The sequence below is a fragment of the Pseudothermotoga elfii DSM 9442 = NBRC 107921 genome (assembly GCF_000504085.1).
Lineage (GTDB): Bacteria > Thermotogota > Thermotogae > Thermotogales > DSM-5069 > Pseudothermotoga_B > Pseudothermotoga_B elfii.
Genome location: NC_022792.1, coordinates 346,030 through 403,700, shown reverse-complemented (window position 1 = coordinate 403,700; position 57,671 = coordinate 346,030). Strand labels below are relative to the sequence as shown.

50 protein-coding genes and 1 tRNA gene (2 of these 51 only partly in view) are annotated in these 57,671 nt (G+C 39.7%); 14 read left to right on the top strand and 37 right to left on the bottom strand.

Annotation, left to right across the window (positions count from 1 at the left end; genetic code table 11):
• The 4 genes in view from TEL01S_RS01870 to prfA are tightly spaced (at most 13 nt apart) and all read left to right on the top strand, a layout consistent with a single transcriptional unit that may run on beyond the window.
• On the top strand, positions 1-77 hold the 3' portion of the coding sequence (locus TEL01S_RS01870) for a response regulator (RefSeq protein ID WP_012002431.1). The gene continues 286 nt to the left of window position 1, outside the view; 77 of the gene's 363 nt are visible here — the last part of the coding sequence; the start codon falls outside the window, past its left edge; it ends in the stop codon at positions 75-77.
• A gap of 13 nt (positions 78-90) precedes the next feature.
• Entirely contained in the window at positions 91-2,826 is a 2,736-nt protein-coding gene (ileS, locus tag TEL01S_RS01865; protein ID WP_028843440.1) for an isoleucine--tRNA ligase, read from the top strand.
• A 4-nt stretch (positions 2,827-2,830) separates the two neighbouring features.
• Complete coding sequence (locus TEL01S_RS01860; protein WP_012002429.1) at positions 2,831-3,889, top strand: type IV pilus twitching motility protein PilT; 1,059 nt, start codon at positions 2,831-2,833, stop codon at positions 3,887-3,889.
• Positions 3,886-4,929, top strand: coding sequence for a peptide chain release factor 1 (prfA, locus tag TEL01S_RS01855; protein WP_028843441.1), 1,044 nt, complete (start codon positions 3,886-3,888; stop codon positions 4,927-4,929). The genes TEL01S_RS01860 and prfA overlap by 4 nt, the downstream gene beginning before the upstream one ends.
• Position 4,930: 1 nt before the next feature.
• Here prfA and TEL01S_RS01850 read toward each other — a convergent pair whose 3' ends face one another.
• From TEL01S_RS01850 to TEL01S_RS01710, 30 genes are all read right to left on the bottom strand, one after another.
• A complete protein-coding gene (locus TEL01S_RS01850) occupies positions 4,931-5,191 on the bottom strand; it encodes a rod-binding protein (protein ID WP_028843442.1) in 261 nt (86 codons plus the stop codon).
• Positions 5,191-6,186, bottom strand: a complete 996-nt coding sequence (locus TEL01S_RS01845) for a flagellar basal body P-ring protein FlgI (protein ID WP_012002426.1) — start codon at positions 6,184-6,186, stop codon at positions 5,191-5,193. The genes TEL01S_RS01850 and TEL01S_RS01845 overlap by 1 nt, the downstream gene beginning before the upstream one ends.
• A 9-nt stretch (positions 6,187-6,195) precedes the next feature.
• Positions 6,196-6,795, bottom strand: a complete 600-nt coding sequence (locus tag TEL01S_RS01840) for a flagellar basal body L-ring protein FlgH (protein WP_012002425.1) — start codon at positions 6,793-6,795, stop codon at positions 6,196-6,198.
• Positions 6,796-6,799: 4 nt separating this feature from the next.
• Positions 6,800-7,459 carry a flagellar basal body P-ring formation chaperone FlgA gene (gene flgA, locus TEL01S_RS01835; protein ID WP_012002424.1) on the bottom strand — a complete coding sequence of 220 codons (660 nt, stop codon included), beginning with the start codon at positions 7,457-7,459 and terminating at the stop codon, positions 6,800-6,802.
• A gap of 37 nt (positions 7,460-7,496) precedes the next feature.
• Positions 7,497-8,282 (bottom strand): flagellar basal-body rod protein FlgG, encoded by a 786-nt coding sequence (gene flgG, locus TEL01S_RS01830; protein ID WP_012002423.1) that lies wholly within the window; start codon positions 8,280-8,282, stop codon positions 7,497-7,499.
• Between the two features lie 18 nt (positions 8,283-8,300).
• The gene (flgF, locus tag TEL01S_RS01825) at positions 8,301-9,050 is read right to left on the bottom strand and encodes a flagellar basal-body rod protein FlgF (protein WP_012002422.1); all 750 of its coding nucleotides are present in this window, start codon (positions 9,048-9,050) and stop codon (positions 8,301-8,303) included.
• Positions 9,051-9,054: 4 nt separating this feature from the next.
• Positions 9,055-10,065, bottom strand: coding sequence for a rod shape-determining protein (gene mreB / locus TEL01S_RS01820; protein ID WP_012002421.1), 1,011 nt, complete (start codon positions 10,063-10,065; stop codon positions 9,055-9,057).
• Between the two features lie 26 nt (positions 10,066-10,091).
• Positions 10,092-10,168, bottom strand: a tRNA-Arg gene (locus TEL01S_RS01815).
• Positions 10,159-10,803 carry a RuvX/YqgF family protein gene (locus TEL01S_RS10820; RefSeq protein ID WP_012002420.1) on the bottom strand — a complete coding sequence of 215 codons (645 nt, stop codon included), beginning with the start codon at positions 10,801-10,803 and terminating at the stop codon, positions 10,159-10,161. Before TEL01S_RS10820 ends, TEL01S_RS01815 begins: the two co-directional genes overlap by 10 nt.
• Entirely contained in the window at positions 10,803-13,742 is a 2,940-nt protein-coding gene (gene recJ, locus TEL01S_RS01810) for a single-stranded-DNA-specific exonuclease RecJ (protein ID WP_028843443.1), read from the bottom strand. The genes TEL01S_RS10820 and recJ overlap by 1 nt, the downstream gene beginning before the upstream one ends.
• Positions 13,743-13,791: 49 nt before the next feature.
• Positions 13,792-17,109, bottom strand: coding sequence for a carbamoyl-phosphate synthase large subunit (gene carB, locus TEL01S_RS01805; RefSeq protein ID WP_012002418.1), 3,318 nt, complete (start codon positions 17,107-17,109; stop codon positions 13,792-13,794).
• Positions 17,110-17,113: 4 nt separating this feature from the next.
• A complete protein-coding gene (gene carA, locus TEL01S_RS01800) occupies positions 17,114-18,238 on the bottom strand; it encodes a glutamine-hydrolyzing carbamoyl-phosphate synthase small subunit (RefSeq protein WP_012002417.1) in 1,125 nt (374 codons plus the stop codon).
• Complete coding sequence (locus tag TEL01S_RS01795) at positions 18,235-19,425, bottom strand: acetylornithine transaminase (RefSeq protein ID WP_012002416.1); 1,191 nt, start codon at positions 19,423-19,425, stop codon at positions 18,235-18,237. Before TEL01S_RS01795 ends, carA begins: the two co-directional genes overlap by 4 nt.
• Before the next feature lie 14 nt (positions 19,426-19,439).
• Positions 19,440-20,279: an acetylglutamate kinase gene (gene argB / locus TEL01S_RS01790; protein WP_012002415.1), complete on the bottom strand. Its 840-nt coding sequence runs from the start codon at positions 20,277-20,279 to the stop codon at positions 19,440-19,442.
• On the bottom strand, positions 20,276-21,463 hold the full coding sequence (gene argJ / locus TEL01S_RS01785; RefSeq protein ID WP_012002414.1) for a bifunctional glutamate N-acetyltransferase/amino-acid acetyltransferase ArgJ: 1,188 nt from the start codon (positions 21,461-21,463) through the stop codon (positions 20,276-20,278). Before argJ ends, argB begins: the two co-directional genes overlap by 4 nt.
• 17 nt (positions 21,464-21,480) lie before the next feature.
• The gene (argC, locus tag TEL01S_RS01780; RefSeq protein WP_012002413.1) at positions 21,481-22,506 is read right to left on the bottom strand and encodes an N-acetyl-gamma-glutamyl-phosphate reductase; all 1,026 of its coding nucleotides are present in this window, start codon (positions 22,504-22,506) and stop codon (positions 21,481-21,483) included.
• Entirely contained in the window at positions 22,503-23,699 is a 1,197-nt protein-coding gene (argH, locus tag TEL01S_RS01775; protein ID WP_012002412.1) for an argininosuccinate lyase, read from the bottom strand. The genes argC and argH overlap by 4 nt, the downstream gene beginning before the upstream one ends.
• Complete coding sequence (locus TEL01S_RS01770) at positions 23,671-24,948, bottom strand: argininosuccinate synthase (RefSeq protein WP_012002411.1); 1,278 nt, start codon at positions 24,946-24,948, stop codon at positions 23,671-23,673. Before TEL01S_RS01770 ends, argH begins: the two co-directional genes overlap by 29 nt.
• 265 nt (positions 24,949-25,213) lie before the next feature.
• Complete coding sequence (gene xylB, locus TEL01S_RS01765; protein ID WP_028843444.1) at positions 25,214-26,704, bottom strand: xylulokinase; 1,491 nt, start codon at positions 26,702-26,704, stop codon at positions 25,214-25,216.
• An 8-nt stretch (positions 26,705-26,712) separates the two neighbouring features.
• Entirely contained in the window at positions 26,713-28,236 is a 1,524-nt protein-coding gene (locus TEL01S_RS01760) for a sugar ABC transporter ATP-binding protein (protein ID WP_028843445.1), read from the bottom strand.
• A gap of 53 nt (positions 28,237-28,289) precedes the next feature.
• Complete coding sequence (locus TEL01S_RS01755) at positions 28,290-29,261, bottom strand: sugar-binding protein (protein WP_028843446.1); 972 nt, start codon at positions 29,259-29,261, stop codon at positions 28,290-28,292.
• Between the two features lie 24 nt (positions 29,262-29,285).
• Positions 29,286-30,266: an ABC transporter permease gene (locus TEL01S_RS01750; protein ID WP_232504368.1), complete on the bottom strand. Its 981-nt coding sequence runs from the start codon at positions 30,264-30,266 to the stop codon at positions 29,286-29,288.
• Between the two features lie 344 nt (positions 30,267-30,610).
• Positions 30,611-31,747, bottom strand: a complete 1,137-nt coding sequence (locus TEL01S_RS01745) for an ROK family transcriptional regulator (protein ID WP_012002406.1) — start codon at positions 31,745-31,747, stop codon at positions 30,611-30,613.
• A 24-nt stretch (positions 31,748-31,771) separates the two neighbouring features.
• A complete protein-coding gene (locus TEL01S_RS01740; protein ID WP_269764066.1) occupies positions 31,772-32,755 on the bottom strand; it encodes an acetylxylan esterase in 984 nt (327 codons plus the stop codon).
• Complete coding sequence (locus TEL01S_RS01735) at positions 32,752-35,091, bottom strand: glycoside hydrolase family 3 N-terminal domain-containing protein (protein WP_012002404.1); 2,340 nt, start codon at positions 35,089-35,091, stop codon at positions 32,752-32,754. The genes TEL01S_RS01740 and TEL01S_RS01735 overlap by 4 nt, the downstream gene beginning before the upstream one ends.
• Positions 35,092-35,103: 12 nt before the next feature.
• The gene (locus TEL01S_RS01730; RefSeq protein WP_028843448.1) at positions 35,104-36,063 is read right to left on the bottom strand and encodes an ABC transporter ATP-binding protein; all 960 of its coding nucleotides are present in this window, start codon (positions 36,061-36,063) and stop codon (positions 35,104-35,106) included.
• The gene (locus TEL01S_RS01725; RefSeq protein WP_028843449.1) at positions 36,047-37,048 is read right to left on the bottom strand and encodes an ABC transporter ATP-binding protein; all 1,002 of its coding nucleotides are present in this window, start codon (positions 37,046-37,048) and stop codon (positions 36,047-36,049) included. Before TEL01S_RS01725 ends, TEL01S_RS01730 begins: the two co-directional genes overlap by 17 nt.
• A 9-nt stretch (positions 37,049-37,057) precedes the next feature.
• Positions 37,058-37,912 (bottom strand): ABC transporter permease, encoded by an 855-nt coding sequence (locus TEL01S_RS01720; RefSeq protein WP_028843450.1) that lies wholly within the window; start codon positions 37,910-37,912, stop codon positions 37,058-37,060.
• A gap of 12 nt (positions 37,913-37,924) precedes the next feature.
• On the bottom strand, positions 37,925-38,932 hold the full coding sequence (locus TEL01S_RS01715) for an ABC transporter permease (RefSeq protein WP_028843451.1): 1,008 nt from the start codon (positions 38,930-38,932) through the stop codon (positions 37,925-37,927).
• 66 nt (positions 38,933-38,998) lie between these two features.
• Entirely contained in the window at positions 38,999-40,873 is a 1,875-nt protein-coding gene (locus TEL01S_RS01710; RefSeq protein ID WP_028843452.1) for an ABC transporter substrate-binding protein, read from the bottom strand.
• Between the two features lie 241 nt (positions 40,874-41,114).
• Here TEL01S_RS01710 and TEL01S_RS01705 point away from each other — a divergent pair, with 241 nt between their 5' ends.
• The 8 genes from TEL01S_RS01705 (at position 41,115) to TEL01S_RS01670 (ending at position 49,786) form a co-directional block, all read left to right on the top strand.
• Positions 41,115-42,683, top strand: coding sequence for an MBL fold metallo-hydrolase (locus TEL01S_RS01705; protein WP_028843453.1), 1,569 nt, complete (start codon positions 41,115-41,117; stop codon positions 42,681-42,683).
• Positions 42,684-42,760: 77 nt separating this feature from the next.
• Positions 42,761-44,635 (top strand): methionine--tRNA ligase, encoded by a 1,875-nt coding sequence (metG, locus tag TEL01S_RS01700; protein WP_028843454.1) that lies wholly within the window; start codon positions 42,761-42,763, stop codon positions 44,633-44,635.
• 12 nt (positions 44,636-44,647) lie between these two features.
• A complete protein-coding gene (gene gyrA, locus TEL01S_RS01695) occupies positions 44,648-47,074 on the top strand; it encodes a DNA gyrase subunit A (protein ID WP_028843455.1) in 2,427 nt (808 codons plus the stop codon).
• The gene (locus TEL01S_RS01690; protein WP_028843456.1) at positions 47,059-47,433 is read left to right on the top strand and encodes an archease; all 375 of its coding nucleotides are present in this window, start codon (positions 47,059-47,061) and stop codon (positions 47,431-47,433) included. Before gyrA ends, TEL01S_RS01690 begins: the two co-directional genes overlap by 16 nt.
• Complete coding sequence (gene lexA / locus TEL01S_RS01685) at positions 47,430-48,032, top strand: transcriptional repressor LexA (RefSeq protein ID WP_012002394.1); 603 nt, start codon at positions 47,430-47,432, stop codon at positions 48,030-48,032. The genes TEL01S_RS01690 and lexA overlap by 4 nt, the downstream gene beginning before the upstream one ends.
• Positions 48,025-48,390 (top strand): STAS domain-containing protein, encoded by a 366-nt coding sequence (locus TEL01S_RS01680; protein ID WP_012002393.1) that lies wholly within the window; start codon positions 48,025-48,027, stop codon positions 48,388-48,390. Before lexA ends, TEL01S_RS01680 begins: the two co-directional genes overlap by 8 nt.
• The gene (gene rpiB / locus TEL01S_RS01675; RefSeq protein WP_012002392.1) at positions 48,387-48,824 is read left to right on the top strand and encodes a ribose 5-phosphate isomerase B; all 438 of its coding nucleotides are present in this window, start codon (positions 48,387-48,389) and stop codon (positions 48,822-48,824) included. The genes TEL01S_RS01680 and rpiB overlap by 4 nt, the downstream gene beginning before the upstream one ends.
• Positions 48,821-49,786 carry a histone deacetylase family protein gene (locus tag TEL01S_RS01670; protein ID WP_028843458.1) on the top strand — a complete coding sequence of 322 codons (966 nt, stop codon included), beginning with the start codon at positions 48,821-48,823 and terminating at the stop codon, positions 49,784-49,786. Before rpiB ends, TEL01S_RS01670 begins: the two co-directional genes overlap by 4 nt.
• Here the strand turns inward: TEL01S_RS01670 and TEL01S_RS01665 are convergent.
• From TEL01S_RS01665 to TEL01S_RS01640, 6 genes are read right to left on the bottom strand one after another with little or no spacing between them, the layout of a single operon-like run.
• Complete coding sequence (locus TEL01S_RS01665) at positions 49,778-51,190, bottom strand: xylulokinase (RefSeq protein WP_028843459.1); 1,413 nt, start codon at positions 51,188-51,190, stop codon at positions 49,778-49,780. The two genes, TEL01S_RS01670 and TEL01S_RS01665, sit on opposite strands and share 9 nt — an antisense overlap.
• A complete protein-coding gene (locus TEL01S_RS01660) occupies positions 51,180-52,028 on the bottom strand; it encodes a MurR/RpiR family transcriptional regulator (RefSeq protein WP_028843460.1) in 849 nt (282 codons plus the stop codon). Before TEL01S_RS01660 ends, TEL01S_RS01665 begins: the two co-directional genes overlap by 11 nt.
• The gene (locus tag TEL01S_RS01655; RefSeq protein ID WP_012002388.1) at positions 52,025-52,915 is read right to left on the bottom strand and encodes an ABC transporter permease; all 891 of its coding nucleotides are present in this window, start codon (positions 52,913-52,915) and stop codon (positions 52,025-52,027) included. The genes TEL01S_RS01660 and TEL01S_RS01655 overlap by 4 nt, the downstream gene beginning before the upstream one ends.
• Positions 52,909-53,937, bottom strand: coding sequence for an ABC transporter permease (locus tag TEL01S_RS01650; RefSeq protein ID WP_051366142.1), 1,029 nt, complete (start codon positions 53,935-53,937; stop codon positions 52,909-52,911). The genes TEL01S_RS01655 and TEL01S_RS01650 overlap by 7 nt, the downstream gene beginning before the upstream one ends.
• 1 nt (position 53,938) lies before the next feature.
• Positions 53,939-55,444 (bottom strand): ABC transporter ATP-binding protein, encoded by a 1,506-nt coding sequence (locus tag TEL01S_RS01645; RefSeq protein ID WP_012002386.1) that lies wholly within the window; start codon positions 55,442-55,444, stop codon positions 53,939-53,941.
• Positions 55,434-56,417, bottom strand: coding sequence for a BMP family ABC transporter substrate-binding protein (locus TEL01S_RS01640; protein ID WP_012002385.1), 984 nt, complete (start codon positions 56,415-56,417; stop codon positions 55,434-55,436). Before TEL01S_RS01640 ends, TEL01S_RS01645 begins: the two co-directional genes overlap by 11 nt.
• 211 nt (positions 56,418-56,628) lie before the next feature.
• Here TEL01S_RS01640 and TEL01S_RS01635 point away from each other — a divergent pair, with 211 nt between their 5' ends.
• Both TEL01S_RS01635 and TEL01S_RS01630 read left to right on the top strand, forming a co-directional pair.
• Complete coding sequence (locus TEL01S_RS01635) at positions 56,629-56,961, top strand: DUF1292 domain-containing protein (protein WP_012002384.1); 333 nt, start codon at positions 56,629-56,631, stop codon at positions 56,959-56,961.
• Between the two features lie 10 nt (positions 56,962-56,971).
• On the top strand, positions 56,972-57,634 hold the full coding sequence (locus TEL01S_RS01630; protein WP_012002383.1) for a GntR family transcriptional regulator: 663 nt from the start codon (positions 56,972-56,974) through the stop codon (positions 57,632-57,634).
• 20 nt (positions 57,635-57,654) lie between these two features.
• Here the strand turns inward: TEL01S_RS01630 and TEL01S_RS01625 are convergent, their stop codons facing one another.
• Positions 57,655-57,671, bottom strand: the end of a protein-coding gene (locus TEL01S_RS01625) for an adenosylcobalamin-dependent ribonucleoside-diphosphate reductase (protein ID WP_012002382.1). The gene runs 2,503 nt beyond the window's last position; only the last 17 of its 2,520 coding nucleotides appear in the window; its start codon lies beyond the right edge, outside the window — the gene reads right to left on this strand; the stop codon is at positions 57,655-57,657.

The following is a 57,671-nucleotide window of genomic DNA, read 5'->3' as shown; positions in this document are numbered from 1 at the left end:
CTGCGGATGCATACGTGGTCAAATCAACTGATCTGACTGAATTGAAAGAAACAGTCAAGAAACTTCTGCAAATGTGAGGAGGTGCTTGTTTTGGATTACAGATCCACTCTCAATCTTCCCGGTACTGAGTTCTCAATGCGCGCTAATTTGGTGGAAAAAGAACCGCGTATACTTGAAAAATGGCAAAAAATGAATATTTATGATTATCTGCTAAAACACAGAGAGAATAACCCAACCTTCGTCCTTCACGATGGTCCACCTTATGCAAATGGCGATATTCACATAGGCACTGCTATGAACAAGATACTGAAAGATATAGTTGTGAGATACAAAACACTTCGCGGATTTAAATCGCCTTATGTACCCGGATGGGATACGCACGGTTTACCAATAGAGCACAAAGTTACGACAATGCTTGGAGAAAAGGCGAGATCTATGTCTCAAACAGAATTGAGAAAAGCTTGTGAAGAATTTGCAAAACAACAGATAGAAATGCAAAAGAAACAGTTTCAAAGACTTGGCGTTATAGGTGACTGGGAAAATTATTATGCGACTTTGAACCCTGAATATGAGTATAAAATCTATGAAATTTTTGCAAAGCTGGTGGAGGATGGCTATGTTTACAGAGCGCTTAAACCGGTTCTCTGGTGTAATAATTGCGGTACAGCCCTTGCACAGGCGGAAATAGAATATCACGACCACGATTCACCATCTATTTATGTCAAATTTAAAATGGAGAACTCAGAAAATGAATACATAATCATCTGGACAACTACCCCATGGACCCTGCCGGGAAATACCGGAATAGCCGTCCATCCAGATCAACAATATGTGAAAATAGAAGTAGGAAGCGAAATCTGGATCCTTGCTGAGAAATTATTGAAAATGGCCATGCAGGAAATTGGTATAGATGAGTACAGGATTCTTGAAAAATTCAAAGGGCATTTCCTTGAAGGAAAACAGGCTGTTCATCCAATATTTGATAGAAAATCTCGCATAATCACAGCCGATTTCGTAGACATGGAAACAGGCACTGGTTGCGTGCACATTGCACCGGGACATGGTGAGGAAGATTACGAATTCGGCCATCTCGTGAATGGTTTAGCCGTTATTTCCCCAGTTGATGAAAAAGGCTATTTCACAGAGGAAGCCGGAAAATATTCTGGCATGCATATTGAAAAAGCAAACAAACAGATAATAGAAGATTTAAAAAACAATGGCTCTCTTCTTAAGGAATCAACCATCAAGCATTCTTACCCGCACTGCTGGAGATGCAAGAAACCTGTTATATTCAGGGCAACAGAGCAATGGTTTATATCTGTTGAAAAAAACAACCTGAGGCAAAGGGTCCTTGAAAATATACAGAATGTGGCATGGATACCAGCCTGGGGAAAAAATAGAATAAGTGCTATGGTGGAAGAAAGACCAGATTGGTGCATTTCGAGGCAACGCGCCTGGGGGACACCTATTCCGGCTTTCAGGTGCAGCAAGTGTAGCGAGGTTGTTCTTGATGCAAGATTGATCAGGCATTTTGCCGAAATAGTTAAAAAAATGGGAACAAATGCCTGGTTTGAACTCAGTGAAAAACAACTCCTGCCCGATGGATATGTGTGCCCACATTGCGGTTCGGAGGATCTTGTTAAAATGAACGATACTCTTGACGTATGGATTGATTCCGGTTCTTCTTTCGAGGCAGTTTTAACCACAAGACCGGAATTAACATTTCCCGCAGACATGTATCTTGAGGGAAGCGACCAGCACAGAGGCTGGTTTAATTCGTCACTGGTCCTTTCTGTCATAACACACGATAAACCTCCGTATAAAACTGTTCTAACGCATGGATTCATAAAAGATGCAGAAGGAAAGAAGATGAGTAAATCTCTCGGAAATGTTGTCGATCCTCTTGAAGTATGTTCTAAATACGGTGCAGATGTACTCAGATTGTGGCTTGCAAGCAGTGACTATTTCAACGATATCAGAATATCCAAAAATATAATTTCCCAGCAAGTCGAGGTTTATAAAAAAATAAGAAACACTATAAGATACCTTCTGGGAAACCTTCAGGATTTTTCAGTAACAGATTCTATCGGATTCCAAAAGATGCTTCCGGTAGATAGATGGGCGCTTGGAAGACTTCAGCAAATAATAAAATCTGTAACAGAGGCATACGAAAGTTATGAGTTTTCCAAAGCATATAACATACTGGTAAAGTATTGCTCTGTAGAACTAAGCGCTATCTATCTGGATATCGTGAAAGATAGACTATATGTCGAAGGAAAGCACTCTTTAAAAAGAAGATCGGCTCAAACAGTTTTATATAATATTCTAAAATCCCTGCTTGTCATGTTCTCGCCAATTCTTGCCTTCACGTGCGAAGAGGCTTACGAGTTTCTAAACTTTGGTGAGAAAAAATATCAAACTGTAATGGCTGAAAGTTGGCCTGAATATAAAGAGGAATACATAGACACCAATCTGATGAATGATTTTGAAGAACTTCTCCAATTGAGGGATCTCGTTTTGAAAGCACTTGAAGAATCCAGGCAGAATGGTTTGATAGGTCATTCACTTGATGCAAAGGTTGCTATCAAAACCGGCTCTAAGAAAACCCTTGAGTTACTCAAAAAATATTCGGCATACCTGGAAGAATTCTTCATAGTCTCCAAAGTAGAAATTTGCAACTCTGACGAAAATCTACACATTGAAGTTGAACATGCCGAAGGTGAGAAATGTGAGCGTTGCTGGAAATATGATCCGCTGACCAATTCAGATTCGGAGTTTCCCAATATCTGCCCAAGATGCATGGCTGTTCTTAAAGAAAAAAGGTGATTGTATGATAGAGATATCGGCTCTCGTGGCAGATGCATTCAGCAAAAAGGCGTCGGATATCCACCTTTCGGTGGATATGCCGCCTATTTATAGAATAAACGGTCTTCTTGTTGAGCAAAAAAATTTTGGCATCATGGGTGAAAGTGATCTGGTTATGTCGCTTAAAAAATTGTTCGACCAGATAGGAATGACGAACAATCTGGAGAAAAAAGAAATAGATTTTGCGTTCAGTGTTGGTGAACAAGTAAGGGTGAGAGGAAATCTGTATTACGAACGCAGAAAACCTGCTCTGGCTTTAAGACTGATTACCAGAAAAATAAGAACTTTCGATGAACTCGGTTTGCCAGATATATTGAAAGAATTTACCGAACGAGATTCAGGTTTGATCCTGGTAGCCGGTCCAACAGGCAGTGGGAAATCTACCACTCTTGCTGCAATGATAGATTATATAAACGAAAATCACCCTTACCATATAATAACTATCGAAGACCCTATAGAGTACATTTTCACAAACAAAAAGTCCGTCATTCATCAAAGAGAACTCGGTCAGGACACAAACAGCTTTTACGATGGGTTGAAATATGCTCTCAGACAAGATCCAGATGTCATACTTGTTGGTGAAATGAGAGACCTTGAAACAATGTCTCTTGCACTCACGGCAGCAGAAACAGGCCATTTAGTATTCAGTACTATCCACACAAACAGCGCAGCAAGTGCACCGGAAAGAGTTATAGATGTTTTTCCAGCCCATCAGCAAAAACAAATAGCCCTACAACTTGCCAATACACTTATTGCGATAATTTATCAAAGATTGCTACCAAGAATTGATGGAAAAGGTATGGTGCCTGTGCTTGAGATACTGGTTGGTACACCTGCTGTTAAAAACTTGATACGCGAAAATAAATTACACCAGATAGAATCAATTATGCAGACAAGTTCCAGGCAGGGTATGGTGCTCTTTGATGATGCTCTGTTTAGAGCTTATATGAGCGGATTAATCGATAAAAAACAGGTTTATGAGTATGCCCGGAACCAGCAGGAAATGGGGAAGAAATTAGGATGAAAGACATAATTGAATCAATAATCAAAGATGTTAATAAGAAAACCATCGAGCTTGAACAAAAATTATCCAGCTCCAATCTGGATATCGAGCAGTTGCGGGAATTTTCTGTTGAATATTCAAGGTTGAAAGAGGCCCTCGAAATATACCAGCAACTCAAACAAATGGAAGAAGAGATGAATTTCTGGCAAGAAGCAATGAAAGAAGATCCCTCGCTTGAGGAAGATTTTCTGAAAGCCAGAAAGCAATACGAAGATATAATTTCTCAACTAATTTCTCACCTTCTACCTTTTGAAGAACATAACAATGTCATATTTGAGATCAGAGCCGGCACAGGAGGAGAAGAAGCTGCCCTTTTTGCTGCTGACCTTTATCGAATGTATATTCGTTACGCAGAGCGGAAAGGCTGGCAGGTAGAACTGTCAGATTTTCACGATACAGGGCTTGGCGGTTTCAAAGAAATCGTTTTCTTTGTTAAAGGAAAATCTGCTTACAAATATTTGAAATATGAAAGTGGTGTTCACAGAGTCCAGAGGGTGCCTGTTACCGAATCTTCAGGCAGAATACATACATCAACAGCCACTGTTGCTGTGTTACCAGAGGTGTCAGATGTTGAAATTCATATTGACCCGAAAGACTTAAAAATAGATACTTTCAAGGCTTCAGGACATGGCGGACAGTATGTCAACAAAACAGAATCGGCTGTGAGGATAACACATCTCCCAACAGGCATAATTGTCTCCTGCCAAAGTGAAAGATCACAGCATCAGAACCGTGAGCGTGCACTTGTCATTTTGCGAGCAAAACTTTATGAAATCGAGCAAGAAAAGATCAACTCACAACTCTCTAATCAGAGAAAAAACCAGATCGGCTCAGCAGAGAGAAGCGAGAAAATCAGAACATACAATTTTCCTCAAAACAGAGTAACAGACCATAGAATAAACTACACAACATACAGATTGCAGGAAATACTTGATGGGGATCTTGATGAACTAATAATGAAACTTTTTGAAAGTGAATTAATAAAGCTGACCAGGAACTGATTTACTGATAAGCGTTCTGAGCAAGCTGCTCATAAATTGTTCTGACAAGTGACTTCAGATTATCTTTTGCCACCTGCTTTGAATATTCGTAAAAAAGCATATTTGTGAACCATTCCTGTGCAGGGGTTCTTGGTATAAGATCGGATTTTGGGATAGAATCGTACATTTTTTTGAATATTTCGTAAAAAAGGCTACCAGCGAATTCTGAACAGGCATTGTAGAGTTTGTCCGTTCTGACACTATCAACGCTTTGAACAAGCATCACATCACCACCAGGTCTGCGAGTAATACGCCTGCACTGTGCATTGTTTGAAGTATAGCTATTATGTCTTGCGGGGTTGCTCCAAGATTTTTCAAAGCTGAGACAAGTGATGAAACAGTTGCGTCAACTTCCTCGGAGGATTCCACTTTGCCGTTTTTCACTGTAATATTAAAAACACCATAAGATAGAGTAAAGTCAAGAATTTTAACATTTCCACCGAAAACAACTGTGCCCGTTTTTTCATTCACCACCACTCTTGCTGGTTGATCAACAGAAACTTCTACTTCTTCCACAAGAGATAAAAAGGTAACTATATCATCTTCAAAAGCAGAAGGAACTTCTATTTTTATAGAAGAGGCATCCACGGCTTTCGCAATTTTTCTTTCGAAAGTTGTATTGATAGCCTGGGCAACGCGGGCCGACGTTGTGAAATCCGGCTTTTTCAAAAGTATTGTTACACTGTTCGACTGAACAAATTCAAATGGGATTTCTTTTTCCACAATGGCACCGTTGGGTATATACCCAACTATTCTGTATTTGTTCTGCAGATTAGCCGACACTTTAACATCAAAGCCCCCTACACTTACATTTCCCTGCGCCACGGCGTATACATTTCCATCTGCACCATAAAGCGGTGTCTGAACCAGAAAACCTCCTTCAAGAGACTTGGCATCACCTATAGAGGCAACAGACACATCAAGTCTCATTCCTTCTTTGTAAAACGGTGGAATATCTGCGAAAACCATAACAAGAGCGCTATTTTTCGTTTTCAAGCTGTCCGAATCTATGCTGACATTAAAGGCTTTTGCCATATTGGCGAGCAGTGTAGAGTTTACCTGACCAGAATCACCTGTTCCATTTAAGCCAACAACTACTCCTATTCCAAAAAGCTGATTGTCGCGGGCTCCTCTGAAATCAGCAATATCTTTTATTCTTACAGAGCCAAAGCCAGTTAGAGCCACAATAATGATTATAAATATGGTGACCTTTCGCACTGTCTCACCTCACAAAAACCATTTTGCAATTGCTGATAACAAATAATCAAGCCACGATTGCTGATCCGGGTTCTGCCGAAAAACCAGTTCTCCATTAACCCATATTTGACAGTTTGCAATATTTGAAGAATCAACTGTATTGTTGTGTGAAATATCATCAGGTCTAACAGTGCCCCGTATGATTATCTCGCTCAGCTGTTCACCCACTTTCAATTTTTTGTTCCCCTCAACAACCAGATTACCATTTTGGATATCTACCACCACTGCCGATATAGTTAAAACAACTGTTGAGCTCAGTTGAGCGGATCTCTGCTGCTGAGAGTTGTTGTTTATAGGTATGAACTGAGAGAGATCAAATTGCGTGATGTTTTTTACAGCACCTGTAAACAGATTCACAAGAGCATTTTCAAAAGCGTCATTTGAGCTGGAAGAATTTATTTGAGGTGTTTCTTTGACCACGATTGTTACTATGTCACCAACTTTGCTCGCTTTTCTATCAGCTATTATGTTTTTAAACTGCGCGGATGAAGAGTTGTTCCACAACGACGTAGGAAAAACAAAAGTTGTATATAAAGCGAAGACAATCACAATTATTAAGGATTTTTTCACACTCTCAGCCTCCAGAAATGAGAATTGTATAATCTGATCTCAAAATTCCTTGAATCAGAAATCCAGTATCAACATTTCTCGCTTTAACGATCTCTCCAAAATTTCCATCATGCAAAACTCTCACAAGTGCTGTAGCCAGAACCGAACCTGTTTCGAAAACTGCTAAGAGAACCTGCCCGGCCCTCACATCTGGCGCCTTGACAAGGTAGAATAGGTCTATTGGCTCTCCTTCACGGAACATTTTCCTGCTCACTTTTCCCGCGACAACCTCAAGATTGTTCGTAAAATTTCCCTTCTTTCCAAATACATCAAACTCGACCAGCTCCACATCTTCTCTTTTAATAATCTCTCCACTTTTAATAGTTCTGCGTGCAATTAAAATCTTCCTTGGCTGTGAAATAAGTGCCGACGCCTGAACATAACCGGCAAAAGATCGATTATTGTAGAACTTGATCAGAATATTTGTTTTATTGCCATTGAAGTTGCACGAAAGAATCTCGAATCTGTCAGCTGAGGGAATCGATTGTTTGAATTGAAGGTCTGTTACGGTTGCAGTTTCGCTGATCTGAGAAAGTACAAAATCAATTATGGCACTTTGCACATCTGTTTCAAAAACGGCAAAAGCGCTTACGGAAATCAGGCAAAAAGCAAAAATTCTCCACATTTTTCCATCCTCACTCAAAATTCAAAGAAAGGATGGATCATCGTTTCAACGTGGATACCGTTTGCAGCATATTGTCAGCTGTTTGAATTGCCCGGGCATTAAGTTCATAAGCTCTCTGGGCAGTTATCATATCCACCATTTCCTTCACAACATCAACGTTAGCTTTTTCAAGATATCCTTGCTGCAACGCGCCAAAACCATCTTGATTTGGTGTCCCTTCGATGGGTTCGCCCGACGCCGTGGTCTCCAGGTATAAGTTATCTCCCACTGCTTTCAAGCCAGATGGGTTTACAAACCTGACAAGCGTGATGGTTCCAAGATTCTGAACTGTACCATCTTGCATTTCTGCCGAAAAAATACCATCTGGAGATATGTTAATGGCAACGGCATCAGCCGGTACAACAATATTCGGTATCAGAGCCAGACCGTTCGATGTAACTACTCTTCCTTCGCTGTCGACTTTGAATGTACCATCCCTTGTATAAGCAGTTCTACCATCCTGCAACTGCACTTGAAAAAAACCATCTCCAGTAATCGCCACATCCAGTGCGTTACCTGTATATTCCATATTGCCAAGTGAAAATATCTTGGTGGTGGCACTGAGTCTTGTGCCATGCCCAAAATATATTCCTGTTGGTATAGTAGAATTCACCGCGGTGGGAGTACCTGCGTTTTTGTAATACTGGTAGACGAGGTCTTGAAATTCAGCTCTAACTTTTTTGTAACCAGTCGTATCAACATTGGCAAGGTTATTTGAAATTGTGTCAAGTTTGTACTGTTGTGCCCACATTCCTGTTGCTGCAGAATAAAGTGAAACCATCATTTTCAATAGCACCTCCCATTATTTGAGAGAACCAACCTGAGATATTAGTTTTGCCAGAGTTTCATCTGATACTGTGAGAGCTTTTTGAGAAATTTCAAAATGCCTCTGTGCCTCGATTAGGTTTACCATTTCATCTATTGCATTGACATTTGATAATTCAACGTATCCAGATAAAATCCTAAATTCATCTGCAACAACAGGCTGGCCACTTTCTTCCGTTGGTTGAAATAACGTATAACCAATCTTTCTCAATTCGCCCGGATCATCGAAATTGTAGATACCCAACCTGGTTATCACGTTACCCACAGGGTCTCTGATATATCCATCGGCATCAACAACATAACTGGATTCAAATCTTATCGGCTGATTGTTCTCATCAAGCACCATAAGCCCATCAGTATTTACCAGATACCCTTCCTCATTTAATTTGAAATTGCCAGCACGGCTGTAATATACCCCATCTTCTCCGAGTAAACTGAAAAATCCTTCTCCATCAATGGCAAAGTCCATTGGATTATCAGTTTTCATGAAAGTTCCCATAGATGAATCTAAGAACACGTCGTCCAGGACCGCACTGTATGTCAAATTTCCAATTGGCTGCCTTCGATCTGGTAGGGCATATATTGCCCTGTCCTGGTATGCTCTAAAGGCAAGTTTATCCCTTTTATACGCAACCGTCTCGACGTTCGCAAGGTTATTTGCAGTTACATCGAGTTTACTCATATCCAGAAGCATACCCATTGCAGCAGTATAAATACCCCTTAACACGCTATCACCTCGAGTATGAAGTAGCAACAACCTTGAGCAAATCTGGATTCTCTAACAGAATACCTGTACCTCTCGCTACAGAAGTTATGGGATCTTCAGCTATTATCGTCTTCACTCCAAGCTCTTCAGATATGAGCAAATCAAGGCCTCTTAACAAAGCTCCACCACCCGTAAGCACAATACCTTGGTTTATTATATCCGCCGCCAGTTCTGGCGGAGTCTTTTCGAGAACCATCTTGATCCTGCTTACTATTGTTTCAACTAAAGGACGCAACGTCTCCATAACATCATCAGAGTTTATCTGATCTGTTCTTGGCAGTCCAGTAACAGCGTCTCTGCCTTTAATCTCTATTTCATATGATTCCATGGAAGAGTGGATTTTTCCTATCCTTATTTTTACCTGTTCTGCGGTAGGCTCTCCTATGACCAGCCCGTACTTCCTTCTTGCAAATCTGACAATAGCCTCATCCATTGCATCTCCTGCAATTTTGATAGAGTCTCCAACCACAACCCCTCCAAGACTTATCACGGCTATGTCGGTTGTACCTCCGCCTATATCTACGACCATACTCCCTTCAGATTTTGTCACATCTATACCTGAACCTATTGCCGCTGCGAGGGGTTCAGAAATCACATGAACCTGACGTGCTCCTGCGTTAAGCGCTGCTTCAAAAACTGCTCTTTTTTCAACACTCGTGGCTTTCGTTGGAATGCCTATAACAAGATCCGGTTTGAAAAAGAAAGATCTTCTCACGGTGCGGTTTATGAATTCTTTGATTACCGCCTCAATAGTTTTGTAGTCTGCTATCACACCATCTTTCATTGGCTTAATGGCTTTGAAATACTCTGGAGTTTTGCCAAGCATTTTCTTGGCCTCTTCGCCTATTGCCACTATCTCCCCTGTTTTTTCAGAAATCGCAACGACAGATGGTTCAAAAATGACAATACCTTTTCCTCTCTGATAAACTATAAAGCTTGCTGTACCAAGGTCTATTCCAAGATCACCTTTCGGCATTTTTAATACCTCCCCGATTATCACATTGGCGTGCCTGGCGGGAGTCGAACCCGCAACCTCTGGATCCGGAGTCCAGCGCTCTATCCGTTTGAGCTACAGGCACAGTAATTTCCCTTCTGGTTTTAGGTAAGCCTTCAATTTGTCGCACATCTTTCCTGCAACGATAATATCAAAAGGTGCAAAGTTTTCCAACTGGTCTGCGTACCTCTCAACATGACAACCAAGCTTGTAGAAAAGATATGCATAATATGGCTCTTCCTGGAGCACTATGCACCGTCTCTTGCAGACAAGTCTTGTATCGGACAGCCCTACAATCAAAATGTTACCTGCCATGTTATTTAATTCATTAACCAGATTATCGCTGACCTTGATCGGTGGAATTATCTCATGAAACTTCATTTTTGAGAACACAAACTTTTCGAATATTTCCGCTGCGCATAATCCATCAATGTTTTCACGATTTTTGAAAATGCTGCTTGTCAGTCTTTCATCGATAAGATAAACCCGTTTTTTAAACCTTCTGTTCAATTTCTCGGCAAATTCGATTGCTTTAAATGTCTGCTGGGAATACCTTCCACTCATAGACAAGGGTAACCCCACTACGAAACAATTAATAAAGGGGATTCTGGAAATCTCAGAAATTACTTTCTTTTTTTCAACGGTCATAATTTTTCTGGCTAATTTCTCGCCTATCGCGAGACCACATCTTGCATCTCCATAATCAACGGCAACAATCATTAAATCACCACATGGACATTTGCCAGAGCTCTGTATATCCCTTTGACTTTTTGTGTCAGCAGTGGTCTGGTAATCTTCGCAAAATACTCTATTTCCAATTCTCTTTCCATCTCTCGTAAAGATTTTTTCGAAAAGTCAATTTTTGTGAGATCTATCATTCCATCCGATATGGCAGCCCCAAGATCATCAAAGATATTTTTAATGATCCTGGCATACGAGAAACTCCCAAAATATCCCTGCCGAACAACATATTCCATAAGCTCGTCCTGACTAACTTTTCGCTCACCTATTTGCAGAATAATTTCCCTCAGAACGCTTCTGGAGGGAAATAGCTCGTTCAATTCATTTTCTCTTTCAACTACATTTTCTTCTGTAAAACACAAATCAAGTAACTGGTCATTGCAATTGTAGGAGATGGCATCCAGAATTTCAAAAAGTGTCAAAGGAGCGTCAAGAATAGCTATTTCTGTTTCCTGGCCAAGTAGCGTGGGTAAACCATCAGTATTTGTGGAGCTGACAAGTTTAACAGGTTTTTTTCTCTTTATATAATTCACGACACCAGCACGATAAGAAGGTTTGAGTGAATGGGAATACATCAATATCTCTTTATTTTTTATGGTCGTCTTAAGTTTTTTATAAAATGACGAGAGTTTTCTCTGGTCTGAGAATAGAAAACAGGATGCATCATTTATTATCAAATCAATTTCATTTGAAGCATCAGTCAAACCGTAACTTGGTTTCAATGACCTCTCATAGGTTACTTCAAAACCAAGTTCATTTGCAAAACTAAGCAATTTTTCCGGATTTTTAACAGTCACAGCGACAAATTTATCACAATTTGATGAAACAAAATCCAAAAATTCTGCTACCTGGCTGTTATTTTGAAACAGAGTAAAAACAGACAGTTCATTTATGAAAAACAGGTCAAATCGTTTCATAACCTCTTCTTTTTCAGCCATAAAATACGACATAGTCATGAACGCGAAATCTTCTGAACCACTTTTGCATAGAGAGTTCAGGTATTCTATTGGCTTTTGAATATGTCTCAAAAGACTCTGGTGAACCTGGGAAGAGATTATATTATTCAGTGAAATCACCGCACATCTGATTTTACTCTTTTCTTTCAACCAGTAATAAAGAGCATTTCTTGTCCTTAAATCAAGAATGAACAGTTTTCCACCTTTAAGTTGTTCAAGTATATGGTTAAGATGTAAGTTTTTTTGAAGTATTTCGATATTTTCAGTTGCCTGGTGTGTATCCTGGTAATCTTTTATTATGGAAAAATCAATAATATTTATGCTGAAAGGATGACGATGATTCCTGATACTGAAAACAATGTCTACTTTGTTGCATTCATAAATTGACTTGTCGAAGGCATGACCTAAACCAAAGCCTATTGCCTCAATTTTAGCACCGTTAACTGTGAAATTCATCTTAACATTTGCGTGATTTTGACCAAAAAATTTGATGGACTCAGCTATCACGTTTCTTGCAACAAAAATCGGCTCATTGTTACCATGGCCAAAGGGCTCCAGTTTTCCTATATCTTTCAATGTTTCTTCATTAATTTGCTCAAGCTGGAGATCCTCATCGATTTCTAACACGTCAGGTACATCTTCAATTGGTATTTCAAAATTTCTTAAAAGTTCAGCGAAATCATCAACGTTGTTTGAATCCAGGCTGAAACCAACAGCGAGGGGATGCCCTCCAAATTCATAAAAATAACTCGATAGTGGCTGAAGCAATTCAATGAGGTTTAGATTCGGTATGCTTCTTGCCGACCCTCTTGCTATACCGTCAGAATTCGATATCACCATAACTGGCTTTCCATACCTGTGAACCAGTCTTGTGGCAACAATCCCTATAACCCCAACGTGCCAGTTATCTCCCTTAACCACAATTATCGGATCTTTATGCAGGCCACGCTCCTCAATTTGCTCTACTGCACGCATGAATATCTCAGATTCTATTTCCTGGCGGGTTGAATTATACTCGAAAAGCAAATTTACAAGCTTCTCAGCAGATGTTTCATCTCGCGAGATCAAAAGTTCAAATGCATCATCTGCTGAATCAAGTCTACCGGCAGCATTTAGTTTTGGTGCAACTCTATAACCAATGTCCCTTGAATCCGGTTCGTTTATACCGAGCCTCTTAAACAGGATTGAAAGACCGGGCTTTCCAGTTCTCTTAAGTTTTTCCAGTCCCGTTTTAACCATAAAACGGTTTTCATCAACCAATTTCACCATATCGGCGATTGTGCCAATCGCCACAAATTCAAGTAAATCGAAAATTTCTTCGATCTGGATATTGAGTTTCTGGGAAATAGCACTGACCACCTTGAAAGCGACACCAACACCCGCAAGATCTTTAAATGGATAATCATCATCTGGACGCTTTGGGTCAACTACTGCAGCGGCGTCTGGTAACTGCTCTCCAACTTCATGATGATCGGTTATCAACACCAGGCAGTTGAATTTCTTTGCAAACTCCACTGCTTCAATTGCAGTTATGCCACAATCTACTGTCAGCACTATTCCTTTGTTGAATTTTTTAAAAAATTGCTCAATAACTGCAGGCTGGATCCCATAACCTTCATCCATTCTCTTTGGAATATAGTAATCTGTAACCCAGCCATACCTGTCTAAAAATTCCTTGTAAACAGCTATACCAGTTATACCATCAGCATCGTAATCACCGTAGATCAGAACAGGTATGTTCTCTTCTCTGGCTTTTAAGAGCAACTCAACGACACGATCCATATCCCTCAACAAAAATGGATCGTGTAGATCAAGAATTGAAGGTTTCAGAAATCTATTCGCAATCTTGGGATCTTCAATACCCCTGTTCACAAGTATTTTCGCAAGAAACAAACTTATACCAGCTTCCTGGCTTAGAAACTCAACCTTCTGCTGGTCAACCTGCTTAATTATCCACCTCACAATCTCCAACTGCCTTTTTATAGTATTACTTATATTAAACCATAAAAATCTACTTTTTTAGAAGAGTATTTTGCTGTGCATAGAAAATATCTTGCAAACTTCTAACAGACAGGGTGGACTTTTTGAGTCTTCTGATAGCAGATACCTCGGCTCTGAAAGCTTCTATTGTGGTTATACAGGGCACTTTGCATTGTATAGCAGCTGTTCTGATTTTATATCCAGCAGTTCTTTCATCATCTGCAAAAGAGTTTTCTGCTTCTCTGTTGATTTCAGCACTCGTCTTACGGTTCGGAGACTGGGTTATAACAATAAATCCTATCTTCCCCTGCCGTATAAGATCAACAACATCTGGTTTCCCTTCTCCAACTTTGAAGACATTTTTAACTGCTATCCCCATTGATCTCAAGATCTTCCCGGTTCCAGCAGTTGCGAATACCTCAAATCCAAGATCATACAAATACGAGACTAAAGGAACAATTTCTCGTTTGTCCCTGTCGTTAACAGTAACAAGCAAAGATTTCGTAGATATGCCATCCGCAGATAACTGTGCCTTTGCAAAAGCTTCAGCAAAATCATCGCCGATTCCCATGACTTCACCTGTAGAACGCATTTCTGGCCCAAGAAGTATATCCACGCCAGAGAATTTGTTAAATGGGATGATTGCTTCCTTTACAGAATAATACTCCGGCCACGGTGTCGGTAGCACACCTGAGCGAGCAGGTTCATATTTCACCAATCTCTCTTTTGTTGAATAAGGCCAGTATCGCAACAAAAGTTGTGACAATTTTTTACCGATAATAGTTTTTGCTGCAATTTTCGCGACAGGTATGCCAATTGCTTTGCTTACAAATGGAATAGTCCTTGAAGCTCTCAAATTTAGTTCAATAACATAAACTTTATCATCTTTCACGGCCAATTGAATATTTGCTGGTCCAATGATTTTAAGGCTTTTTATCAATCTATAAATCAGGTGCTCTATCTTTTCTATCAAATCATCAGATAAACTTACTGGTGGCAGGACACATGCAGAATCGCCTGAATGTATTCCCGCTTTCTCAATTTGTTCCATTAAGCCCGCTATCCAGACATTTTCACCATCAGAGATTACATCGACATCTAATTCCACAGCATTTTCAAGAAATTTATCTATTATCAGGGGGTGATCAGGTGAAATTAGAGATGCATTTGAAATATAACTTAAGAGATCTTTTTTATGATCAACGATGGCCATCGCTCTTCCCCCAAGAACATAACTTGGTCTGATGAGTACTGGAAAACCTATTAATTCTGCAGCTCTCAAAGCTTCTTTGATTGACCTCGCAACTGAAAAAGGAGGAACACTTAAGCCTGATTGTTTAAGAAATTTCGCAAATCTATCTCTGCTTTCTGTAAGATCTATAAGCTCATAATTGGCAGCCAGGATTTTCAAACCTTCTTTTTCCAGAGCTCTCGCTATCCTTAAAGGAGTTTGCCCACCAAACGAGACCACAATTCCATCCGGGTTTTCTATTTTTGCTATCTCAAGGATATCCTCAGTTGTCAGCGGCTCAAAATATAATTTATCCGATATATCGTAATCTGTTGACACAGTTTCAGGATTGGAATTTACCATGATAACTTCATAACCTTCTTCCTGAAAAGCCCATACGGCATGCACATTTGCATAATCAAATTCAATACCCTGGCCAATTCTATTTGGTCCTGATCCCAAAACCATGATCTTTCTTCGTTTTGATGGGATCGTCTCATTTTCCATTCCATTGTATGTTGAATAAAAATAAGGTGTTTTAGCTTCAAATTCAGCAGAGCAAGTATCTACCATCTTGTAGACTGGTGTGACGCCAAGTTTGTGTCTGATCTTTCTTATCTCTTCTTCCTGAACTTTGTAGATCTCTGCCAGCTCTCTGTCAGAAAATCCAAACTCTTTTGCTTTTTTTAACGAGCCGAAGTCTTTAGGTTTTTTCTTGCGAAGAACCTTTTCAAAATTCATTATTTCTTCTATCTCCGTCAAAAACCATTTATTTATAAATGTCAATTCGTGTACTTCATCCACAGACAAGGAGTTTCTGAACGCAGCAAATATGTAAGACATTCTCTCCGAAGTTGGATTGGCAAGATGTTCTCTCATATTACGTAAATCAAGTTTCGGGGCTATATCCAGCTCCAGTGATCTCACAGCCTTTCCAAGTGCTTCTTTAAATGTTCTGCCTATGGACATTACCTCCCCAACTGACTTCATCTGGGTACCCAGCTTCTGTTCGGCACCTGGAAATTTTTCCATCTGGAATCTCGGCATCTTTACAACCACATAATCAATAGACGGTTCAAAAGCCGCCGTTGTTTGCTCCGTTATAGAATTAGGAATCTCATCGAGCCTCAACCCAACCGCAAGTAAAGCCGATATCTTTGCAATCGGATATCCTGTGGCTTTTGAAGCAAGGGCAGATGATCTTGAAACTCTTGGATTCATTTCAATAATGACCAATTTCCCTGTGTACGTATCAACAGCAAACTGTATATTGCACCCACCAGCATCAAACCCTATTGCACTTAACGCTTTACGAGCAGCATTTCTCATGCACTGGTACTCAACATCGGTAAGCGTTTGAGCAGGTGCTACAGTTACCGAGTCTCCAGTATGTATGCCCATGGGGTCAAAATTTTCAATAGAACAGACTACTATGAAATTATCTTCATGATCTTTCATGACTTCAAGCTCATACTCTTTCCAGCCAATCACGGATTTTTCTATCAGCACGGTATGTGCTGGGCTTTCTATTAATCCATTTTCAACAATTGCCTTCAATTCCTGCAAATTATACGCTATTCCCCCTCCGCTGCCTCCAAGCGTAAAACTCGGTCTTATCACCACAGGATAACCGAATTCTCTTACAACATCCATGGCCTCTGTTACACTTGAAACAAGCCTGCTTTCAAGAACTTCCAGACCACAGTTTTTCATTGCCGTTTTAAATTGTTCTCTATCTTCGGCTTTTTCTATAGTATCTGGCTTAACGCCTATAAGCTCAACATCATATTTGCACAAAACACCTTTTTTAAAAAGCTCAACAGCTAAATTCAAGGCTGTCTGCCCACCAAGAGTTGGCAATAAAGCATCTGGACGTTCTTTTTCTATAACAGCTTCCAGAAAATCTATAGTCAATGGTTCTATGTAGACAGCATCAGAAAATTCGGGATCTGTCATTATTGTTGCAGAATTTGAATTAATCACCACAACTCTATACCCCAAAGACTTCAAAGCTTTGATAGCCTGCGCCCCTGAGTAATCAAACTCAGCCGCCTGACCTATAGTTATAGGTCCGGAGCCAATCACAAGTACTTTTTCTATGTCGTCTCTCTTCGGCACAAAATTACCTCCCTGAGATTATGAGCTTGAGAAAATCTTCAAAAAACGATTTCGAATCATGCGGCCCAGGCGATGCCTCGGGATGAAACTGCACAGAAAAGGCTGGATAATCTAAAAGCCTTATTCCCTCCACGGTCATGTCATTCAAAGATAAATGAGTTATCTCAACTCTGCCAAAATCCTCTTTGCTTATACCTATAAGAGTATCCGTATTGATGTTCAAGCTTTTTGGATCAACAGCAAAACCATGATTATGAGTTGTGATTAATACCCTCTTGCTTCTTAAATCTTTCACAGGGTGATTAATCCCCCTGTGGCCAAATTTCATTTTATAAGTCTTTGCACCTATTGCGAGCGCCAGAAGTTGATGCCCCAAGCATATTCCTGCCAGCGGAATTCTTTTCTTCAAAATGTGTTTAATCAGCTCTACTGTTCTGATCAATATTGACGGGTCCCCCGGCCCATTTGAAATCATCACTCCGTCCGGATTCAGTTTTTCAATTTCTTCAAAGCCAATATCGTATGGAACAACTGTTATTGCCACATCAAATTTTTCAAGTTCTCTCAGAATACCTTTTTTACAACCACAGTCAACGATCGCTATCCGGACCTTGCCCTCTTTCTTATAATTCCATACAACTTCCGACGATACTTTGCTTACAAGATCTGTCTTGTTTATCTCTATCACATTCCGTAATTTTTCGCGGAGCGAATCAGGATCCATATTTTCTGTTGAGACAGCACCCATTGCCGTACCTCTGTTTCTTATTTTTTTCGTAAGCGATCGTGTATCAATCCCCTCTATTCCAATTACGCCATTCGTTTTCAAATATTCGCCAAGAGATTTATTTGCCCTCTGGTTGAAATATCTTTGAACTGACCGATAAACCACAAGGCCAGTTACCTTTGCAGAATCAGACTCTGCATCTTCATCATTTATTCCATATATGCCGATTTCTGGATAAGTCATGATAACTATCTGACCTGCATATGAAGGGTCTGTCAATACCTCTTCATAACCTGTTGTTGAGGTGTTGAACACAAGTTCACCAAATACTTCTCCATCAGCAGCAAAAGCCCTGCCATAAAAGAATGTTCCATCTTCAAGTAATAACAGTGCTTTCTTCATTGAATATTTCTCCCTGTGCGGTCAAAACCTTCCAGAACTTCGGCTATTATCTTCAGTGCACTGTCGATTTCCACTTTTTTAACTGTCAGTGGTGGTAACAACCTCACAGTATTCCTTCCCGAAGGGACTGTAAGTAAACCGTGATCAAAACAATTGTTTACAAAATCTCTGCTTGAAATATTTTTAAGTTCTACACCGACCATCAAGCCAGTTCCACGAAGGTCACCGATCAAAGATGGAAAAATCTTCTTTATTCCTTCAAGTTTTTTCATAAGATATCTTCCCTTATCTTCCACTCTTTTTAGAAAACCATCCTTCAATATTTCCCTCATAACAGCTATTCCTGCGCTGCAAGCCAGAGGATTTCCGCCAAATGTGGATCCATGATCACCAGGTTCGAAAACATCTGCTTTATTGCTTGCTACCACGGCTCCTATAGGAACCCCTCCTCCAAGTCCTTTTGCAATTGTCAAAATATCTGGTTTCACACCATATTTCTGGTAAGCAAAAAGTTTTCCGGTTCTTCCCATTCCACATTGAACTTCGTCAAATATCAAAAGCGCTCCGTAATGATCGCATAAAACCCTTGCCGCATTTAAAAAATCATCACTTGCAGGAACTATACCACTTTCACCCTGAATGGGTTCTAAAATAACCGCGCAAACTTCATCATTCATTTTTGATCTGAGAGATTCTTCGCTGTTGAACTCAAAATAGTCGAAACCAGCTACCAGTGGTTTGAAATATTCATGGTATTTTTCCTGACCTGTGGCTGTTAAAGATCCAAATGTTCTTCCGTGAAAGGAATTGACCGCCGAGAGAATCCTAAATTTGGATATGGATTTCTTTTTTCCGTATTTTCGTGATAATTTAATAGCTGCTTCGTTAGCCTCGGTTCCGCTATTTGTGAAAAAAACTTTTCCTTCAAAGGTATTCTCGATCAAAAGCTTTGCAAGCTCTACCTGAGGTTCTGTCCAGTAAAGATTTGAACAATGCACAAGTTTTCTGACCTGGCTTTCGATGGCAGAAACAAGTTTTTTGTGTGAATGTCCAAGGATATTTACGGCTATTCCTGACGAAAAATCGAGAAATGATCTGCCATCCTTATCCCAGACCACAGAGCCTTTTCCATGATCCAGGATAACAGGAAACCTGTTGTAAGTATTCATCAAATAATTGTTTTTCATACCATGCCCTCCCGTCAAATTTCTCTTAGCATTGTTCCAATGCCGTGGAGCGTAAAAATTTCAGTTAAAAGAGCGTGGGGTATTTCTCCATTTACAACATGAACGCTTTTAATTCCCGCCTTTAAAGCATTCACTGCGCACTGTATTTTCGGTATCATTCCTCCTTTAACGACACCTTCTTCGATCAATTTTCTGGCATTCCGGACATCAAGATATGGAATTAATTCTCCATCTTTCATTACACCAGGAACATCGCTTACGAATATCAATTTTTCGGCTTTCAGGGAAATTGCTATCTCAGCGGCGGCAACATCTGCATTTATATTGTAAGTTGTCCCGTCTTCTCCAAATCCAACTGGGCAAATAACTGGTATATAATTCTGAGCAATAAGTTTCTCGATAAACCCACTATTCACTTTTCTTATCTTTCCCACATACCCTATATCTCCATTTGCGATATCTTTTTCACATAAAAGCAAATTGTCATCTTTGCCTGAAACACCAATTGCTCTTCCTCCGTGAAGATTTATTTTCAGGACGATATCTTTATTAATCTTTTCAAGAACCATTTCTGCTATCTGTAAAGTTTTTTCATCAGTTACTCTATACCCATTTTTGAAAAGTGGTTTTATCCCGAGCTGATTCATCAACCGGGTTATTTCGACCCCTCCGCCATGTACAATGATTGGATTTACCTGTACATGTCTCAGAAAAACAATACTCTTTGCAAATGACGTTTTAGCTTCCTCTTTTTCCAGGGCAGCACCCCCAACCTTTACAACAAACGTTTTTTCACGAAATTCTTTCATATACTGAAGTACTTCAAAAAGTATCGCCATATTCTCACTGGTCATGTTTTATACCTCCCGTTTATCTGTATGTATTTTTCTGTCAGATCGCACCCCCAGGCTGTAGCGGAAGAATTACTGGTATTCATGTTTAGAAGCAAAAAAATTTCTCTTGAACTTAAAACCCTTCTGAGATTCTCCTCATTAAACGCCTGCGACTTGCCTTTTTCGAAAACACATATTTCTTCTTTCCCATCAGAAATGTGAAGGTCCACCATTTCCAGGCTAAAAAATGTTTGAGAACTGCCGGCGGCCGCGATGATTCTGCCCCAATTTGTATCTGCACCGTGTATAGCCGTTTTCACAAGATTGGATGAGCAAATTGATCTTGCAACTTTTTTCGCTGTAGCTTCATCTGGAGCATTGGCAACTCTGACTTCGATAACTTTCGAAGCCCCTTCTCCGTCTGAAACTATTTTCTTGGCAAGTTCAGTATTAATCTCGTCAAGGGCACGTGAAAATTTGTCATAAGCGGCGGTTTTCTCTTTTATTTCTACATTCGCAGCTCCATTACAGAACATTAAAACCATATCATTTGTGCTCATATCTCCATCGACATCGATCATGTTATATGTTTTATCAATGGATTTTTTTAGTAATTCTTTCAGGGTATAAAATGGTATTTTTGCATCAGTGAATATAAACGCGAGCATTGTAGATAAGTTAGGATGAATCATTCCTGACCCTTTTGCAATCCCAAGTAAGATTACTTCCTGCGGGACATTAATCTTTCTGAAACTGATCTTCACTGTTGTATCAGTTGTCATGATAGCTTCCGCAAAAGATATAACATCACTGTCAAGTTTTTTCACAGCTGCATCTATGCCGTATTCTACTTTCTCCATAGGTAACTGGATTCCTATTATCCCTGTAGAAGCAACAAGAACACTCCTGGAGTCAATATGCAGCTTTTGTGCTGTTATTTTAGCCATTTTGAACGCATTTTGCAAACCTTCCTCACCAGTACACGAATTGGCAATTTTGCTGTTGACAATCAGCGCTCTTATGTTTTCAGAATTTTCTTTAAGAACCTGAATATTATGCAAAACTGGAGCAGCTTTAATTGCATTTGTAGTGAAAAATCCCGATGTCACACACTCTTTTTCTGAATATGCCAAGGCGATATCTTTTCTGTACCTTTTTATCCCACAATGCAACCCGGAGAATTTGAATCCCTTAGGAATATTCATTTGTTGTAACCTCCTTGTTATGGATAAACCGTAAAGGTCAATCCTGTGTCTTCTCTCAAAGAAAAAAGTATGTTCATATTCTGAATAGCCTGACCGGATGCCCCTTTGACAAGATTATCCAGTACAGATATCAATACAGCTGTATCTGTTCTTTCGTCCTTTTTCATTGATATAAAAACGTGGTTTGAACCATATGACCATTTTGTTGACGGGTAAATGGCTGGCTTTAGTACATGAACAAAGTACTCATCTCTGTAAAATTCACTGTATAGTCCATAAAGTTCGTCAGCACTCAATCTTGTTTTTAGATAAATTGTGCTCAATATACCCCTGACCATTGGAACAAGATGTGGAGCAAATATGACAGTAACTTCGCTGTGATAGATTTTTTTCATCTGCTCCTGTATCTCAGGAACATGCTTGTGGTTTATGACACTGTAAGGTTTTAAGCTACCATCGATTTCACAAAAAGAATATGCGAGCTCCTCTTTTTTACCAGCACCAGATACGCCTGATTTAGAATCCACAATTATTTCACCGTTCACCAGCAGTTTTCTTTTCAAAATTGGGGCAGTTGCGAGAAGTATACTCGTTGGATAGCATCCCGGATTTCCTATAAAACGCGATTCTTTTATTTCTGATCTGTAAAGTTCAGGCAGGCCGTAAACTCTTTTTATCAACCCATAATCTTGCAATGTTCTGCCATACCACTTTTCATACAGCGATGGATCATCAAATCTCAAATCTGCTCCCAGATCTATTATTTTCAGGTTCTCATCTCTCAAACTCTTCACTATGTCATAACTGATACCTGCCGGTAGGGCTGTAAAAACTACATCGCAATTTGCTTTTATTTCTTTCACATCAATCTTGCTAAGCAAAATGTCGATCTCTGCGAACGGGTATATATCTTTCATGGACTGTCCTGAAAAATTGTTTGACGAGAGATAGGTTATTTTCACCTGTGGGTGATTTTTGAGCATTCTCAATAACTCTAACCCTGTATAACCTGTTGCACCAAGAATTCCTACTCTTATTTTCATTTCCTGTCACTTCCGTACTTTTCAGCAACAACTCTGTAAGCATCTCTGAAAGACATTCCTTTTTCCATCAATAAGCGATACACTTCCTGAGTGGCCATAACTTCTTCGGTGAGACTTTCTTTACATTTATTGCCATTTACCTGAATTTTTTCAAAAATCCTGCACGTGACCCGCAGCATATCTTTAATATCTTTGAAAGTCTCCAGCACGGTTATTTTCAACAGTTGCATATCTCGATGATAACCGCTTATCAAATTCATTGAAATCAACGCAGATTCCAGAGCTTTCGATATTATCCTGCTATGATACGCCCTTACAAGTTCTACAGGATCTGGATTCATCTTCTGGGGCATTATTGAACTTCCTGTACACAGGTTTTCTGGAATAATCAGATATCCGATATCTGGTAGAGAGAAGAAAATAATATCGCTGGCAAACCTATTCAAATCGTAACTGACCTGCGACAAACAGTGCAATATAAGATAATCAAATTTTGCTCTGCTGTTTTGAGAATAAATGGGATTTCGCTGCACTTTTGAAAAACCGAGCCTATTAGCTATATAATTTCTGTCTATTTTGATAGGAACTCCATAACCGGCACCTGTACCAAGTGGAGATTGATCTATCAGTCTGATTGTAAGATTTATCATGATCTCATCGTCTTTCAAAGCATCACAAAGTGCCATGCCCCACATTCTGAAATTGGCTGGCATAGCTTTTCTTGTATGCGTGAAACCGGCAAATTTTATATGTCCATACTTTTTTGCAAAATTTCTCAAAACAGACCTCAAGCCTTTTAAATGCCGGCATACATCTTTTAATTCATCTTTATACAGGAGCCTGAGGGCAGTCAAAACCTGATCGTTTCTCGATCGAGCCGTGTGTATTTTTTTCCCAGCTTCTCCAAGTTTTTGAACGAGAAAGTTTTCTATGGCGGTATGGCTGTCCTCTTCTTCCGGGTCGATACAAAATTTTCCTGATTCCACAAGAGTCAGAAGTTCCTCAAGTGCCTCTTTTATTTTTATGAACTCATGCCTTTCCAAATACCCCATTTTCTCGAGCATCTCTGCGTGAACAATAGAGGCTTTCACATCATATTTAATCAATTTCATATCAACCAGATAATCTTCACCAACTGTGAACTCTTCTATTAATGAATCAAGGTCATACCCCTTTTCCCATAATTTCGGCATCGATTATCCCCCTTCTCCACCCAAATGGATCTCTGCTCCTGAGCACAAGATTGTGGGCTCTCAATCTCAAAGCATGAATGTTTATGAATCCCTTTGAGTCTGTAGCATCAAAACCGCCGTCAACATCCATACTTGAAAGTGATTGATCATAAAGTGATGTCGGGGAAAAGCGAGAGACAGGTACGACATTGCCCTTATAAATGATTAAATTAACTTTTCCTTCAATTCCTTCCTGAGATTTTCTGAAAGCTGATAGTAAGAAATCCATTTCAGGAGAAAACCAGAAACCGTTGTATATCAACTCCGAAAATTTAACAGACAGCATGTCTCGTAAATGCATTACTTCCTTGTCCATAGCAATACCTTCCAGATCTCTGTGGGCAATCCAGAGTATCGTTGCTCCGGGTGTTTCATAAATTCCCCTTGATTTTATTCCTATGAACCTGTTTTCAACCATATCAACTCTTCCTACTCCATATTTCGATCCAATGCGATTTAGATACTCAAAGAGTTCAAGAGGATCTTCTTTTGTACTCCCGTCATTCAGATTAACTACTTTTACTGGAAGTCCACTGCGAAAATGAAGTTCCAGAAAAACCTCCTCATCCGGGGCATTTTTGGGAGAATTTGTCCAGCTGAAAACATCTTCCCCGGCAATATAGAGAGGATCTTCAAGCTTTCCCCCTTCGTGAGATATATGCATTAAATTTTCGTCTTCACTGTAAGGCTTTTCAATAGTTGCTCTGGTCAGTATACATTTCTGTTTTGCATAGGCGAGTAAGTCTGTTCTTCCCTTGAATAATTTCAGAAACTCAATATCTTTCCATGGAGAAAGTACCTTCAAAAATGGATTCAATGCTGCATAAGTAAGCTCAAATCTCACCTGATCATTACCTTTTCCGGTTGCACCATGCGCAACAAAAGCTGCATTTTCTTTTTCAGCTATTTCGACTTGTTTTTTTGCTATAAGCGGTCTGGAAAGAGCAGTGCCAAGAAGATATCTGCCTTCATACAGAGCATTCCCCATAAGCGCAGGAAAAACAAATTCCGTGACAAACTCTCGCCTCAGATCCTCTACATACACCTTAGAAGCGCCTGTTGATAGTGCCTTGCACTCAATCGCTTTAAAATCTTCTTTCTGCCCAAGATTTGCAACAAACGCTATTACTTCAAACCCTTTCTCCGAAAGCCACTTTAAAATAACCGATGTGTCCAATCCTCCACTGTAGGCAAGAATCACTTTTTTCATAACTCCCCTCCTCAAAAGATCTGTAAAAAAAAACGGCCATATCAATTTTGATATGGCCGCGTTGTGCAGAAAGCACGAATGAACTAAGTGCGCGCAAACACACCGCGGCATATAGTCCGCTTCCGCTGAATTTTATTCAATATTACTGTAATTATTGCGTTCATTTTCATGTTCCCCCACAATTTTCAGATATTTTTCAAATTATGCCAGCTTTGCGAAAAATTGTCAAGATCTTATAAAGGCATTTTTCGTTTATGCATACAAATTATTCATCTTTCCAGTTACGAAAAAAGCTTTTCAAACCTTTATACAAGTCTCTGAACCTGTAATAAAACTTATCATACTCTTTTTTGTTTTCAAGCGACGGTTTTACAGAAGTTTTCAATTTGAACCAGCGTCTCGCAATTTGATCTGGGCTTGATGAAGAAAAACCAGAGCATGCAAGCATAGCTGCTCCATAAGATGCACCTTCATTAATCAAGGGTTTTTGGATTTCGCGCGACAGCAAATCTGCTATCATAATATTCCAGACATCACTCCTTGCTCCTCCCCCTGTTGTCCTGATATTTTTCACACTGGTATTCAGTTCTTCAATGACTTCGAAGCAATCCCTGATACCAAAAGCCACTCCTTCAAATATAGCTCTTACAAAATCCCATTTACTGTTGTAAGAAGAAATGCCAAAAAAAACACCTTTTGCATAAGGGTCTTTATGCGGGCTCCTTTCGCCATTCAGGTATGGCAGAAATATAACGCCGTTAGATCCTATAGGAACCTTCATAACTTGACGATTTATTACCTCATAATCCTCTTTCAAAAATCGATGCTTAAACCACTCAAGAGAATAGGCAGCTGATAGCATCACACCCATATGATACATGGTACGAGGCACAACATGCGCGAAGAAATGCACTCTTCCATAAGGGTCAGGTACTTTGCTCCCGGTGGGCGCAACTACAGTACCTGAAGTTCCAAGACTTATCATTACATCTCCAGGATCTATCACCGAAACCCCCAGAGCAGCACAGGCGTTATCTGCTCCACCAGCAACCACTGCTACTTCTTCATCGAGATTAAGCATTTTCACCAGATTTTCTCTTACCTTTCCGATCATTTCATTCGACTCAAGAATATCCGGGAGAAATTTCTTTGAAATACCGAAAGCATCCAGAATCTGATCGCTCCATCGTCCTTCAGAAACGCTGTACAACATTGTTCCTGAAGCGTCTGAATGTTCTGTTGCAATGATCCCGGTGAGCATATAATTTATGAAATCTTTTGGCAAGAGCACTTTATATATCTTTCCATACACATCCGGCTCATTTTTTCTCAACCACAGGATCTTTGGCAAAGTAAATCCCGGAAGGATTGAATTTCCGACTATCTTTAGTGTTTTTTCTTCTCCTCCAAGCAAACTCTCGGCTTCTTTACACTCTTCATAAGTTCTCTGGTCACACCAGAGTATGGCGTTTCTCAACACCTCGCCGTTTTTTCCTATAGCAACCAGACTGTGCATCTGCCCACTGGTAGAAATTGCTCTTATCCTTCCGCCGGCTTCTTTCGATCTTTCCGATAAATTTTTCAAAACTTTCAAAACTGCTTTCCACCAGTTTAAAGGATCCTGTTCTGACCAACCTGGCTTTGGCGTTTGTATGGTTAAATGTCCGCTTTGAATATCTATGATTTTTCCATTTTCATCGACAAGAACTCCTTTCACACCTGTTGTTCCTACATCAAGCCCAACATATAAATTCATCTGCCTGTTTACCTCCCGCTTTGCTTCAGCTTTCCAGAAGCGTAATACATGATTTCTTCCTGTGAGACTTTTTTACTTTTGTTGTCCAGAATAGCTGTAATTTCACCTTCCCACATCACAACAATTCTATCGCTCAAGTTTAGTATCTCCGGAAGTTCGGAGGAAATCATTAGTATGGTTTTCCCCTGTGCAGCTAATTCTCTTATCATTCTATGTATCTCAGCTTTGGTTGCTACATCTATTCCCCTTGTTGGTTCATCAAATATCAATATGTCGGCATTCGTTGCAAGCCATTTTGCAAGGACTATCTTTTGCTGATTTCCACCGGAAAGATTCTCAGTAATCTGATATACAGATGGAGTCTTTATTGAAAGTTTTTTTACAAAATTTTCCGCTATCATTTTTTCTTTTCTTTCATTCAAAATCCAACCGTGGTTGCTAATAGCAGATAAAGAAGGAAGGACCATGTTGTCTTTCACTGTCAATTTTAAAACAAGCCCCTGAAGCTTTCTATCTTCTGGCACCAGACCAATTCCAAGTTTGGTTGCGTCAAGAGGTCTTTCTATGTTCACTTTGTTTCCCTTGATAAAAATTTCACCGTCTTCTTTTTTATTTATCCCGAAAATCAGAAGCATTGTCTCAGTTCTGCCAGCACCAACGAGACCTGCAAACCCAAGAATTTCTCCTTTTCGAACCTGAAAAGAAACATTTTTCACCCTGTTCTTCCACCTTAAATTCTTGACCTTTAGAACCACCTCGCCCGGTGAAACTTCCGTTCCATGGGGAAAAAATTCAACTTCCCTTCCTACCATGAGTTTTATGACGGTATCCATATCAAATTCCGCTCTTTTGAGTTCTCCCACTTTTTTTCCATCTCTCATAACGATCACTCTATCACTGATTTTCGCAACTTCATCTAACCTGTGCGAAACAAAAACAACTGATATTCCCCTATCCTTTAACATATGAATAATTTCGAACAATCTCTCTGTTTCTTCAACAGTTAATGAAGAAGTTGGTTCGTCCATAAAGATGATCCTGGGTTCTTTGATCAGCGCCTTGCAAATCTCGACCATCTGTCTCTGCGCAGTGGTCAATTCTCTTACAAGAGTATTAGAAGAAAAACGAGCCCCTGTGAGATTAAGAAGTTCTTCTGATTTTCTTCGCATGTAATTTTCATCAAGCCTGCTGCTTAAGCTCCTCCTTTTTCCCCTTATGGCTTCAAAGGCGAGAAATATGTTCTCTGCTACTGTTAAATTTTCACAAAGGTTCAGTTCTTGATGGATAGCACTTATACCTTTTATGAAAGCGTCAAAAGGTGAATGAAACTCTACTTTTTCACCATTAAAAAAAATTTCTCCACTGTCAGGTTTCAAGATTCCTGAAAGAACTTTTATAAGTGTCGATTTACCCGCACCATTCTCCCCTACAATAGATACTATTTCATTTTCACCCACTTCAAAATCAACATCGTCAACCGCCAGAACACCCGGAAAACTTTTAATGATGTTTCTTGCTTGCAAAAGCTGCAAAATTACCACCTCTGATAAACTGTGGAGGGGAGAGGGAGAGCTCCCCTCCATTTTTAGAATTTGATAGGTATTCCCAGTTTTTCCATGGTTTCCAGATAGTCACTAAGATTTTGCGGCGTTACTATATCAACACCTGTGTCAATTACGTAATCGGTTATTCCTTCTACCTCAATTTTCGGTAACATGGCGAGAGTATTCTGAACACCTGTCTTGCTCATCAGGTACAGCGTTACTACAGAGAGATAGCCCATCATGTAAGGTCTCTGCCCCATTGTTGCTTGAATTACTCCTTCTTTTACATACTGGAGAATATCGGTTGTAGTGTCGAAACACACTATTTTTATTTTTCCGGCTTTTCCAGCATTCTTCACAACAAGAGCCTGGCTGGGTCCATTGTAGGCATAAACTCCAAAAAAAGCATCGAGATCGGGATGAGCATTCAAGGCAGATTCTGCGAGCGAGACAGCCCTGGCACCATCTTCTTCGTCATTCAATGTGTCTAATATTTGTATCTCTGTCCCGGCTATTGCATCTTTGAAACCCTGAATTCTCTGAAGAGAGTTCATAGCGGTGAGAGATCCCGTCCCAATGACTATTTTCCCCCTGCCATTGAGCAGCTCTCTCATTATGAGCCCGGCGCTATAGCCTGCTTGGTAATTATCCGTTCCTATATAAACATACCTTCCGCTCTCTGGAGAGTCTGTATCAAGAGTTATAACTGGAATACCTGCTTCAAGTGCTTTTTTTATCGTTGGCATCACTGCTGTAGGGTCAGAAGGAGCAATGGCGATACCATCGAATCTCTGAGCAATGAACGACTCCAGCATTTGAAGCTGTGCGTTGATGTCTTCTTTTTGCGGTACAAAAAACCTGGTATCCACCCCAAGGGCTTTTCCAGCCGCTTTTACACCCTGTTCTACTTGAGACCAGTATGGATGAACAGATTTTCCTATAACTCCTATTGTCATGGCTAAGGACACGACCGCCAAAACAACCGTCAACAACACTGCCAGCAGTTTTCTCATACTATTCCCTCCCCCTTAAAAAAGTTACTTACTCACAAATCTTCTTCGAACAATATCCAAAGTAACCGCTACAACAATAACAATTCCTATGACAACGTTGTGCCAGTAAGTGGAGACGTTAAGAAGGACCAGCGCGTTCCAGAGCAAACTGATAATGCTGGCACCAATAATTGCTCCCAGGACACTCCCCTCGCCACCTGTTAGGCTTGTCCCGCCAATCACTGTAGATGCAATTGCATAAAGTTCATACATGCTACCAACACCGGGCTGCCCTTGAGAAAGCCTTGCAGCAACTATTACTCCAACCAACCCTGCCAAAAAGCCAGAAACCATAAAAGCAATTGTTCTAACCGCATCCACATTCACACCAGAAAATCTTGCGGCAATCTCATTACCGCCTGAAGCCCTCAAGTGCTTTCCATACACTGTTTTTCTGAGAAAAAAATCAGCAATCAGAGTCACTCCAATCAAAATCCAAACTGGCACTGGAATCTTTAAAAAATCAGCCTGACCGATTTTCAAAAATGAACCTGGCAGGTTTATCACAGGCCATCCTCTGGTGATAACAGCAGCCATACCGCGTGCAATGGTAAGAGTGCCGAGGGTGATTATAAATGCAGGTACCTTAAGTTTTGTGACAAATACTCCATGCCATGCACCTATTCCCAGTGAGAACAGAAGGATCAGGAACAGGGAAATCCACACTGAAACCCCATGGGTCATGAGCCATGCCACCATGACACCGGTTAAAGCCACCACAGATCCTGGAGAGAGATCTATAGCACCTCCACCGGAAATGATGACAAATGTTTCACCTATGGCTAAAAGGCCAAATATAGCAATCTGTCTTCCCAAAGCTTGAAGATTAAAAGCTGTCAGAAAACGCGGATTCAGTACAGTGGTAAAAATAGCAAGGCTCATAAGGGCTACAAGTGGCCCAAGTTCTTTAAAACTTCTCTGTTTTTTTCCTGCTATCAAGGTTTTCTCCCCCTCAAGAACAACCATTGATTCTGACCCCACCTGAGAATTTTCTCTATGATGCCCCTGGGTAGCAAGTATCTGCAAGGTATACCGTTGATCTCAAAGAAATCTGCCGCAGGCATGAACAAATGTCAGCAATCTCTGTTAAATGCATTACTAAAATATAAATCGATAGTCATCGGATATTATTTCTTTCCCCGAAAAATTGTAATCTCAAGTTTTCATAAAATCAAATTCAATTTTTCGAGACTTTCGGCTGTATTCTTATAAGGTTGCCCGAGTTCAGTTGTAATCTTTTTGTTTCTCTTTCTTTTTGCTTTATTTGCGCAAACTCTATGAAAACCACATTCAAATGAACTCTATAGTTTCTATTTGACTTTTTCGATGATGTCTTCAATTGCCAGAATTGCTGCACCAACAAGGTTTGAACTGACAGTTTCAAAAATCGTTGGTCTGATTTTCAATTGCTTTACAGCATCTCTAAGTGCTCTTCTTTTAACCTCTGATTCTATAGAGTTAAAGAAATACTCACCCAAATCCTGAACTTCGCCGCCAAGAATTATGAGCTGGGGATTTAAAACATTCACTATGTTTACAATTCCAACAGCTATATTTTTTGCAAATTCTTCAAAAAATTTCTTGTTGCCTGTTTTTTTCTTCAATGATGCGAATTTTTCTATGGCATTTTTTCCTTGCAATTCTCCTCTGTAGTTTTCTATCGCCCAGTTTATAGATGTAACCAGTTCCCAGCACCCTTTGTTGGAACAATGGCATTTTTTATCTGAGTGTATATCAACAGTCATATGCCCTGCTTCGCCGGCTGTGAAAGATGAGCCTCGATAGATTTTTCCATCTAAAAGCACGCCTGTTCCAACACCCTCTCTAATCACTATAAAAACGGCTTCTTTAACTTCTTTCAAATCTTTTGAATGATATTTTTCCGCCATCATTGACAAATTAGCTTCGTTGTCTGCAAGGACAGGTACATCTACATCGAGAAGATCATTTATCAATACATCCTGCCAGCAGAGATTTGGAGCCAGAAGGATTCTGTTTTCAAGCATATTCACCATGCCAGGTATAGACAAAGAGATCCTTGTTATCCTGTATTCTTTCTTTAACCTCAGATATATCTCTTCAACCTTTGCAAAAAAATCTTCCGGCCGCCTTGGCGTCTCGAAAGATCCACTCAGACTAACTTTGCCGTTGAAGTAGCCCAGACCAAAGGTAGTTACATTCACCCCTAAATCAAACACGAGACTTATAGAAGCGTCTTTGTTCAAGTCGAGCAAAGTTCTTCTTCGGCCTGGAGAATTTTTACCTATGGTACCTCTTTCTTTCACATAACCTTCATCGATCAATTCTTTTGTCAATCTGGTGACACTGCTGGGTGTGAGGTCGGTGATTTCTGAAATCTCAGCGCGCGAAATGGGATGGTTGTCATGTATCAGTTTGAGTATATTTTGCTTGTTCAAAACCTTTATTCTTGGCGAATTGTACTTCAATGCCTCTCCCTCCTTAGGTATGGTTCACTCTCTCATAGAAATTGTTTTTTTCACAAATTTCAATTTTTCCAGTGTATGGAAGGAACCACCGCCTTCATGGTTGTTGTATGGGTAAATTCTAATATCTTTCTCACCAGCGTAATAATTGTAAGCGGCAAAAACTGTTGAAGGTGGGCAAATGTCGTCCATGAGTCCCACCGAAAACAAAGCAGGGCATTTTGCACGAGCTGCAAAATTGACGCCGTCAAAATAAGAGAGGGTTCTGAATACTGTTTGGATTTTGTCAATGTGAGTTTTGCAATATCTCGTAATTTCTGCATAGGGCATTGAATCTGTTATCTGAACTGCTCTTTTGTAATGACACAGAAAGGGAACATCACAAAGTAGAGCCATGACCTTTGAAGACAATGCACTCACAGCCAAAGCTATTCCACCACCCTGGCTTGCACCTGATAATATTATGGTTTGTGAATCTATTTGTTCAAGTTGGCTGATAGTTTCAACAGCCATAAATGCATCCATAAAAACTCTCCTGTAATAATAAGTTTCCGGGTTCAGTACTCCTTTTGTCAGAAAGCCTGGATATTGTGGATCTGAAGGATTATCTTCATAATCTGGTGTATCACCCTTCATCCAGTTGCTACCTTGTCCTCTCGTGTCCATTATGAAATGTGCGTATCCTGCCGCACTCCAAAGCAGCCAGTCATATGGAAATCCTCTTCCTCCTCCATAACCAACAAATTCAACTACGCAGGGTAATTTCCCATTTCTGAATTTTGGCAAAATCAACCATCCTTTTATCTTCTGACCTCTGTAACCAGAGAAAGTCACATCAAAAGTCTCAACATTCTGCAAATAAAAATCCACTTTTTTGAGAATTGGTTCTTGAAAATATCCCCTTGTTTCATGGATTGTTTGTTTCCAGAAATCATCGAAATCCTTTTCTTCGTACCTCTGTGGCAGATATTTTCTCAAATCTTCCAATGGCATATCAAAATAGACCATCATATTACCTCCACATCACTGAAGAATTTCCTGTTTTTTCCAAGCTTTCTTTTCTTTCCAGTGATTTCAAATTCTCCAAAGCATCTTATATCAGTTGAAGAGCTTCCTATCATGGCTTTAAAGACACCAGGTTCAACAACTAATTCCATACCTCTATCATAGTAGGCAAGTACATCGGTATGGATCTTGAAAACGGTTGTTCTACTTTCTCCTGGTTTAAGGGTGATTCTCTTGAAACCCTTCAATTCTTTTATGGGTCTTGTGACAGACGCATGCTCTCTTGTCAAATATAGTTGAACTACCTCATCACCTTCTACTTCGCCTGAATTTTTCACATCGACCTTTATCGTCACCTGTCCATCTGATGGAATCTTTTGCGGTTCTATAACGAGATTTGAAAATTCAAATTTGGTGTAAGAGAGACCATGACCAAAGCTGAATAGTGGCTCCACCAATTCATCGACGTAATCTTTGTGCCAGTGTGATCTTCCTCCTGATGGCTTCACATCGTGATAAACAGGAATCTGTCCAGCGCTCCTTGGAAAACTTATTGGCAACTTTCCGCCTGGATTGACTTTTCCAAACAGAACATCAACTAATGCCATGCCCCCTACCTCACCGGGCAACCACATTTCAATTATCGCGTTCACTCTGCTCACTATGTTTTTCAAAGAATATGGTCTACCAGTTACGAGGACCAAAACTATTGGCTTTCCACACTTTGCAATTTCAAGAACCAGCTCTTCCTGAACACCCGGTAATTTCAGATTGGCACTGTCTCTTGATTCACCACTTGTACAATCCTCAGTTAAACCCGATCTATCCCCAACAACCACAACAGCGATATCTGCATTTTTTACCGCGTGTAATGCCTCTGAAAAACCCTCGGTAGAACTGTTTAGAATATCACATCCAATGGCATGTGTGAATATTACACCCTCAGCTTTCATAGAATCAAGTATACTTGGTATTTTCTCGATGCTCTCATTGATCACTTTCTCCACATTCTTGAGGTTGAATTTCGGCGCATTAAAAGTTGTCTGGTTGACACTATCGAGTAGTACTTTTATGTGAGCCAGATATGCATAATCGCCCAGAAGATTTCTTACCTCAGATGCATTTGGACCTACAAGGGCTATTTTCGCATCTTTTTTCAACGGGAGAATGCCATCATTTTTGAGTAATACGATAGATTTTCTTGCTATCTCAGTTGCTATACTGTAATGCTTTTTCAATTCAATTTTTTCTACATCAACATAAGGTTTGTCAAAGAGTCCGAGCATGAATTTTATCTGTAATACCCTCGATGTGGCCTGGTTGACGGTGCTTTCTGATATTAATCCCTGTTCAACCAATTCCCTTATAGTTGTGTAACAATCTGCCTTTGGTAGTTCAACATCTATACCAGCCTGCAAGGCATATTTTGCTGCCTCTTTTTTGTCTTTCGCTAATCTGTGGTATTCTCTGAGCATATCTATTGCAAAATAATCTGACACAACTATGCCACTGAATCCCCAATTTTTTCTCAGTACACCAGTGAAGAGCTCTTTTGAAGAGGCACAGGGAATGCCATCTATTTCACTGTAGGAGTTCATAACCGACATAACACTGGCTTCTTTCACAGCTGCTTCGAATGGAAACATAAATATTTCGCGCAGCTCTCTTTCTGGAATGTTTGTGGGCGCCCAGTTTTTTCCACCCTCGGACGCGCCATATCCCACAAAATGTTTTGCAGTCGCTATCACACCATTTTTGATGTCTTTGCCTTGAAGACCTATGATATATGAAACACCCATTTTTGCAACAAGATAAGCAGATTCCCCAAAACTTTCTTCTGTTCTACCCCATCTGGGGTCTCTTACAACATCCAACACCGGCGCAAGTCCTTGATGTATCCCCATTTGTCTCATGTCCTCACGAATAGTACTCGTCATTTTCTCGATCAATTCAGGATCCCACGTACTGGCCATGGCTATCGCCTGAGGGAAATTTGTTGCACCAAGGCCCATATAGCCAGTTAAACACTCCTCGTGCATGATAGCAGGTATACCGAGTCTTGTTTGCTCAATCAAATATTTTTGTATCTGATTGATCAATCTTGCAACCTCTTTTGCAGACAGATTAGTAGCACCACCGGGTCTTGTGATCTGTCCTATTCCATTTTTCAATAAAGCTTCCGCCTTCTCATTTGAAAAATTTCCTTGGTCATCTAAAAGCTCGTAACTCCAGACAGAACCAAGTTGAGCCACTTTCTCATCCAGAGTCATTCTTGAAAGTAAATCCTTAACCCTTATATCTACAGGTAAAGAAGCGTTTTTATAAGCTGGAACTTTCGGCATATCGAAGCCCCCTCATCTGTATAAGAAACATTTTACTTTTACCCCATCTACCTCGTAGTAATCTGGCAGGTTTTTCCTGCAAATATCCATTACCTCAGGACATCTTCCTGCAAATTTACATCCCAACTTAGCATATTCTTCCTGTTCTAATTCAGACAATTTTATTCTGCTGGTCCATTTTCTTTTCGGATCAGCCTCGGGAACGGATTCTCTCAGTAATTTTGTGTAGGGATGCTTGGGATTTAGAAGCACTTTCTCGGCTGGTCCAAACTCGATCAAATTACCGCGAAACATGATGGCCACTTTATCACTCACATAATAAGCTGTTGTTAGATCATGGGTGATGTAAAGAACGCTCAAGCCAAATTTATCTCTCAACTCTTTGAAGAGATTCACTATGGACATTCTCAGCGAAGCATCAACCATGGAAACAGGCTCGTCGGCAATCAACAGTGAAGGATTTGTCAGCAAAGACCTTGCTATAGAAATCCTCTGAAGTTGCCCTCCTGAAAATTCACCTGGATATCTTTCTGTGAATTCGTCAAAATGAACACCCACTGCATTCAGTTTTTCTTGAATTAAACGATCGGCTTCATGACGGCTTTGTGCGATTCCAAAATTATAAAGTGTCTCGTAAAAATAATTATCGACCTTTCTCAAGGGGTTAAAAGTAGAAAAGGGGTTCTGGAAAACTGCCTGTATTTCTTTCAGAAAATTCATCTTTTCTTGCCTGTTTCGCCTTTTGATTGGTTTTCCTCTGTAGTTCACCACACCAGAAGTAGGTTCCTCAAATCTGAGAATTATCTTCGCCATTGTAGTTTTTCCACAACCACTTTCACCAGCCAAAGTCAGAATTTCTGACTGTCCTATATCCAAAGAGACGTCATCAATAGCTGTTATTTTTATTCGCGAAAAGATACTTCCAACTGAAAAAATCTTTGTAAGGTTTTTGATTTCAACGAGTTTTTGCATGCTCTTGTCCTCCCATTAGCCAGCAAGCGATCTTATGTTTATCCGAATACTCTTTCAGTGGTGGGAGTTGTTCTTTACATATTGATAGACTATATGGGCATCTTGGATGAAAACTGCAACCAGATGGTATGTTGTAAAGTGATGGTGGACTGCCTGGTGCACTTTCTTTTTTGGTTTTATCTCCAAACTTTGGCAGAGAGTTGATGAGATATTTTGTATAAGGATGTAAAGGATTGTCAAAGATTTCAACTGTAGGAGCTTCTTCAACTATCCTTCCAGCATACATGATTGAAAGATGATCAGCTACATTTGCATGTATCCCCATGTCATGAGTTACAACGATCAGGGTGTTCTTCTGCTTTGACTGGATGTCTTTTAAAAGTTGAATAACACCCCTTTGAGTTACAACGTCCAGGGCAGTAGTAGGTTCGTCTGCAATTATTGCAGCCGGGTTCAACAGAGTTGCCAATGCTATGGTAACTCTCTGTCTCATTCCACCAGATAATTGATGAGGATAGGCATCAAGAACTTTCAAAGGAAGTCCGAGTTCTCTTATGTGCTGTTTTGCAATTTCATAAATCTGGTCTTTGTTCTTTCCTTTTACATGACTACCTAAGAAGTCTTTGAATGTTTCTTTGATCTTGGTTACAGGGTTGAGAACACTCATTGAACCTTGAGGAACATACGAGACAAACGACCACCTGAGTTTTCTTCTTTCTTCATTTTTTATTGAATAAATATCAATCTCTTTGTCACTGTAGTAAAACACTTTTCCATCCACCAGCCTTAACGGTGGTTCTATGATTGCAAACAATGTTTTCAGCAAAGTTGTCTTGCCACAGCCACTTTCACCTGCTATTCCATAAACAAAGCCTTTTTGTATTTCTAAATCAATGCTGTCCACCGCTTTGATAATTCTCTGCTTTCCATAAACATCCAGGATATAATATGCTTTCAACTTTAAAGCCTTCATAACTAAACTCATATCGACACCTCATTTTCTACCAATTCTCTGAATTCTCATACGTGGATCTAAATATTCGCTTATGCTCACTGATAGCAGATAAAGTGCTATGAAAAGAAGCACGGCAGTAACAACGGGTGTTGAGATCCACCACCAGTAGCCAAGGAGCATGGCCTGGTAGTTGATCGACCATTGAAGCATGGTGCCGATTGTTGGTATCTCAAGATTAGATACACCAAGAATTGCAAGGACTATTTCCATGCCTATAGCCCAGGACATATTCCCAATGAATGTGGCAAAGATGAGTGGTATAACAAAAGGCATATATTCTTTGAAAATGATTGAAAATGTTCCGGAACCAGACAAAATAGCAGTGTATGTGAAATCTCTTTCTCTCAAACTGAGAATTTGGGATCTAATTACGCGTGCATCCCAGGCCCAGCCAAAGAGACCAAGTAATAAACCGAGAGTGACGAGGGTCATTTTTGCTTTCATCATTGTTGCAAACAGAACTATTATTAAGAACAATGGTATTATCAAAAATGAATCACTCATGAACATCAGAATCTTATCTATCCTTCCACCCTTGTAACCCGCAATCATACCAATTACGATTGCGATGATTCTGGAGATGAATCCAGCCAGCAAAGACACGGTGAGTGAATTTCTAACGGCAAAGGTGAGTATCCAGAAAACATCCTGCCCCATAGAAGTCGTACCAAGAACGTGGGGCCATTTTGGCGGCAAATCTCTTGGAACGAGATTCCATCTATATGGATTGTAAGGTGAAAAGAAAGATAGTACTGTCAGAATAATGAGCATCAAAACAATTAGAAATGCAAATCTAAATCTTAGATCACGCAGCAAATCTTTTAATACATTCATTCTTTCAACTCCTTACCTGTACCTTACCCTGGGATCGAAGAGTGGATAGAGAAGGTCAATGAGTAAAATACTCGTCGTGATAACGAAGATCGATATCACAGTTATACCCATTAACAGATTGTAATCACCGGTGAAGATGGCATTGTAGAGAAGTGTACCAAGACCAGGGTAAGAAAAAACGATCTCCGTGATCAATGATCCGCTGAATATCTGACCCAGTGAAAGCGCAAGGCCGGTTATTTGTGGTAACATGGCATTTCTTATTATATATTTACTGACAATTCTTGCCTGTGTAACCCCACCTATGTTGGCATAGGTCACGAAATCTTCTGATTTCACCGTCTGAACTACTAACTTCATGGCTTGAAACCAGGTGAAGAAACCTATCAATACCAAAGACATAGCGGGAAGGAATGCGTATTTCAAAAGAGTAAGAATGGTCTGCAAGTCGAACTTAATCTGCCCACCTATTAGATATCCTCCACCCAATGGAAAAATTGGGAAGATGTAAGCAAATAACATGAGTAGACTCAGAGCTAATATGTAATAAGGCATAGGTCTTATGATCATCGCTATTATATCGATTACTTTAACCCAGCGTCTATTAGAAAAATAGGCGGCAAGTGCGCCAAATATGTTACCCAATATCCAGGAAATGATTGTAGTTGTCAAGAGCAATCCAATGGTCCATGGAAGGGACTGTCTGATTAAAGAGATTACAGGTACTGGGAACTGATAGTAAGACGGGCCAAAATCACCACTGAAAAAACGACGCCAGAATGAACAATATTGTTGCCAGAGGCTTCCTTTCAATCCGTATAATTCCTTTAAAGTTTCTATCATGTTGTTGAGAGTTTTTGGATCAAGATATGTACCTCGCGATGAAATTTGACCAATCAATTGTTGAATGGGATCTATTGGAAGAAGTCTTGGAATGATAAAAACCATTGTTATACCAACGAAGATCACCAGAAAATATATGAAAAGCCTCGGTAGGAAATATTTTTTCACAAAATTCAAGAGCCCAGTCCCTCCTTTATCTATCTGAATGCCGGGGTCTCTGTGACCCCGGCAAAGTAGGAAAGGTTACTTTCTACCAGTTGGTTTCAAAAATGGAAGCATGTACTTGAAGTTCGGCCAGTGATGATATGGTTGAGCGTACATGTTTTCTGCTCCAGGATAATTCGTCCAGTAATATTCATCCCAAGCTATAACTCCAGGATAATTGAATGTTGGGATACCAGGCATTTCCTTGATCAATAATTTGAGTCCCTCAACACCAAGTGCAATTATTGAGTCTGTATCGTTCCAGTCTGTTTCTCTCAGTTTGACTATGATTTTGTCCATTTCAGAATTAGTCCATCTCCCATAGTTCCCCCAAGGTGCATTTTGACCAATTGGTACCAGGTATTCAGAGTTGAACGGATCTAAAACCCTGTAAAGGTCAGGATGACCACCCCACGGTTCTGCTGCGGGCCAGTCCGTAGTAACCTCAAATTCACCCTTTTGCCCAAGCGTTACGAGTGCATCCGAAGTTACGACGTTTGCATCTATGCCAAATTTTTTCCAGGCCTGAGCAAGTGCGAAAGCATTTCTGTAACTTGGATGTGCTGGGTTAGTGGTTGTCAGGATTGTGATTGTCCAGACACGACCATCAGGTAATAGCCACTTACCGGATTTGCCTCTCTTAAAACCATTCTTTATCAGGAGTTTTTCTGCAACATCTGGTGCATATTTATACCAACCTGGTCCGAATACTTTGTTTATGGTTTCCTGATCAGTCGGTACCGAATATCCTCTACTTTTTACATATTCTGCCAGTCTCTTGCCCGCGTCAGGATCGTACGGTTTGAATTTCTCGCCGTTTCCAATATCAATCTCCAGATTTTTCAGCCACTCATCTAATTTTGTGTAATACCAGTCATAATAAGCAGAAGTCAACGGCACATGTATTGGGCTGAGTGTTACAGCTCCATCGAATGCATTGGCAGCGTATTCAACTATGTCGATTGCCAGGGTAAGAGCCCATCTGACTTCTGGGTTATTGAATGGCGCCCTTGCATTGTTGAACATCAATCCCGTGACGCATGGATCGATGTTCACGGTCCATGGGAATTCTCTTCTCCAGGCTCTTGCAGTATTGACCTTTTGTAACACAGCTCTTAGAGCCTCCATAGTCAAGTCTGCCGCATCAAGTTCGTGCTGAGCCATTGCCAGGACTTGCCTTTCTGTTGTTCCGAAAGTTTGAATGAGTACAAACCTTGGAGCTGGTTTTCCATAAAGCATCCCAGTTGGAGTTCTGTCCCAATCTTCTCTTCTTTCCCAAAGAGTCCAGTATCCACCCGAATCAAAATCTTTCAATACATAGGGTCCAGTTCCAACCGGTGGGTTGAACTCGAAAGTCAACGGGTTCTCTACTTTCTCAAAGATATGTTTTGGAAGAATTCTCAAAGCTCCCCACCTGTCAAGCAAATAGGTGTGAAACCTTGAATTAGGAACTGTGAGTTTTAACAAGACTGTGTAATCATCAACTTTAATTGCTTCTTTGACTGCTTGCATTTGAGAATTGTAGTCCATACCAGGTGTGTTTTTGATGAGTGTGATTGTATAAACAACATCGTCTGCTGTGAATGGAACACCATCACTCCAGTAAACTCCTTTTCTGAGTTTGATGGTGAGTTCTGTGAAATCTTTACTGTAAATTGGTGGTTCGGCAGCAAGAGCGTTGATGATTTCCCCCGTTGCGTACTCAACACACCAGAGCGGTTCAAGCAACAAATTTTGAATACCTCTGTCCTGCGATCTCCATCCAGCCCACAGGTTGAAGTTCCCAGGTGTTCCCACACGACCAGTTAATTGATTTGCTATAAATGTTTCATCTCTTGGCACATCGGCTGCAAGTTGCGCAAAAATAAGATTCATTGATATCAAGAGAAGCATTAACCAAAAGAGTTTTTTCATGAAACTTCACCTCCCCCAGATGTTCTTTAATTATTTATTTCCTCGAAAAATTGTAATCTTAATTTATCATAAAGGTCAAACCTGGTTTTCGATCATTAAGAATCGAATTTTTGTCCCAGCAATAGTTATGCTCAATATTCTTTTGTTTTTACGTTTTAGCTCATAATTATTCGAAATTTCTTAGAACGATCTGTAATTTCAATATTCCGTGCTATTATGGTTTTGATCAGGAGGAGATTGAATGATAATCAAAGTTTTCGATGGTTATGATTGCATAGGTGGAAACAAAATACTGGTTGCAGACAAACACAATGATGGATTCATGCTTGACTTTGGATTGAATTTTTCAAAATGGTCTTTGTTTTTCGAAGAATACCTGAAACCAAGATCTGGTAAGATACTTCATGATTTGTTGAAGTTAAATATGATACCAAGAATAAATATCTACAGAAAAGATCTACAACCACCAGAATTTGATGAAAATACAAAAATCTCATTTTTGTTCCTGAGCCATGCTCATGCCGATCATTGTGGGATGATAGGATTAATAGATGAATCCCTGCCGTTGCTTGTAACCGGTGAAACATTTGCGATCATGAAAGCAGGGACACAGATAAGGCAGGATGTCTGGGATGAATTGTACCCAAAAAAAAGAAAAAAAGTTGGGCATAATGATGATGTTTTGAGGCATGATATCCTTGTAGCAGAGCGAAATGTGAAGAATCGCAGAAAGATCAGCTTACTGTCCTCGTCAACTCAGAAAAAAATCCTGGAACCTGATTTCTTCGAAGAGATTGATGCCAAAAATCTCTGGAAAGATGAACTGTATATTCAACCTGTTTACCATTCCATCATTGGTTCAGCTGGCTTGATAGCCAGAGTCGACGACTGGTGGGTTGCCTATACCGGTGATTTCAGAACAGGGCCCGAAAGTGTTGAAGAAGAAAATTTCTGGCTGGAAAACCTTGGCGAAAAAAGGGTTCAACTTTCTAAGAGAAGTGATATGTTCTTCGATCTCTTGAAAAACAAAAAACCACTTCTTTTGATTGTCGAAGGTACTCGAACCACCCGTCAATCGGAAAAAGATACAACTGAATGGGATGTCTTCCAAAATGTTCTCAACTTACTTCAAAATACAAATAAGCTTGTTATAGCAGATTTTTCTATGAAACACCTTGAAAGACTTATGACTTTCCTGAAAGTGGCAATAATGACAGAAAGAACTCTGGTGGTTATGCCAAAAGATTATGCATATCTCGAGACTATGGGAGAGGTAGAACCTTTATGGAAATTGAATGATACAGAAAAGAATCACATCAAAATCTACCATCCAGCAAAGAGTTCTTTTATTGGTTTAGAAAAAAAAGTAGTAGAAAAAGCAAAAAAAGATGAGATTTTACTTTTACCCGACGACATAAACCATAAGCCATCATTGTACATATTAGCCGCCGGTTACTGGGATATACCGAACATTCTTGATTTAAACGAAGATGTTCTGGAAAACTGTTTATACATTCATTCAACAAGTGAAGCGTATTCAGAAGAACAACAGATAGATTTCAGAAGATTTAAGAACTGGATAGACCGTTTTTCTATCAAATCATTCGGATTTGGAGTGGATTCTGACGGAGAGCTCAGATTTTCGAAACAGTTTCACGCATCAGGCCACGTTTCAGCCGAAAAACTTTCAAGTATAATAAATACAATATCACCGGATTTGATATTACCGGTTCACACACTCGATAGATCCTGGTTTGTTGAGCGTTGGGGAAGAAAAGTTATAAATGGAAATAAATTCCACATATCTTGACAAAAAATCAACACAAATCAGCATCTCATCGAAAACAAATTGATGTAAAATTATAATTGGTCTCTGGAGGTGATTTGTTGAAATTCTATATTACCACGCCTATATACTACGTTAACTCCGATCCACATGTCGGGAGCGCATATACGACTATTATCGCAGATATAATTGCAAGATATAAACGAATGATGGGCTATGATGTTTTTTTCCTAACTGGCACTGACGAGCATGGGCAAAAGATCCTCCAGGCATCGAGCTCGCTTGGGAAAGATCCGCAGAGCTTCTGCGATGAATTGGCAGACAGGTTTAAACAGTTGTGGAAAAAGCTAAACATAACTAACGATGGCTTCATAAGGACAACCGATCCCAACCATATGAAGGTAGTCCAGTATTTTGTTAAAAAGATGGTTGAGAACAACGACATCTACAAAGGTGAATATCGGGGATGGTATTGTGTACCATGCGAGACCTACTGGAATGAAGATGAAATAAGTTCAGATAAACTCTGCCCCTCCTGCGGCAGGGAATTAAAATATGTCAGCGAGAAAAATTATTTTTTCAGGCTTTCCAGATATCAAGATAAACTCCTCAGATATTACGAAGAACATCCTGAGTTCGTTCAGCCAGATTTCAGAAGAAATGAAATGATGAGGATACTTGAAGGTGGTCTGAAAGATCTCAGCATAACAAGAACAACTTTCAAATGGGGAGTTCCGATGCCAGATGATCCAGAACATGTTATCTATGTCTGGGTTGATGCACTCATAAACTATATTTCCGCCATAGGTTATCCTGAGGATCTGAAAACTTTTGAAAAATACTGGCCAGCTGATTTGCACTTGATAGGCAAGGAAATCAACAGATTTCATTCAATTATCTGGCCTGCAATGCTTATGTCAGCCGGATTAGAGCTTCCGAGAACTGTTTTTGCACATGGTTGGCTAACAGTAGACGGTCAGAAAATTTCCAAATCCTTAGGAAATGCTATTGATCCAAAATATTTTGTTGAGGAATATGGAAACGATGTCCTGAGATTTTATCTCGTAAGAGATATTAATTTTGGAAAAGATGGAGATTTTTCGGAGAAAAACCTTGTAAACAGATTAAATTCAGATCTCGCCAATGATTATGGAAATCTGCTTCACAGAACCTTAGCCATGATCAAAAAATATTATTCATCAACAATGCCTCGGCCGGGTGCACATGAACAAATAGATGAAAAATTTAAGCACGATATCCTTCAGTGTTGCAAAGAATACCAGCAGTTTATGGATCAGTATTCCCTCACCCAGGCTGTCGAAAAAGTTATGGAGGCTCTGGCCATATCGAACAAATATTTTGACGAAAGAAAACCCTGGGTTCTGGCAAAGCAAAAAGATTTCGACAAACTCAGTACAGTTTTGTTCAATGTTTGTGAATCCCTCTTGAAAGTTGCAACTATGTTTTCCCCTATAATGCCAGATTCTTCAGAAGAAGTTTTTTCAAGACTTGGTTTTGATCAAAAAGCTTCAAAATATATGTTAGAAACCTGGAATATCTTAAAGCCAGGCAAGAAGACAGTTCACGCTGAACCTTTGTTTGCAAAAAGAGATCAGAAGGAGATAAAAAGGAGTGAGGTTTTGATGACTGATACTATAGATTTCGACCAATTCAAGAAGGTAAATCTGAGAGTTGGTAAGGTAATTTCAGCAGAGAGAGTACCGAAATCCGAAAAGCTTCTAAAGCTTTTGGTTGATCTTGGTGAACTTGGATCGAGACAAATAGTTGCCGGTATAGCAAAGTACTATAAGCCAGAAGATTTGATTGGCAAGAATATTGTGGTCGTTTCAAACCTGAAGCCTGTGAAACTGATGGGAATAGAATCTGAGGGTATGCTCCTTGCTGCAAAAGACGACACTGATTTAAAAATACTGACCATCGATGGAGAGATATCTCCTGGCGCACAAATTTCATAGGAGGTCAAGAAAGTGGCAGAAATACTTTCAAAAAATATAGAAGATGAACTTGTCGAACTCTACATGAACTATTCAATGAGTGTGATAATAGGCAGGGCTATCCCTGATGTTCGGGATGGTTTGAAGCCTGTTCAAAGAAGAATTCTTTACGCAATGCATGAATTGGGCTTAACTCACAACGCCCAATCCAAGAAGTGTGCAAGGATTGTTGGTGAGGTTTTGGGTAAGTATCACCCTCATGGTGACGCTTCTGTCTACGATGCGCTTGTGAGACTTGCTCAACCATTTTCGGTACGTTATCCTCTTGTAATAGGTCAAGGAAATTTCGGATCTATAGATAGGGATCCTCCCGCGGCTATGAGATACACCGAGGCAAAACTTTCTGAACTTGCCGAAGAAATGCTTCAGGATCTTGATAAAGAAACTGTTACAATGACGAAAAACTTCGACGATTCACTCGATGAACCTGAGGTCTTGCCCTCTAAGGTTCCAAATCTTCTTATAAACGGCGCTAATGGTATAGCCGTTGGTATGGCTACAAGCATTCCGCCCCATAATCTTCAAGAAGTCGTAAACGCCATAGAAATGCTCATTGAAAATCCAGAGGCAACAATAACTGATTTGTTGCGGATAATAAAAGGCCCAGATTTTCCAACGGGTGCTTTAATCGTAAATGGAAATGAATTAACCGAAGTTTATGCAACCGGAAAAGGAAGAATAGTGCTTCGCGGAAAGGTTCATTTCGAAGAAGGAAAGAGGTTTAACAACGTAGTGATAACAGAAATTCCATACAATGTAAGTAAGGCCGCTTTGATAGAAGAAATAGCTTCTTATGCTGAAAAAAATCCAAAAATGATGATAAAGAATATACGGGATGAATCCGACAAAAATGGGCTCAGAATAGTCGTTGAAATCCCAAAAAACGCAAACGCTGAAATTATTCTCAACAATCTATACAAGCATACATCACTGCAAACTTCTTTCAGTGTTCAAATGCTTGTTATAGACGGACGCAGACCAAAACTTATGAACCTTTCTCAGCTTTTGAAAGCCTTTATAAAACACCGATTTGATGTTATAAGAAAAAGAGCTGAGTATGAGTTGAAGGTTTACTCAAGAAGAGCTCATATTTTGGAAGGCATAATGAAAGCGGCAAGGGCAATTGGCGTAGTTGTCGATATAGTGAGAACCAGCAAAGACAGTGAAGAAGCCATGAAAAATCTAATCGAAGCTCTTTCAATAACCAATGAACAGGCAAAAGCGATCCTTGATATGAGGCTGGGAAGATTGACCGGGCTCGAGATAGAAAAATTGCAGGGCGAATATTCTCAACTCATAAAAAAGATAGAAGATGTCAAAGATATACTTTCCCGAGATGAGAGAGTTTATAATGTTATGTATCAAGAGCTTGAGGAACTGAAGAAAAAATACGCTGATGAAAGAAGAACGAAGATAGAAAATATTACCGATAGCCTTTCTTACACTCCAGAAGATCTGATACCTAATGAAGATGTTGTAATAACTCTCACAGAAAAAGGATATTTAAAATCCACAAGTCTAAAAGACTACAGAAGTCAGAGGCGCGGAGGAAAGGGAATCGTTGGTGCCCGGACAGCCGATGACGATGAAATACTCACCGTCTGCACAAGCAAGATGCATTCTCAAACATTGTTCGTGACTTCTGCGGGAAAAGCGTATATATTGAAAAATTATGAGATCGAACTTACAGGAAGAGATACCAAAGGAAAACCGATTCGAGCTTACCTGAATCTGGAAGAAGATGAATCTGTCCTGACGATGATTTCTTTTGACGAATGGAAAGGCGATTTAGTTCTTGTTACGAAGAGTGGCAGAATAAAAAGAACTCCACTCAAAGAATTCGAAAATACCACAAGCAGAGGAATAAGAGCCATAACCTTTTCTGACAGCGACGTTGTTGTCTCTGCTACTCTCTCGAGCAGTGAAAACGATCAAATAATAATTGCAACAAAAAATGGTATGGCAATAAGATTTCCGCTGAAAGATGTCAGACAAATGGGACGGTCCGCAATGGGTGTGATTGGTATCAGGCTCAGAGAAAAAGATGAAGTGGTTGGTATGGTGAATGTGCCTGATGAAAACTGCGAAATACTCACTATAACAGTGAGAGGTTTTGGGAAAAGAACACCAGTAAATGATTACAGGGTTCAAAGTCGCGGTGGAGTTGGCATAAAAACTATGCCGGGTGTTGAGAAAGCAGGACAATTATGCGGAATCGATATCGTGGCGGACCCAAAATCGGATGTGATCGTTATGACGAAAAATGGGCAATCCATAAGATTCAATTTATCCACTGTGAGTCAACTCAGCAGAACAGCAAGAGGAGTAAAAATAGTCGATCTCTCTGGAGATGATGAAGTATCGCACTTTGCTGTTGTAGAGACATGTACAGAGAATTGAATCATCCATCAGATATTTGCTATGAACTTGTTTGTGACGATCTTCAGGAAATTTTCTCAGATTTAATAAAAATATTTAAAAGCTGCTACAGCCCTGAATTAAAGAACAATTTTATCAAAAAAGAGTATCCAGTGCAAAACCCAGAAGATATGGTTTTCGATGTTGTTAATGACTGGATATATACAATCAGTGCGAAAAAGTTTTTCCCTGATGAATGCAAAATATCGGAAAAACTTATCTGCAAATTCAGAAAAATTGAGAACCTATATGGAACGGAATTGAAGGCTTTGACCTATCACGGTTTGCAATTACGGCATCAAAAAGGTAAGATTGTGTTGAAGGTGGTGTTTGATGTATGAAAAAAGAATTGACCGACAGGCAAAAGAAGATTCTCGATTTTGTCCTCTCTTATATAGATTCACATGGCTATCCACCAAGCATAAGAGATATTGCACGCGCGTTTCGCATAACTCCTCGAGGAGCAATAGTGCATCTAAACGCCCTTGAGAAGAAAGGTTATCTAACCAGAGGCAAAAGAGCACGTAGCATAAAGGTTTTAAACCGGTCCGAGGCAATTAGATTACCCGTTGTTGGAACAATTGCTGCCGGCAATGCCATCGAAGCAATAGAAAATCCAACAGAGATCATTGAGGTCCCGAAAGCAATGATAAAGATCGGATTCGATCATTTTTTACTTCGTGTCAGAGGAGAAAGCATGATAGAGGAACATATACTGGATAAGGACTATGTAGTTATAAGAAAACAGAACACTGCAAATAATGGTGACATAGTTGCGGTTTTGACAAATAGCAATGAAGCAACTTTGAAAAAAATTTATATTGAGCCAGAAAAAATTATTCTTAAACCAGCCAACTCTAAAATGCAGCCGATTGAGCTTAAGCCAGAAAACGTGAAAATACTTGGGAAAATGGTGGGAGTGATAAGAATCTATGGATAAAAAAGAACTTTACACAGCTACAAATATCAAAGATGTATGGATAATTCGCCCAAATGGCGAATTAGATATGAGTAACTCCGCGGAACTTAAAGAGCAGATAAAACGCGAATTCATTCATCAGGGTAAAGTTGACCTGATAATAGACCTCTCACACGTTGATTACATGGACAGCTCTGCTCTTGGCGTTCTAATCGGATTACAGAAATCATGCAGATTGAATGGTGGAGCACTGATTCTATGCGGTCTTGAAGAAAACCTGAAAAGAATTTTTAAAATGACATCGCTTGATTCTGTCTTTTCTATACGTGCTACTGTTGAAGATGCATTGAAAGTATTTCTTGAGGGTGATCAAAATTGAAGATAGCCATCGGTTGTGACCACGCTGGCTTTAAATTGAAAGAAGCCATAAAAGGTTATTTAGTGAGCAAAGGATTCAACATTCTGGACGAGGGAACTTATTCTGAAGACTCAGTTGATTACCCAGATTTTGCGGCCAAGGTAGCCTTAGATATTAAAAACCAGAGGGCTGATTTCGGAATTCTTATATGCGGTACTGGAATTGGAATGAGTATTGCTGCCAACAGGATAAAAGGTATCAGGGCAGCTCTATGCCTTTTTCCAGAAATGGCAAAACTTGCAAGGTCTCACAATAACGCGAATATACTTGTTTTGCCAGGAAGGTTTATAGCTGTCGAGCTGGCACAATGGATAGTTGATGCCTTCATAGAAGAAAAATTTGAGGGTGGAAGACATGAAAATCGTGTTCAGAAGATTGAGGAGATGGATAAATGAAAATAGTTTATGATCCATCCCATATTTTTCACAAACCAACCAAGGAGATAGACAACGGAAGATTCATAGAAAACCCTGAAAAGCCCGAGAGAATAGACTCGATAAAAGATGCATTGATATTAAGCGGTTTTGACAATCTGACACCTCCAAACAAATTCCCAATGAGTTATATCTACATGGTTCATGATGAATCATATGTTGAATGGCTCAAAAACAAGTCTTCTTCTTTATCTGATCAAGATGAATACCTCATGGAAGTGTTCGGCTTTGACAGGTGTTTTGATACAGGTACTCCTGTTAAAAAAAATACATTTGAGGCATCAAAGAAAGCCGTTGATGTTGTTTTAACAGCAGCGAGTTTTGTTGATTCAAGTACAAATACCGTCTACGCCTTAACGAGACCGCCCGGACACCATGCAACAATGGATTTGTGTGGCGGGTATTGCTATTTCAACAATGCCGCCATAGCTGCATACTATTTTTTGAAACGTGGCGCGGACAGAATAGTCATCCTGGATCTGGATTTTCATCATGGAAATGGTACTCAGCAGATTTTTTATGATGTTGACTGGGTTTATTACATATCTATCCATGGCGATCCACAGGTTTTCTACCCATGGATAAGCGGAAAAGCAAGCGAAATAGGCAATGGGCCCGGAGAAGGGTTTAATCTGAACTTGCCCCTTCAGGCTGGATCAGGCTGGAACGAATACTCTGAGGCACTCACCTATGCTTTAAGAGAAATCAAAGATTATTACCCTGATGTGTTAATCATATCACTTGGTTTTGATACTCATAAAGATGATCCTGTAGGCAGATTTTCCCTCTGTGATGAAGATTACGCCAAAATTGCAAGACAAATCGGTGCATTAAAATTACCCGTGCTGGTAGTCCAGGAAGGTGGATACAACCCACAGGCTAATGCCCTTGCTGCAACCAGGTTTTTCTCGGCCTTAGAGTGATTTTGTCAGTTTTTCAAATATATCTTCGTTACGTCTGTGTATCAATTGGTAAAGTTCGAAAAGTCTGCTATAAACTTCATGCTTATCCATACACGGCAGAAATTTTCTTGAGACTCTGACGATTTTTTTGCTTATCTGCAGAAAGCTCTCCTTACTTAAAGAAGAGATCGCAACTATTGCGCATCCAAGCAACTCAGATTCGTGTACATTTACTACTTCTAATTCTTTTCCGAGAACGTCTGATTTTGTTTGATTCCACAAATCATTTAAAGATTGTCCTCCCGTAGTTCTTATCGTCTTTATATCACATCCGCTTTTTTTCATGAGTTCAACAATCTCTCTGATAGCATATGCAACACCTTCCACAACAGACACCAGCATAGTTTTCCAATCATCATTGAAGGATAGACCAAAAAAAGCACCTCTGAGACTGGGATTCCAGTAAGGGCTCCTTTCCCCATTAAGGTGGGGCAAAAAAATCACACCGGTTGGTCTTTTAATCTGCATCAATCTTGCTAAATTTACCAGACGAGTCCTCGCCACTTGACGAGAAAACCATTCATAAGCCCCGCCTGTTGTTGTCATAACACCACTTATTTTCCAGTAATCATCCAGAAAGAATGGCGTTGTTATTAGACCTGGATGCAAGATCTTTTTGGCACTGCATAAGGTAAGCCCCTGTGAAGTTCCACCTCTGTCACAGAGCATCCCGTCTTCAAGAACCCCAGTCCCAATAAGCGCCATTGCAAAATCCGGGGCACCAGCAATGATCAGCGCTTTGTCATTTACGCCAAGAACCCGGGCAATCGACCTATCTATACTTGAAATCACCTCTCCAGTATTAACCAGCGGCGGTATTGAAAATTTTTTGTCAAGATTAAATTTTTCGAGAGTCTCTTTGTTCCATGGAAGATATCCGCTTTGTGGAAATGACGCATTGACTATCTTTCTGGTTAATTTCATGATTATGAAATCACTTGGCTGTAATAAATAAACTTTTTGAGTTAAGTTTTTCTCAACTTCTATCAAATGAGCAACAACTGTGGCTGTCTGACCATCAATGCCCTTCTCAATAATCTTCTTTAAAGACTCAAATCCTCTTTTATCTATCCAAGTTATAGCTTTCCCGAAAACCTTTTGTCTTTCATCAACCATTATTGTAGTTGGTCCCTGACCGGTGATACATATGGCAACAATATTTTTTCTGTAAGAAGAATCAATACTGTGAAAACCTTGAACTACCGCTTTCCACCACTTCTCCGTGCTTACCTCATGAACACCACTTCTGGAAGATTCAAAACACCTCTGCTGAAACAAGAAGATTTTTTCCCCGGAGAAATTAAAAAGGCCTATTTTAACATTTGTAGTACCTATATCTACTGCGGCAACCAAATCAGAAAACACCCTTGTCTCCCCTTCTTTTCTGCGACAAAATTGTCTCAAAATGTTTGTATTTCTCATACAGTCTATCTTTGTCAATTTCAAACATTTTCAGAATCAAAAGATCCACAATAACAATCTGGAGATATTTCGTCAGAAATCCTCCTTCGGATAATATCTCTGTCCTGGCATAAGCCGGTAAGAGAATATCACAAACTTCAGCTATCTTTGAACTTGGTGAGGCTATTGCTATTACTGAAGCACCAGATTTTTTTGAAAAACTTATTGCGTCAAGTAAATCCGTGGAAGAATGGCTGCTTGAAATAGCTACGGCACACCCGCGATTTCCGAGGTGAGAAGCAGATATGCTTTGAAGAAAAGGATTTGAAAAGAAATTAACCTGAAAACCGAATTCTTTCAGCTTCAGGAATAGATCTTTTCCTGCTATGCTATCAAATCCATAGGCAAAAATCTCCACGACATTACTTTTTAAAATAATATCCGATGCTCTTGTGAGAACCTCATCGCTTATTAATTCAACAGATTGTTTTAATTCTGAAAACACAAAACCAAGAAAATCCCTGCATATACGCCTCAATCGATCAGAATCCGGTTTAAGGGTTTCAAAAAGTGCTATTTCTTGAGCAAGGGCTATCTGAAAAGATTTGTAGCCAGAAAAACCAAGTTTTTTTGAAAATTCCACTACAGTTGAAGGAGAACTCTCACAACTGCGCGCGAGTTCAAGAATATTCATATTTAACACTTTTGATGGATTTTCTATGATGAATTGTGCAATTCGTATCTGCGATCTGCTCATTGAAGGCATCATATCTTTCATCTTTTGAAAAACACTTACATTCATCTTTTGAACCACACCCGCTTTCTTGTAAGAGAATATAACACCATTGCAAGAACTGTTGCAAAGTAAGGCAGGCTCATCAGTAAGTCAGAAGGCAATTTTGTAGAAGTCTGTAAGACATTGGACAGAGATGTGATCAGCCCAAAGAAAAAAGAAACAACCATCACATTCACAGGTTTTTCACCTCCAAGTATAACAGCCACGAGTGCCATCCAGCCACGATTATTGCTCATACCTGCAACAAACGATCCGAGAGGTAGCGAGAGAGCTAAGCCAGATAGACCTGTGAAGATCCCACCTGCTAAATAAGCAATTGTTCTGGTTTTTCTTACGTTTATTCCTATATCTGCTGCCGCTGTCTCATTCTTTCCAATTGCCCTCAATCTATAGCCAAAAGGCGTTTTAAAAAGAACCAGGTGGCTCAGCAATACTAAAAATGGAGTTGAGTATTCAATAATGTTGTACCCACTCAATAATTCTCTAAGAAAGTCAATATTTTTGATCGGTAATTCAATATTTCTCAATAATGGCGCTTTATCAAATATCAATGTTCCTTTTGAACCAAATAAAACAGCCCCGAGAAAAACCGTCAAACCCATTGCAAAAAGATTTGTTGCAAGGCCCACAACAAATATATTGGCCTTCAAAAAAAAGCTCAAGTATGCCATGACGAAAGCAAGGACACATGAAGAAATAATCCCGGCAAGAATACCTACCAAAAGACTTTTTGATGAATATGCACTGTAAACACCAAAAAACGCGGAAGTTAATATCATACCTTCGAGCCCTATATTCAATTTTCCTGAAACATTGCTAAACATGCCTCCAATCGATGCCAGTACCACTGGTACAGTTGACGATATCACAAGATGCAAAAATCCGCCTACCATATTTTCTTAACCTTCCTTTTGGCGATAAAATCGAGTATCGCCTCAGCAGTAACTAAATAAAAAATAGCTCCTTGAATGATTCTTGACATTTCTGGTGTTATATCGGACATAAACGAGGCAACCTGCGAACCTGCCTCTAAGTATGAAAAGAAGATAGCTGCAGGTATTACCAGGATTGGATTATTTCTTGCAATCAGGGCAACAGCTATGCCATTGAATCCATAACCAGCGGAAAAACCTTTCACGACTCTCGAGTGCACACCGAGCACATCCACCATACCACTTAAACCAGCTATACCTCCACTAATCAACATGGTAAGAACCCACACACCTTTGACATCAACACCAATATATTCTGCAAACCTTCGATTTTTCGCAATCCTTGTCTCCAAACCAAACCATGAATAATTCATGAGCATGTACAAAGCAAAACAAAAGAATGCACTTATGAAGATACCTGAATGCAACTGTGAAGGTGGAAGAATTTTTGAAAAACTCAAATCAATGTATTTTGAAGCCGCAAGACCGGCTGAAGGATCTCTCATCGGCCCATTTAGAAAATAATCTATTATGTGCACAGTCGCCTGACTCAAAAGAAAAGAAGAAATAAGTTCATCTATATTAAGTTTTATCTTCAAAAAAACAGAAACGCCCGATAGCATCATACCAGCAAAAAAAGCTGCCAGCAAAACAATCATCTTGGCAAAGAAAGATGGAATATCTGGCAAAAATAAAGCTGTTAATGTCCCAAAAAATGCTCCGAAATATACCTGTCCTTCCAAACCGAGGTTGAACAACCCGGATGAAAAGGAGACAACGGCGGCGATAGCCGTCATAATCAACGGTATAGAGTTGCTCAGCATATTTCCCAGAAAATAAAGGTTGGATACAGGTCCAAAAAAAAACCATTTCACTGACTCAAGAGGGAAATCACTTGTGAGAAAAATTATGGCTATTCCTAAAGCGAAGGCCACGGTGATTGTGAAAAGGAAAAATGTCAACCATCCAGCAGAATATCTCACTTTAAGCCATCACTCCGAAAAGTTTAACTTTCGAAATATTTTCATCGACGACAAACTCATCTTTAAGCGTGCCATCTTTCACAACTATAATTCTGTCACAAATTTTCAAAAGTTCTTCTAAATCACTTGAGTACAGTATTACAGCTACATTATCGTTTCTCAAATTCAACAAAAACTTGTGCACCATAGCAGTTGAATGTACATCAAGACCTGCTGTTGGGTCAGAAGCAATCAAAAGCTTTGGCACAGCACTGAGCTCCCTTGCAATCAAAAGTCTCTGAATATTTCCGCCTGATAAGGTACTTACAGGTTGCCATACTGATTTTGTCTGAATATCGAATTTTTTCAAAAGTTCTCTTGCCCAATTCTCTACTGTTTTGTAGTTTAAGAAATATTTGAATCTGGTAAAATTTTTCTCGTAATATTTGATAGCGAGAAGATTTTCCAGTATTGATAAATCAGCAGAAACCCCAACTTGCGTTCTGTTTTGAGGTATGTAACTTATACCACATTTTCTTCTCTCTTTCACCGATTTGTGTTCTATATTCTCACCAAAGAAGATAATCTCTCCATTAGCAATTTTCCTCAAACCAATCAAAGCCTCAAGAATATCTAAAACGCCACTGTTCGCCAAACCGGCAAACCCAACTATTTCTCCAGCACTGATTTCAAAAGAAATATTTCTCACCATTGTCTCCTCAGGCAGGGACAAATTTCTAACAGATAGCACCACTTTTCCACATTTTTTTTCTTTTTTTGTCAGAAGAATTTTTGTCCTACCAACCATCATTTCCGCTATTTTTTCGTGTGAGACACCTTTATTTGACGAGGAAAATACAGTCCTTCCGTTTCTCAACACAGTAATTTCATCAGATATATCGCAGGCTTCTTTAATATCGTGAGTTATGAGAACAACAGTTTTCCCATTCTGCTTGAGCCATTTTATTAACCTGTAAAAATTTTCTGCCTCATGTTCAGAAAGATAAGTTGTTGGCTCATCAAATATCAAAAGTTGAGCCCCAAGATACAGAGCTCTCAATATTTCAACCTTCTGCCTTTCAGCCATTGTAAGATCTTTGATTTTTGAATTCAGATTGACCTCAAGTTTTGATTCAGAAAATAATCTCTCAACATGCTTCTGAGCCGAATTTTTATCCAGGAAAACAAGGTTTTTTAAAGGAACTTTCTGAAGGATAATGTTCTCAAGAGCTGTAAAGTCATCTATTAATGCAAGATGTTGGTGAACCATTGCTATTTTAAGGTGGAGCGCATCCCCCGGGCTTTTTATTTGAACAGGGTTACCATTGATAAAAATTTCTCCACTATCCATTCTTTCCAGACCGCAGAGGATTTTCATCAAAGTAGTTTTACCAGCTCCGTTTTCTCCAAGCAAAGCGTGTATTTTACCTGCTCTCAATACAAAATTAGCTCCCTTTAAAGCGATCGTATTGCTGGGAAAAAAAGTTTTGAAGATTCCCCTCATTTCAACAAAAACCTTACTTTTCAAGTGGATCAATCTCTCCATTCTTCAGGCTATTGAAAATCTGCCTCATTTTTTCTGCAATGTTTTCCGAAACAAATTGTGTGAAATAATTCTCATCAAGGGTAAAATCTATAACATTTTCCTCAATACCCCATCGTTCGTAGTTTCCAAAAGGAAGTTTTCCTTCATATGCTCTCTTCAATACACTGTAAATAGCATCATCTGCTCTTTTCAAAACACAGGCCAAAATAACACCTGGCGCAATCGAGATGATGTTTGAATCCACACCTATAACATATTTTTTGAGTTCTCTGGCCTTTTGGATTGCTCCAATCCCGGTGCCACCAGCAACGAGAAAAATGATATCAGCACCCTGAGAAAACTGGAGTTGAGCCAATTCAGATCCTTTACCAGGGTCAGACCAGCTACCTGCAACTGAAAAAAGTACTTCGATTGCCTGGTTAACTGATTTAGCACCTTTTTCGTATGCTGGTTTCATGCGATCAATCATGGCAGGATAAATATCTCCTGATATCAGCCCAACTTTTAATTCCCTGTTCGCACCGGGAAGATTACTTGTTGTTATAAGCCCTGCAAAATATCCTGCAAGATAGGCCATTTCCTCATCTTTAAAACCAAGCGAGTAGACATTCTCAGACAAAGGAGCTATACCATCTATAAGTGCGAATTTCTGTTTTGGAAACATCTTAGCTGCCTTTTCAACGCTTTTTGGCATACCCTCTGTGAAGGTTACAATTAAATCATAAGATCCCGTTGAGGCGAGCGCTATTAAAGATGGTTCCCATTTTGCCGGATTATATCCACCTTCCACAACTTTGAGATTAAAACCAAAATCACGAGATGCCCTTTTGGCTCCATCGACCATCATTTCATATATCGGGTTTCCACCAATCTCCCCCGTTATGAGGAGTGCCACATCATAGCTCAAAACCATCAAGGGAAGAATCATCAACATGATTATTAAATTTTTTTTCATACTATGCGCCTCCAGTGTAAAATATCTGTTGTTGAAAAAGTAGATAAATCGAAATTATTTCGATATATGCCGAAATTTATTCTATATATTCTCCGACCATCTGTCAAGTACCTTTGACGGTTTTTCATCTTTTCTTCTTAAAAAATCAAACTTGCTTTCTCATTTTGTGGTATCATGTAAATACAATATTCGTTTTAGAGGAGCTGATATCATGGAAAAAGAGAATTTTGAGGTTTTTGTACTGACAGACGAAAACAATGTGGATCATCATTTCGTCTTGCTTGCTGAGATCGAAAACTCAGGAAAAAAGTACTGGGTCTGTGAAGAAATAATGGTGGATGAAGAGGGACAGATCACAGACTTTGGTGAAATATATCCATTTGAAGTTAAAAAAGATGACACGGGTAATCTTTTCGTTGATTCGATAGAGACCGAAGAGGAATTTGATCGCGTGTCGGAAGCATGGAACAATATGCTTGAAAACGATGAAAAGCTGCGTGGCATGTTCAACTTCGAGGAGCACGGAGAGTCTGAAGAGGAGTAATAGAAATTCGATGGATAGAACCGCCGAAATCGTTTATAAAGATTTAAGAAAAAAGATCGAAAGCGGTTATTATTCACAGGGAACAAAACTCGAAGATGAAAAAGACCTGGCAGAAGCTTATGGAGTGAGAAGACATACAATCAGACTCGCCATAAAGAAACTTGCTGAGGAAGGTGTCGTAAAAAGAATCAAAGGCCGCGGCACCTTCGTAGCTGCAGAGATTCAAAAGAAGTTTCTGGGGCTGATAGAAAATTCCTGGCAATTTAGAGTACTTAAAAGTGCCCTGTCAAATTCTCGCGAGCAATACAGCCTGTTTTCAGAGGGATCTCCTGTTCTCAATTTCGAGATTCTCTGGCTGGAAGACGATAAACCTGTATGCTACGAAAAATGTCTTGTCGATGTTGTAAAAAATCCTCATATTCTTCAATTGATGAATTCTCAGCAAAAAATTCATCCTGTTGAATATCTATCTGAAAAACTTTCTGTGCAGTATATTCAGGAAATCTATGAAATAGGAAAATTAACGAAATCAGTATCAAAGCATCTTCAAACAGATCTTAAAATCACCATATTCAGAACAATAATCTTAAAAAATCAGCTCGATGAAGTGCTGGCACTTTCTATACTAAAATACCATCCAGGTGTTCAGATTAAACAAATCCGGAAAGTATAAAGTGGGGCTAAACCCCCACCTTAACTGCACCTGGACC

Bases quoted from the DNA above. Each gene is read 5' to 3' on its own strand.
- TEL01S_RS01860 (WP_012002429.1), top strand. From the start codon at position 2,831: ATGATAGAGATATCGGCTCTCGTGGCAGATGCATTCAGCAAAAAGGCG.
- prfA (WP_028843441.1), top strand. From the start codon at position 3,886: ATGAAAGACATAATTGAATCAATAATCAAAGATGTTAATAAGAAAACC.
- TEL01S_RS01850 (WP_028843442.1), bottom strand. From the start codon at position 5,191: ATGCTTGTTCAAAGCGTTGATAGTGTCAGAACGGACAAACTCTACAAT.
- flgA (WP_012002424.1), bottom strand. From the start codon at position 7,459: ATGTGGAGAATTTTTGCTTTTTGCCTGATTTCCGTAAGCGCTTTTGCC.
- flgG (WP_012002423.1), bottom strand. From the start codon at position 8,282: ATGATGGTTTCACTTTATTCTGCAGCAACAGGAATGTGGGCACAACAG.
- mreB (WP_012002421.1), bottom strand. From the start codon at position 10,065: ATGCCGAAAGGTGATCTTGGAATAGACCTTGGTACAGCAAGCTTTATA.
- TEL01S_RS10820 (WP_012002420.1), bottom strand. From the start codon at position 10,803: ATGATTGTTGCCGTTGATTATGGAGATGCAAGATGTGGTCTCGCGATA.
- carA (WP_012002417.1), bottom strand. From the start codon at position 18,238: ATGAAGAAAGCACTGTTATTACTTGAAGATGGAACATTCTTTTATGGC.
- TEL01S_RS01795 (WP_012002416.1), bottom strand. From the start codon at position 19,425: ATGAAAAACAATTATTTGATGAATACTTACAACAGGTTTCCTGTTATC.
- argB (WP_012002415.1), bottom strand. From the start codon at position 20,279: ATGACCAGTGAGAATATGGCGATACTTTTTGAAGTACTTCAGTATATG.
- argJ (WP_012002414.1), bottom strand. From the start codon at position 21,463: ATGAATATTCCTAAGGGATTCAAATTCTCCGGGTTGCATTGTGGGATA.
- argC (WP_012002413.1), bottom strand. From the start codon at position 22,506: ATGAAAATAAGAGTAGGAATTCTTGGTGCAACAGGTTATACAGGGTTA.
- argH (WP_012002412.1), bottom strand. From the start codon at position 23,699: ATGCCGAAATTATGGGAAAAGGGGTATGACCTTGATTCATTAATAGAA.
- TEL01S_RS01770 (WP_012002411.1), bottom strand. From the start codon at position 24,948: ATGAAAAAAGTGATTCTTGCCTACAGTGGAGGATTGGACACATCGGTT.
- xylB (WP_028843444.1), bottom strand. From the start codon at position 26,704: ATGAATTTATATGTTGGGCTTGATGTAGGAACAACAGGTGTGAAAGGA.
- TEL01S_RS01755 (WP_028843446.1), bottom strand. From the start codon at position 29,261: ATGAGAAAACTGCTGGCAGTGTTGTTGACGGTTGTTTTGGCGGTCGTG.
- TEL01S_RS01750 (WP_232504368.1), bottom strand. From the start codon at position 30,266: ATGGTTGTTCTTGAGGGGGAGAAAACCTTGATAGCAGGAAAAAAACAG.
- TEL01S_RS01740 (WP_269764066.1), bottom strand. From the start codon at position 32,755: ATGATGGTCTATTTTGATATGCCATTGGAAGATTTGAGAAAATATCTG.
- TEL01S_RS01735 (WP_012002404.1), bottom strand. From the start codon at position 35,091: ATGCCGAAAGTTCCAGCTTATAAAAACGCTTCTTTACCTGTAGATATA.
- TEL01S_RS01730 (WP_028843448.1), bottom strand. From the start codon at position 36,063: ATGCAAAAACTCGTTGAAATCAAAAACCTTACAAAGATTTTTTCAGTT.
- TEL01S_RS01725 (WP_028843449.1), bottom strand. From the start codon at position 37,048: ATGAGTTTAGTTATGAAGGCTTTAAAGTTGAAAGCATATTATATCCTG.
- TEL01S_RS01720 (WP_028843450.1), bottom strand. From the start codon at position 37,912: ATGAATGTATTAAAAGATTTGCTGCGTGATCTAAGATTTAGATTTGCA.
- TEL01S_RS01710 (WP_028843452.1), bottom strand. From the start codon at position 40,873: ATGAAAAAACTCTTTTGGTTAATGCTTCTCTTGATATCAATGAATCTT.
- TEL01S_RS01705 (WP_028843453.1), top strand. From the start codon at position 41,115: ATGATAATCAAAGTTTTCGATGGTTATGATTGCATAGGTGGAAACAAA.
- TEL01S_RS01690 (WP_028843456.1), top strand. From the start codon at position 47,059: ATGTACAGAGAATTGAATCATCCATCAGATATTTGCTATGAACTTGTT.
- lexA (WP_012002394.1), top strand. From the start codon at position 47,430: ATGAAAAAAGAATTGACCGACAGGCAAAAGAAGATTCTCGATTTTGTC.
- TEL01S_RS01680 (WP_012002393.1), top strand. From the start codon at position 48,025: ATGGATAAAAAAGAACTTTACACAGCTACAAATATCAAAGATGTATGG.
- TEL01S_RS01670 (WP_028843458.1), top strand. From the start codon at position 48,821: ATGAAAATAGTTTATGATCCATCCCATATTTTTCACAAACCAACCAAG.
- TEL01S_RS01660 (WP_028843460.1), bottom strand. From the start codon at position 52,028: ATGAATGTAAGTGTTTTTCAAAAGATGAAAGATATGATGCCTTCAATG.
- TEL01S_RS01655 (WP_012002388.1), bottom strand. From the start codon at position 52,915: ATGGTAGGCGGATTTTTGCATCTTGTGATATCGTCAACTGTACCAGTG.
- TEL01S_RS01640 (WP_012002385.1), bottom strand. From the start codon at position 56,417: ATGAAAAAAAATTTAATAATCATGTTGATGATTCTTCCCTTGATGGTT.
- TEL01S_RS01635 (WP_012002384.1), top strand. From the start codon at position 56,629: ATGGAAAAAGAGAATTTTGAGGTTTTTGTACTGACAGACGAAAACAAT.
- TEL01S_RS01630 (WP_012002383.1), top strand. From the start codon at position 56,972: ATGGATAGAACCGCCGAAATCGTTTATAAAGATTTAAGAAAAAAGATC.